This is a genomic window from Marinobacter sp. OP 3.4, from assembly GCF_036224885.1.
GTDB lineage: Bacteria > Pseudomonadota > Gammaproteobacteria > Pseudomonadales > Oleiphilaceae > Marinobacter.
Genome location: NZ_JAVVLT010000024.1, coordinates 1 through 56,244, shown reverse-complemented (window position 1 = coordinate 56,244; position 56,244 = coordinate 1). Strand labels below are relative to the sequence as shown.

The following is a 56,244-nucleotide window of genomic DNA, read 5'->3' as shown; positions in this document are numbered from 1 at the left end:
ACTCCCCGGCGGCTGCCAGATCGGCAAACATCTCGGTGCTGATGGCGTTCATCTTGTCGGGGCGGTTGAGGCGAACCTCGACCACGCCTTCATGGTCAGTGCGGATAACCTGTACGGTGTCGGACATAGTGACTTCCTCGATAGCAGCAGGCCCGCTCAGGTGGAGCGTTTGGCCTTGTCCTGATTGTTAATGGCGGTAATGGCTTCCCGGGCCCGGCGCCACTCGTCGTCGCCCCAGGCGGCCAGGGCGGAGAAGTTGGCGCCGTCCGCCTGGTACTGACCGCCATCAATGGCGATGGTCTGGCCGTTGACGTATTCGGCGCCCGGTCCCAGCAGGAACACGGCCAGGTTGGCCAGTTCCGGGTAACGGCCGGGGCGACCCATGGGGCTGTCCCCCAGATCCATCTCACCCAGCGGTCCCAGGCGTTTGCTCATGCCTTCGGTGGGGAACAGGCCCGGCGCGATGGCGTTGAGGCGGATGCCGCGGTTGCCCCACTCTACCGCAAGTGACTGTGTCATGGCATTAATGCCAGCCTTGGACATGGCCGAGGGCACCACGAACGGCGAGCCGTTCCAGACCCAGGTGGTGACAATGGACACCACCGACGCCGGTTTGCCTTCCGCCAGCCAGCGCTTGCCGCAACTCTGGGTGACCAGGAAGCTGCCCCGGAACACGATATTGGCGACGGCATCAAAGGCCCGGTGGGACAGGTCCTCGGTACGGCTGACGAAGTTACCGGCGGCGTTATTCACCAGGCCGGTGAGGGCACCGCCATCGTCCCAGATCTGCTGAACCATGGCGTCGATGGCCTCCGGGCTGCGGATATCGCAGGGGATGGGGGTGACTTTGCCACCGTGGCGCGCCATCAGGTCGTTGGCGGTTTCTTCCAGCACACTGCCCCGGCGGCCACAGATATAGACGTGGGCACCCAGGATCAGGCAGGCCTCCGCCATCTCCCTGCCCAGGCCGGTACCACCGCCGGTCACCAGGATGCGTTCGCCGTCCAGGAGGCCTTCCCGGTACATCAGTTCTTCTGCGTTCATGATGTTTCTCCTTCGGGGGCATATCGGGGTTCGCGTTTTTCCAGGAAAGCACTCACTCCTTCCTGGAAATCCTCATCCTGCACACACAGGATCTGGTTGCGGTCTTCCAGGGCCACCACCGCTTCCAGGCCCTGGGCGTCGATGGCCAGACCCAGGGCTTCCTTTGTCAGCCGCAGCCCCAGGGGCGTGGCCCGCAGCATGTCCGCCACCAGGCCGTCGGCATGTTCATGAAGCTGCTCCAGCGGTGCCACCAGGCTGGTGAGTCCCAGCTCCCGGGCCCGCTCGGCCTCGATAAAGCGACCGGTGAGCAGGTATTCCGCCGCCACGGAGGCGCCGACCATGCGGGGCAGGAAGTAACTGACCCCCACATCACAGCCACTGAGTCCCAGCTTGATAAAGGCGGCATTCATACGGGCATCGGGGGTTAGCAAACGAATGTCGCTGGCAAGGGCAATGGCAAAACCGCCACCACTGGCGGAACCCTGTACGATGCTGATGATGGGCTGGGGGCAGCGGCGCATGGCCACCATGATGTCCCGCACCGCGCGCTGTTCATCCAGCGCACCACCCACCCGGGGATTAATAGGGGTCTGTGCCTGTTCCTTCAAATCCAGACCGGCGCAGAAGGCCCGACCTTCAGCGGCCAGCACCACCACGCGGATATCCCGCCGATGGTAGAGTTCACTGAAATAGCTTCGCAGGGCCTGGATCAGGGGGCGGTCCAGGGCATTGAGGGCATCCGGTCGTGCCAGGGTGAGGCGGGCCACACCGCCGGACTCGTCAATGTTCAGGGAGGTGGGAAGATCTGACATGAGCGGTTTCCTCGCCAACGGTGGGGATCCGCTACATGATCATTTGATAAGCAAGCTCACACATCGTCGGAACGGACGAACCGGCAGGAGGTCGTGGTCACCGGGAACCCAGCAGGGGACATTCCTGCACCAGTCTTTCGATCAGCTCCCCGGCCGGCATGTCCCGGGCCAGCGGCGCTCCCTGGCCCGCCCAGTGGGCCGCGAATGCCTGACTCCCCTTTGCGGTTGCGGCGGCGGCCAGGGCCTTTCCCGCATCGTAGGCAATGGGATAGTCGGGGAGCGTCGGGGCGCCGGCCAGGTCAATGTCCGTATAAAAGCGGTTCACAATGCCCCGGGCGGGGCGGCCAGAGATGGCGCTGGTAATCTGCGTATGATGGCTGCGGTCACTGCTGAGGGCATCGCGATGGCCGGCACTGGCGCTGGATTCCAGGCACAGGATGAAAGCGGTGCCTAGCTGGGCGCCGGCGGCCCCCAGCTCCATCACGGCGCCGATGCCCTTGCCATCCATGATTCCCCCCGCCGCGATAACCGGCACGCGGCTATCGGCACAGACCAGGCGGGTCAGGGGCAGGATACCCAGTTGCTGGTCGCCCTGTTCCGGCTCAAATACGCCACGGTGCCCCCCGGCCTCCGCACCCTGGACAACAATGGCATCCACGCCCGCAGCTTCCACCCTGGCCGCCTCGTCGGGGGTGGTGGCGCAGCCAAAGGTCACGATACCCGCTTCCCGAAGGGACTGGATCCAGTCCTCCGGCGGTAACCCGAAATGAAAACTGACCACCGCCGGCCGTTCCTCAAGGAGCATGTCCAGGGTTGAACGGTCTTCGGTGAAACTCCGGTAGGGCAAGGTCAACCGGGACGGCGGGGTGGCGTCGAACGCATCGAAGAAGGGCCTGAGATGGTTGAGCCAGCTGGCTTCCCTCTCAGGGTCGGGCCTCGCAGCCCGGTGACAGAACACGTTGACGTTAAACGGTTTGTCCGTCAGCGCACGGGTGGCGGCGATCATCTCCCGCGCCTTGTCCGCCGAGCTGGCCCCGATGCCGATCGAGCCCAGGGCCCCGGCATTGGATACGGTGGCAGCCAGCTCGGGCGTGGAAACCCCCACCATCGGTGCCTGGACGATCGGGTACTGGATATTGACGAGACGGGTCAGCGGATTCGAGAAGCTCATGGTGTTCCCCCTTTGCGCAATGACGACCACATTATCATGCCATGATCGTCCGTGCCGCAGTGGGCGGCCCCGTCAGTTCTTCCCCCGGCTAAGACCTGTACCGGTCAGAGCAGGTTCTTCAACTCCCGGGCAATCAGCAGCCGCTGCACCTCGCTGGTGCCCTCGTAGATCTGGGTGATGCGGGCGTCCCGGTACAGGCGTTCAACCCCATAGTCTTCCAGGTAGCCGTAGCCACCGTGGATCTGGATGGCGTGGGAACAGACTTCCTCCGCCAGCTCGCTGGCAAACAGCTTCGCCTGGGAGGCCTCCGACAGGCAGGGCTGACCGGCGGTTTTCAGGCGGGCGGCGTGGACCACCAGCAACCGTGCCGCATTCAGGCGGGTGTGCATGTCCGCCAGCATGTTGGCGATGCTCTGGTGCTCGGTGAGGGGCACACCGAACTGCTGTCGCTCACGGGCGTATTTCAGGGCGGCCTCGAAGGCGGCACGGGCCACGCCCACCGCCTGGGCGGCGATGCCGATACGGCCACCTTCCAGGTTGGACAGGGCGATGTTCAGGCCCTTGCCCCGGTCACCCAGCAGGTTTTCTTCGGGAATGCGGCAATCCTCCAGGGTGATGGCACAGGTGTCGGAACCCCGAATACCCAGCTTGTGCTCCATCCGGTCTACCCGGAAGCCGGGGTTGTCGGTGGGCACCAGGAAGGCGGACAGGCCGCGCTTGCCCTGGTCCGGATCAGTGACAGCAAACACCACCGCCAGCCCGGCCCGCTTGCCGTTGGTGACGAACTGCTTGGCGCCGTTGAGCACCCATTCGCCGTCCTTCAGTTCCGCCCGGGTCTTCAGGTTATGGGCCTCGGAGCCGGCCTGGGGCTCGGTCAGGCAGAAACAGCCGATGGTCTCGCCACTGGCCAGGGACGGCAGCCAGCGTTTCTTCTGGTCCTCGGTGCCGTAGTTGAGCACCGGGGCGCAACCCACGGAGTTATGCACGCTCATCAGGGTGCTGGTGGCGCAGCAACCGGCGGCCACTTCCTCCACCGCCAGGGCGTAGGCAACGAAGTCCACGAAGCTGCCGCCCCACTCTTCCGGCACCACCATGCCCAGCAGGCCCAGCTCGCCCATCTGCCGGATCACGGCGTCGTCGATATAGCCGGACTTGTCCCATTCCGCCGCCCGGGGCGCCAGCTCGCTTTGGGCAAACTGGCGGGCCATGTCGCGGATCATCCGCTGGTCTTCGTTGAACTCAATATCCTGCATGGTGGCGTTCTCTTGTTGTTCTCTATGTCTGACAGGGTGACAAACCGTTGGTTACCGGGCCTCGTCGAAAAAGACGGAAATGTCCTCCGGCTTCAGGTCATCAATGCTCGCCACCCGCCATTTCGGAGACTTGTCCTTGTCCACGATAAGCGCACGGACGCCCTCGACAATATCGCCCTTGTCGAACCACTGATAATCCAGCGCCAGTTCCAGTTGCAGGGCTTCCGCCAGGGACAGCTCCCGGCCCCGGCGTACCAGTTCCAGGGACAGGCCCATGCCCAGGGGGGACAGTGTATCCATCGCCTTCAGGGTCTCCCGGGCCCAGTCCGTGTACTCCGGGCGCTGCTCCTGGCGCAGGGAATCACGCACCGCGTGCAGATCAGGCTTCGCAAAGTGCTCGTCGATAGCCGGCTGCATCTCGGCCAGGCGGGAGGCCCTGGGTTCGGCGGCGGCATGGGCCAGGCCTGACTTCAGGGACTCGACGGTGGTGGCGTCGGTGCCGTCCAGGGTGACGTCGATGGTGGCGAAGGTTTCCTCGGGGATATACAGGTCCGCCAGCCCGGCATGGATGGCATCGGCGGCGTCCAGGTGTTTGCCGGTCACCGCCAGGTACTCCCCAAGGCGACCTGGCAGGCGTCCCAGGAAATACGTCGCCCCCACATCCGGGAAGTAGCCGATGCCGGTCTCGGGCATGGCCAGCTTCGACCGGTCACTGACAATCCGCAGGCTGGTGCCCTGGGCAATGCCCATGCCGCCACCCATGACAATGCCGTTCATCAGGGCCAGCACCGGCTTGGGGTACTCGTGGATGGCCTGGTCGAGGGCGTACTCCTCCTCGAAAAACACCCGGTGCAGGTTGTCGCCGGACTGGTAACTGTCGTACAGGGCGCGGATATCGCCCCCGGCGCAGAACGCCCTGTCGCCAGCCCCCATGAACACCACTGCATCGATGCCGCTGTCGCCGGCCCAGTCGTCCAGTTGCCGGTGGATGTCCCGCACCATGCCCAGGGTCAGGGCATTCAGGCCCTTGGGGCGATTCAGGGTCAGATAACCGTAGCGGCCACGGACATCGACAATCAGTTCAGGCTGGTTGTCACTCATTCAGACTCCTTGCGATAACGTTTGATAATGGCGGAAAAATCCAGGTGGCCATGGCCCTCGAAACTCATGGACTGGTAGAGCTGCTGGGCAAGCGCCCCCATCACCACCGGCTGGCCGGCCACCTTGGCGGCCTCGGTGGCCAGGCCCAGGTCCTTGACCATCAGGTCGGTACCGAAACCGCCGGTGTAGCCCCGGTTGGAGGGGGCGGTCTCGATAACGCCCGGGTAGGGGTTGTAGGTATCGGTGCTCCAGCAGCGGCCGCTGGAGGTGTTGATCACCCCCGCCAGCACTTCCGGGTCCATACCCATGGAGACGCCCAGACTCATGGCTTCGGCGGCGCCGATCATGGAGATGCCCAGCAGCATGTTGTTGGCCATCTTGGCCACCTGGCCGTTGCCGGCGGCACCGCAATGTACGATATTCCGGCCCATGTTCTCCAGCACCGGGCGGGCAAAGGCGAACTCGCTGTCCTCACCGCCCACCATAAAGGTCAGGGTGCCCGCCTGGGCGCCACCGGTACCGCCGGATACGGGGGCGTCCAGCATGGGATTGCCCTGCTTCGCGGCCTGGGCGGCCACATCCCGGGAGGTCATGGGGTCGATGGTGGAGCTGTCGATCAGGTGCACGCCTTTGGCCACATTCGCCAGGACGCCGTCCTCCGCGAGGTACACGGCCTTCACATGCTTGGCGGCGGGCAGCATGGTAATGACCAGTTCGACATCGCTACCGGCCACGGCGGCAATACTGTCGGCGGCGGTTGCGCCCTCGGCGCGGGCTTTCTCCACCGCCTCCGGTACCAGGTCAAATACGGTCAGTTCGTGGCCGGCCTTGAGCAGGTTGCTGGCCATGGGCGCGCCCATGTTGCCCAGGCCGATAAATCCGATCTTCATGATTGTGCCTCCAATGTTTTTGTTGTCCGGGGCGTTACAGGCCTACTGGTGTTTGAAGTCCGGCTTGCGCTTCTCCACGAAGGCCCTCATGCCTTCCTTCTGGTCATGGGTGGCAAAGATGGCGTGGAAGATCCGCCGCTCGAACCGCACCCCTTCGCTCAGGCTGGTCTCGAACACCCGGTTCACCGCTTCCTTGGTCATCATGGTGCTGGGCAGGGACTTCTCCGCAATGCTGTCCGCCGCCTTGAGGGTTTCGGCCAGTAACTGGTCCGCCGGGAATACCCGGGCCACCAGGCCAGCGGTTTCCGCTTCCTTCGCGTCCATCTGGCGGCCGGTCAGGCACATCTCCATGGCCTTGGCCTTGCCCAGGGCCCGGGTCAGGCGCTGGGTGCCGCCAATGCCCGGCAGTACGCCCAGGCTGATCTCCGGCTGGCCGAAGCGGGCGTTGTCGGCGGCGTAGATAAAGTCGCACATCAGCGCCAGCTCGCAGCCACCACCCAGGGCGTAGCCGGCCACCGCCGCAATCATCGGCTTGCGACGCTGGCCGATGCGGTCCGCCTGGGCGAAGAAATCGTCCAGGTAGATCTGGGGGTATTCCAGCACCGACATCTCCTTGATGTCGGCGCCGGCGGCAAAGGCCTTTTCGGAGCCGGCCAACACAACGCAGCCAATGTCCGGATTGCGCTCGTACTCGTCCAGGGCCTGGTTCAGTTCATCGATCAACTGGCTGTTGAGGGCGTTCAGGGCCTTGGGGCGGTTCAGGGTGATCACACCAACCCGGCCCTTTACCTCCGTCAGGATCGTTTCGTAAGCCATGTCGTTGCTCCTTCCCGATGTCGCTTACCGCAGGTTGATGGTGGTATTCACGGAACCCACCTGCTCGTCCTCGTCGAACCAGCGGGCGGTGACGGTCTTGGTCTGGGTGTAGAACTGCACCACCTGCTTGCCGTAGGGGCCCAGGTCCCCCAGCTTGGAACCCCGGGAACCGGTGAAGGAGAAGTAGGGCACGGGCACCGGAATGGGCACGTTGATGCCCACCTGACCCACATCGATATGCTCCTGGAAACGGTGAGCGGCGGCCCCGGAACGGGTGAAGACGGCGGTGCCGTTGCCATTGGGGTTGGCGTTGACCAGGTCAATGGCCTCGTCCAGGGTTTCCGCCTCCAGCACGCACAGCACCGGCCCGAAGATTTCTTCCCTGTAGATGGCCATGTCCGGGGTGACGCCGGAGAACAGGGTGGGCCCGATAAAGTTGCCTTTCTCGTAACCCCGCACGTTGGGATCGCGGCCATCCAGCACCAGCTTGGCGCCCTCGCTGATGCCCTTCTGCACCAGGCCCTCCACGCGCTCCAGCGCCTGCGGGGTGATCAGCGGCCCTACGTCGGTCCCTTCCTCGGTACCGGCATTGACGTTGAGCTTCTCCGCCCGGCGGGCCAGTTCCGGCAGCCAGTTGCGGGCCTCACCCACCAGCACCAGGGCCGACACCGCCATGCAGCGCTGACCGGCGGCGCCAAAGCAGGAGCCCACCAGGGCGTTGAGGGTCTGTTCCTTGTTGGCATCGGGCAGCACCACGGCGTGGTTCTTGGCGCCCATCATGCACTGCACCCGCTTCCCCGCCTGGGACGCGCGGTTGTAGACATGGGTGCCCACCGGGGTGGAGCCCACGAAGGACACCGCCTTGATGTCCGGGTGATCGCAGATGCCGTTCACCATGTCCGGGCCGCCATGGACCACGTTCAGCACGCCCTTGGGCACGCCCGCCTCCAGCGCCAGCTCCACCAGACGCATGGTGACCATGGGGTCCCGCTCCGAGGGTTTGAGCACAAAGGTGTTGCCGGTGACGATGGCCATGGGGAACATCCACAGGGGAATCATCGCCGGAAAGTTGAACGGGGTGATGCCGGCGCACACGCCCAGGGGCTGACGCAGGGTGTAGGTGTCCACATCGCCGGCCACATTGTTGGCGTATTCCCCCATCTGCAGGGTGCCGATGCCGGCAGCGTGCTCCACCACTTCCAGGCCCCGGAACACATCCCCCTCGGCATCGGGCAGGGTCTTGCCCTGCTCGGCGGTGAGGATGCCCGCCAGCTCTTTCATGTTGTCGCGGATCAGTTGCTGGTATCTGAGGAAGATGCGGGAACGGACACCGATGGGGGTCTTGCGCCAGCTCTTGAAGGCTTCCCGGGCAGCACTGACGGCGGCGTCCAGTTCCTCCGTGGTGGCAAAGGGCACCTTCGCCAGCACCTCCTGGGTGGCCGGGTTGGTGATGTCCCGCCACTCGCTGGTCTTCGATTCGACAAATTCACCGTCAATCAACAGTTTGATAGTGGGTACCTGTGCGTTCATGGGGCTGTCTCCGGTGTTGTTCTTGTGTTGGTTCTGTATGAATACCGATCACCGGATAGTAGCAGTGCATTTTTAAACGCTACAATGGCGCTAAATGCAACCCCGATCTGCAAATATGCACAGGCCGATTAAATAATGAACTGGGACGACCTGAAGTTCTTCCTGGAACTGAGCCGCGCCGGCAAACTCACCGCCGCCGCCCGCCGCATGGGCGTGGACCACACCACGGTCTCCCGCCGTATCCACGCCCTGGAAAAAAGGCTGGGCATGACCCTGTTTATCCGCGAGCAGACCGGCTACAGCCTCACCGAGGCCGGCCGCCAGCTATTGCCCCAGGTGGAGCAGATGGAAAGCGCCAGCGTGCGCATCGAACAGAGCCTGCCGGAGGCGGACGAACAGCTCTCCGGCCAGGTGCGCATCGGTGCCACCGAAGGCTACGGCACCATCATGCTGGGGCGGGAACTGGGGCACCTGACCCGCCGCTATCCCCACCTGCATCTCGACCTGCTGGCCATGCCAAGGGCCCTGCGACTGTCCCGCCACGAAGCGGACATCGTCATCACCCTGGAGCGCCCGGAGCGCGGCCCCTTTATCGTCACCAAACTCACCGACTATGTGCTCCGGCTCTACGCCAGCCGCGACTACCTGGAGGAACACGGCCCCATCCGCCAGCGCAACCAGCTCGGCAAACACCGGTTTGTCAGCTATGTGGACGACATGGTATTCAGCCGCGAGCTGCTGTTCCTGGACGAAATCGCCGGCTCCGGCGAAGTGAATATCCGCAGCACCAGCGTACTGGCCCAGCAGGAAGCCATCGCCACCGGCGCCGGCATCGGCATACTGCCGGCCTTCTCCGCCGACATCGACGACCGCCTGGAAGTGGTCCTGCCGGACCAGATCCGCTTTATCCGCACCTTCTGGATGCTGATGCCGGAGGAACTGCGGCACATTGCCCGTATGCGGGTGACGTGGGATTTTCTCAGGGAAAGAGCGGAGGAGAATCGTTCGCGCCTGATGGCAGATCAGTCGTCCGGCCAGTAACAGGATAGGCAGCCAACGACTTGCACTACTTGTTATAGCCGCCGCAAAATCGCCTGCGCCCCCCTGGAACCGAAATTCACCCTTCGCACCAAAGGCGGGCGCGATGAACACTGTTCATTTTCTCACCTTTCCGTTCCCGCCCTTTCCCGAATAGCCCTGTAAAACATCGGGTTAAAACCTTTCCTTATCTTCCTGGCACGCCGGCTGCAACACCTACCACAGGCATCATGACCTGTTAGTACAAGTGGACCAACCGGGAAGGCTAGAACGATGAGAGACTCAAAAAAACTGGCAACACTCACGCTGTGCAGTTCGCTGACGCTCCTCGCGGCCAGCGCATCGGCAGACACCATCCGCGTCGGTATCGGCCACCAGAGCATGGTCACCAACACCATCCCTGGCGGCATCATTCTTGAAAAGCTGGAGCTGCTGGAGAAGCACCTCCCCACCACCGGCAAGTACGAAGACGTCGATTACGAGATCGTCTACCGGGACTACGACTCCGGACCGCCCATCACCAACCAGATGCTGGCCGGCAAGCTGGACTTCGGCGTGATGGGGGACTATCCCCTGATCGTCAACGGCGCCAAGTTCCAGGAAACCGGCAAGCAGGAAACCCGTTTTATCGCCGTCACCGGCTACAACCTGCGGGGCACTGGTAACGGCATCGTGGTCCCCATCGACTCCGACGCCCAGAGCCTGGCGGACCTGGAAGGCAAGCAGCTTTCCGTGCCGGTAGGTAGCGCCGCCTGGGGCATGACCCTGAAAGCCCTGAGCGAGGCGGGGCTCAGCGACAAGGTGCAGATCGTCAACCAGAGCCCGCCGGTGGGCGCGGCCAACATTGAGGCGGGGCGCATCGACGCGCACGCGGACTTCTGCCCCTGGTCGGAGATCATGGAATACCGGGAAACCGGCCGCAAGATCTACGACGGCAGCGAGGCGGAGATCCCCACGTTCCACGGCACCGTGGTGCGCAAGGACTTTGCCGACGAGTACCCGGAAGTGGTGGAGGGTTACCTGACCGCCACCCTGGAAGCCCAGCAGTGGATCCAGGACGACCCCATGAACGCGGCGGTGAAGGTATCCGAATGGACCGGCGTGGAAAAGGAAGTGCTCTACCTCTACTTCAGCCAGGGCGGCATCACCACCTTCGAGGCCAGCGTCAAGCAGGAATGGATCGACGCCCTGGAATACGACCACGCCCTGCTGCAGCGGGAAGTGGGCATTCCAGACCTGGCCTTCGACCGCTGGATCGACGACAGCTACCTGCGTAACGCCTACGCCACCATGGACATGGACTACGACGCCCTGGTGGGCACCGTGGTGGACACCCAGCCCAACAATCCCGACTTCGCGCCCGCCGAAATCTGGTTCGCGGACAAGGGCATCGTCACCTACGACACCGTGGCCGACATGCTGGCCGCCCAGGCGGACGCCGGGGAAGCCATCAACGCCACCTATGTCTACGACAACCTCACCGGCCTGAAGCTGTTCGGCAAGGCGGCCTACCTGGTGGAGGGCACCGATGGCGAGGTGGTGGCCTTCCTCAAGAAAGCCGATTCCGACAATTACATCGCTGAGAACGGCGGCACCCTGATCACCCGCGATAACGCCGTCGCCATGGCTGACTGACCCGAGCCCGGGCGGCTGCCCCTGTAGCCGCCCGGCAAGGTCCGAGGAGCAGACAATGGACAGCAAGAGCAACGCAGCACTGAAAACCACGGAGCCGGAGACCGCCGAACAGGCGGTGCCCGCTTCGCCGGTAACGGGTTCGGCAAGCCCCCCGCCCGCCGCCAATACGCCTGCGGCAACGGGACGTCCGTCCCCGGCCGGGCTCTGGTTCAAAGCCACCGGCAGCCGCTATCTGGTCAGGGTGGCCGCCCTCATCGCGGCGGTGGTTTTCTGGCAGGTGGCCTCCGACAACGGCTTCGACTTCTACATCAATTTCAACAACATTCCCGCCCCCACCGCCGTCGGCTCCGCCCTGATGACGGAACTGACCGGCCAGGAATTCTACTTGCACATCCTGCACAGCATGCAGCGGGTGGCCATCGCCTACGGTCTGGCAGTGGTACTCGGCGTGGTGCTGGGCGTGGCCATGGGCCGCTCCCGCTGGGCGGAGGACATTATCCTGCCCTACATCGAGTTGCTGCGGCCCATTCCCGCCGTGGCCTGGATTCCCCTGGCGATCCTGATGCTGCCCACCGAGCAGGCCAGCATCATCTTCATCACCTTCCTGGGGGCCCTGTTCCCGATCGTGCTGAACACCACCCACGGCGTGGAGCAGACCAACGCCACCCTGATCCGCGCGGCCCGCAGCTTGGGGGCCAGCAACCGAGCCATCCTGTGGCATGTGGTGCTGCCCGGGGCCATGCCGTCCATCGTGGCGGGCCTGGCCATCGGTATGGGCGTGGCCTGGTTCTCCCTGCTGGCCGGGGAAATCATCAGCGGCCAGTACGGCATCGGCTACTACACCTGGAACTCCTACACCCTGATCCAGTACCCGCAGATCATCATCGGCATGCTCGTCATCGGTGGCCTCGGCACCCTGTGCACCCTGCTCGTGCGCAAGGCCTGCAACCCGCTGCTGAAGTGGCAGGCCAAGGGAGGTCAGTCATGAGTGATGCAGCCGTGATGAACGACAACCGCCTGGCCGTGCTGGATCACAGCCGCCTGCGGGGCAAGGGCAACAAAGCCGGTGAGGACCGGGGACGCATCTCGATGCGGGATGTGGACATCGTGTTCGACACCGCCAGCGGTCCCCACATTGCCGTGCAGAGTGCTGACCTGACCGTACGCCCCGGCGAGTTCCTGTGTCTGCTGGGCCCCTCCGGCTGCGGCAAGTCCACCCTGATGAATACCGTGGCGGGATTCGTGAAACCCAGTCGTGGTGAGGTCACCGTGGATGGCAAACCGGTCACGCAACCGGGGCCGGACCGGGGCATGGTGTTCCAGCAGCATTCCCTGTTCCCCTGGAAGACGGTGATGGAAAACGTGGCTTTCGGCCCACTGATGGCCGGCACCAGCCGCCGGGAAGCGGACAGTATTGCCCGTACCTTCCTGTCACTGGTGGGCCTGGCGGCGTTCGAGAACGCCTACCCCAACACCCTGTCCGGTGGCATGCAGCAACGGGTGGGCATTGCCCGGGCGCTGGCCAACTACCCCAGCGTGTTGCTGATGGACGAGCCGTTCGGGGCGCTGGATGCCCAGACCCGCACCATGATGCAGGAAAACCTGCTGGAGATCTGGAGCGAGTTCCACAACACCGTGGTGTTCGTGACCCACGACATCGACGAGGCGGTGTTCCTGTCCGATCGCATCGTGGTGATGAGCGCCACCCCCGGCCGGATCATTGCCGATATCCCCGTGGAGCTGCCCCGTCCCCGGGAACAGTCCCTCATTACCACACCGGAATTCATGGAGCTCAAGCGACAGTGCCTGGACCTGATCCGCCAGGAAACCCTCAACGCGTTCGAACAGCAGAACAGGGTCGGGTGAACCATGAGCCATTCATCCCCGACTTCACCTGCACTCGCCATGACCTGTCATAACAAGACGGAGGGCACCCCATGAACAACGCCACCCAATTGATGGCGGGCCATTCGCCGCTGCCGTTGTACGTGCAGATCCGCGACAGCCTGCGGCGACAGATCCTCGAGGGGCAATACCAGGTCCACGAACGGCTGCCCTCCGAGAACGCCATGATGAAGACCTTTGGCGTGTCCCGGATCACCATCCGCCAGGCCCTGCGGGACCTGCACAACGAGGGTCTGGTGTTCTCCGCCCAGGGCAAGGGCACCTTCGTCAGCAAGCCCAAGGCGGTGCAGAACGTGCAGCGCCTGGAAGGCTTTGGCGAGGCCATGGCCGCCCAGGGCTACGAGGCGTCCGCCCGGGTGTTGAGCATCCAGCAGATGAAGGCCCCCAAGGCGGTGGTCGCGGCCCTGGACCTGCACCCCGGCGATGAGGTGGTGGAGGTCAAGCGTGTGCGCTACCTGAACCGGGAGCCGGTGTGCGTGGAGAACAGCTACTTCCCCATGGACGTGGGCCGGCAGATGTTCGGCCTGGACCTGTCCGGGGACATCTTCCCGATGCTGGAGAACCTGTTCGGCCTGCCCCTGGGCGGCGCCGATATCAGCCTGGACGCCATCCTGGCGGACGACGAGGCCCAGCAATACCTCAACCTCCGGGCCGGCGACGCCCTGCTGCGGGTGGAACGCCTCACCCACAACCGGGACGGCCGGCCCATCGACTTCGAATACCTCTGCTATCGCGGCGATTCCTTCAAATACCAATTCCGGATCGACCGGAAATAGGAGCACCTGATGAAGATCAACGACATTCCCGTAATCGACACCGACGTACTGGTTATCGGCGGTGGCACGGCCGGACCCATGGCTGCCGTCACCGCCAAGGAGCAGGACCCGAACCTGAGCGTGATGCTGCTGGAGAAGGCCAACGTCAAGCGTTCCGGCGCCATCTCCATGGGCATGGACGGCCTCAACAACGCCGTGGTGCCCGGCCACGCCACCCCGGAGCAGTACGTCAAGGAGATCACCATCGCCAACGATGGGGTCGTCCACCAACCGGCACTGATGGCCTATGCCACCCGGTCCTTCCCGATGATCGAGAAGCTGGACTCCTGGGGCGTGCACTTCCAGAAGGACGAAACCGGCGACTACGACATGAAGAAGGTGCACCACCTGGGCACCTACGTGCTGCCCATGCCGGAAGGCCATAACGTCAAGAAGATCCTGTACCGCCGCCTGCGTCGTAACCGGGTGCAGATCGAGAACCGCTACACCGCCACCCGGCTGCTGAAGGACCCGGATGGCAACATCGCCGGCATGATCGGGGTGAACACCCGCACCGCCGAACCCATCATCATCCGCGCCAAGGCGGTGATCATGGCCACTGGCGCCGCCGGACGAATTGGTCTGCCCACCTCCGGCTACCTGTTCGGCACCTACGAGAACCCGGCCAACAACGGCGACGGCCATGCCATGGCCTACCACGCCGGCGCCGACCTGGCGAACCTGGAATGCTACCAGGTGAACCCGCTGCTCAAGGACTACAACGGTCCCGCCTGCGCCTATGTGACCGGTCCGCTGGGTGGCTTCACCGCCAACGCCTTCGGTGAGCGCTTCATCGAGTGCGACTACTGGTCCGGCCAGATGATGCTGGAGTTCTTCAAGGAACTGGAATCCGGCACCGGCCCGGTGTTCCTCAAGCTGGACCACCTGGCGGAGGAGACCATCCAGGAAATCGAGACCGTGTTGCACACCAACGAGCGCCCCAGCCGTGGCCGCTTCCATGAGGGCCGCGAGGTGAACTATCGCCAGCGCATGGTGGAAATGCACATCTCCGAGATCGGCTTCTGCTCCGGCCACTCCGCTTCCGGCGTGTGGACCGACGAGACCGGTGCCACCACCGTGCCCGGCCTCTATGGCGCGGGGGACATGGCCAGCGTGCCCCACAACTACATGCTGGGCGCCTTCGTGTACGGCCAGATCTGCGGTGAAAGCGCCGCCGAGTACGTCAAATCCCGGGGCGAGGTAAAACTGGACGAAGCCTTTATTGCCGAGGAACTTGAGCGCATCCAGGCACCCATGAAACGCACCGACGGCATCCCGCCGGAGCAGATGGAATACAAGGTACGCCGGCTGGTGAACGACTACCTGCAGCCCCCCAAGGTCACCAAGAAGATGGAGATCGGCCTGGAACGCATCCTCAATGTCCGCAAGGACGTCGACAAGCTCTGCGCCCGGGATCCCCACGAGCTGCTCCGGGCCATGGAAGTGCAGTCCATCATCGACTGCGCCGAAATGGCCGCCCGGGCCTCCCTGTACCGCACCGAGTCCCGCTGGGGCCTCTACCACTACCGCGTCGACTGCCCGGAACAGAACAACGAGGACTGGTTCTGCCACACCCGCCTGTACAAGGACGAGAACGGCAACATGGCCAGCGGCAAACGGCCCATTGCCGACTACATCGTGCCCCTGGGTGAAGAGAAGGACGCCTACAACAAGCTGCGGGTAAAGAAAGCCGCCAACGCCTGATTCATAACGGCTTCCACATTCAAGAACCGAGAGAGGAAACGACCATGCCTATCGCCAATCACCATTCCACCGTCCCGGTTGTCGTGGACGAAGACAAGTGCATCGCCGACAAGGGCTGCACCGTGTGCATCGACGTGTGCCCCCTGGATGTCCTGTGGATCAACGAGGACACCGGCAAGGCCCACATGAAATACGACGAGTGCTGGTACTGCATGCCCTGCGAGGCGGACTGCCCCACGGACGCCGTCACCGTCAACATTCCCTACCTGCTGAGCTGAGGTGAGCCATGAAGACCTACGACGACCCCGAACTGCAGGCCATCGCCGTCAAACTGGCTTCCGATGACCCCGGCATCCGCCGCGTTGGCGTGCTCGACCTGGTGGATTCCGGCGAGCCGGAGGCGGTGGAACTGCTGCTGCTCGCCCTGCGGGACAGCGACACCGCCGTGCGCCAGGAAGCCGCCAAGGTGGTGGACGAGTTCGAAGCCGAGGACATGGCCGACGCCCTGATTTCGGCGTTGGGCGACAACGACGAGGTGGTGCGCAACGCCGCCGCCCATGCCCTGGCGGACCTGAAGGACCCGGCGGTGGCGGAGCCGCTGCTGGAGGCCCTGGAAAACAGCACCGACGGTTTTGTGGTGGCGGGCATCCTGCGGGCACTGAAACCGCTGCGTCATCCGCAGTCCCAGCGCCCGGCCCTGAAACGTCTGGGCGAGGACGATCCCCATGTGCGCCGGGAAGCCGTCGGGGTACTCGGCTGGCTGAAGCAGACGGAAAACCTGCCCGCCCTGGTGGAAACGGCACAACGGGACGAAGACCCGGAAGTGCGCCGGGCCGCCACCGGTGCCCTGGTCTACGCCAGCCCGCAGCAGGTGGGACAGGCCCTGATCGGCCTGCTCACCGATGAGCACTGGCAGGTGCGCTGCGAGGCCGCCAACAGCATCGGCAAACTGGATCACCAGGCGGCAGTACCGGCGCTGATGGCCGCCACCCGGGACGAACTCTGGCAGGTGCGGGAAAAGGCCGTGGATGCCCTGGGCAAGCTGGGCTCCGTCCAGGCCATCCCGGTACTGGGCGAGTGTTCGCAGGATGCCATGAGCAACCTGCGCAAGGCTGCCATTGGCGCCCTGGGCACCATCGGCCACAGCGACGGCCTGCCCTTCGTGCAGACCGCCATGGATGACCCGGACCCGGATGTTCGCAAGCTGGCCCGCTGGGCCATGTCGAAACTGGACAACGCAGCCTGAGCACCTGCCCTGACCGGGTCCTTTGGGTCTGGTCGGGGCGGCCACTGGCTGTCTCTGCAAAGGAGAGAACCCATGACCTTTGTTGTCACCGAAAACTGCATCCGCTGCAAGTACACCGACTGCGTGGATGTGTGCCCGGCCGACTGTTTTCACGAAGGCCCCAACTTCCTGGTGATCAACCCGGAAACCTGCATCGACTGCAGCCTGTGCGTCACCGAATGCCCGGCGGAAGCAATTTACGAAGAATCCGACCTGCCGGAAGACCAGCGCCACTTTATCGAGCTGAACGCCGAACTGGCTCAGGTATGGCCGGTGATCAGCGAAGTGGGGAGCCCGCTGCCGGAAGCCGAGCAGTGGATTGATCAGGGAAACAAGCTCCAGTACCTCGAGAGGTAAGCCGTGACTCAACTTGTCATAACGAGTTTGAAGACGCTGGCGGTAATGGTTGCGCTCATGACCGCCAGCCAGAGCAGCGCCCGGCCACTGGAGATGCCCACGCACACGGTACAGCTACCGGAAGCGCCGACTCTGGCCCTCAGTTCGACGAAACGAATACCCAAGTTAACGGAGTGACCCATGACCGCCGAAGCCCATGCCCAACCGTCTGCCCACACACCCACGGAACCACCGAGCCAGATCCGCCTGCGCCGCCAACAGAAAGTGGTGGAGATCACCTGGCCGGACGGCCTTGAAAGCCGACTGAGCTGCCTGACCCTGCGCAAGTCCTGCGCCTGTTCCGGCTGCACCAATGCCCGCCAGAAGGGGGCCATCAGCCTGATCGACGCGGACATCGGCATCGACAACCTGAACGTGCACGGGGTCAGTGCCATGCAGTTCCACTTCAGCGACGGCCACAACCGGGGGCTCTACCCCTGGTCCTACCTACGCCAGCTGTGTGAGCAGGTGTCATGAACACCAACCCGCGCGCCCTGGAGCACCCGTGGGCATTGCCACTGAAGCGGCGTTACCCGGGGGCGGCCCTGTGTGTGGTGGTCGCCCTGGCCGGGAGCTTCCTGGCGGAGCACTACGGCGCCCCCGCACTGGTACTGGTGCTCCTGCTGGGCTTCGGCTTTGCCAGCCAGGCGAGTGACGAGCGCCTGCGGCCGGGGGTGGATTTCTGTGCCCGGCCCATCCTGCGCCTGGGCGTTGCCCTGCTTGGCGCCCGTATCGGCGCAGAACAACTGATGGCCGTGGGCAGCCTGCCCCTGTTGGTGGTGCTGACCTGCGTGCCGCTGACCATCGGCAGCGCCCTGCTGCTGGGGCACTGGCTGAACCTGCCCCGCATGCAGAGCCTGGTGGCCGGGGTTGCCGTGGCCATTTGTGGTGTGTCGGCGGCGGTCGCCGTGGCCGCGGTGATCCCTCAGGGAAGACTTGAGGAGCGTCGACTGCTGGGCGTGGTCGTCGGTGTTACCGGGCTGGGCACCGTGTCCATGCTGCTGCTTCCGCCGCTGTTCTCAGGGCTGGGATTCAGCGAGCTTCACACCGGCCTGTTACTGGGCGCGAGCATTCACGACGTGGCCCAGGCCGCCGGTGCTGGTTACCTCGTATCCGACAGCGCCGGTGACATCGCTACCCTCACCAAACTGCTGCGGGTCGCCCTGCTGGCGCCACTGATCCTGCTGCTGGGCGCGCTGCTGAACGACCGCAGCTCGGGACCCGCTGATCATCCCTGGTTCCTGCTGGGGTTCGTGGCCCTGTTCGCCCTGAACAGCCTGGGCTGGCTGCCGGAGGAACTCCGCCAGTTGCTGGTGACCGCCTCCGGCGCCTGCCTGCTGGTGGTGATGGCGGCGCTGGGTATGCGTACCAGCCTCGGCGCCATCATCGCCCAGGGCTGGCGCCCCATGGCCCTACTGGCAAGCCTCAGCGGGCTGCTGGTGGTCGCCGCCATGACCACCCTGACCCTCTATTCAACCTGATCAACCCTGACCCAAAACCTGTTAATCAAGGAGACGACACCATGGCTGCATTGGGAAAAGAAAGCGTTATCAGCGTCCATCACTGGAACGACACCCTGTTCAGTTTCCGCACCACCCGGGACCAGAGCCTGCGGTTCGAAAACGGCCACTTCGTGATGATCGGCCTACCGGTGGACGGCAAGCCTCTGCTACGGGCCTACAGCATCGCCAGCGCCAACCATGACGAGTACCTGGAGTTCCTCAGCATCAAGGTGCCGGACGGGCCGCTGACCTCGCGCCTGCAGCACCTGAAGGAGGGCGACGACCTGTTCATCAGCCGCAAGCCCGTGGGCACCCTGGTGATGCACGACCTCAACCCCAGCAAGCACCTGTACCTGTTTGGCACCGGCACCGGGCTGGCGCCGTTCATGAGCATCATCCGCGACCCGGAAGCCTACGACCGCTTCGATAAGGTGATCCTGGTGCATTGCGTGCGGGAAGTGAGCGAACTGGCCTACCACGACTACCTGAACGAAGAGCTGCCCAACCACGAGTTCCTGGGCGAGTACATCCGCGACAAGCTGGTGTACTACCCCACCGTGACCCGCGAACCTTTCCGCACCCAGGGCCGCATCACCACGCTCATCGAGAACGGCAAGCTGGCCGACGACCTGGGTCTGCCCCAGCTCAACCCGGAGACCGACCGGGTCATGCTCTGCGGCAGCCCGGCGATGCTGGACTCCCTCACCACCATGCTCGATGACCTGGGCTTCCAGGGTTCGCCACAACAGGGCGAACCGGGGGACTACGTGATCGAACGGGCCTTCGTGGAAAAATAGGCCAGCCAACAGGAGCAACCCCATGACCAGTTCCGTGATCAACATGCCCCGGCGCGATGCCGGGGCCCCGACGCGCCCCTCGGTGCCCGGCGTGAAGCACCTGATTGCCATCGCCTCCGGCAAGGGCGGCGTCGGCAAGTCCACCACCGCCACCAACCTCGCCCTGGCCCTTAAGGCCGAAGGCGCCCGGGTCGGCATGCTGGACGCCGACCTGTACGGCCCCAGCCAGCCCCGCATGCTGGGCATCACCGGGAAGCCGGAAACCCGGGATGGCAAACTGGAGCCGCTGACGGGCCACGGCATCCAGACCATGTCCATCGGCTTCCTGATGGACGAGGACACCCCGGTGATCTGGCGCGGCCCCATGGTGACCCGGGCCCTCAGCCAACTGGTCTATGAGACCCGCTGGGATGACCTCGACTACCTGATCGTCGACCTGCCCCCGGGCACCGGCGACATCCACCTGACCATGGCCCAGAAGATCCCCGTCTCCGGTGCCGTCATCGTCACCACGCCCCAGGACATCGCTCTGCTGGACGCCCGCAAGGGACTGGCCATGTTCGAAAAAGTGGACGTGCCGGTGCTGGGCATCGTGGAGAATATGAGCACCCACATCTGCAGCCAGTGCGGCCACGAGGAACACATCTTCGGTCAGGGTGGCGCCGCGCGGATGGCGGAAGACGCCGGCACCCGGATGCTGGGCGGGTTGCCGCTGGATATCCGTATCCGGGAGGGGGCCGATTCAGGCCGCCCCGTTCTGGTTGAAGAGCCGGAAGGCAGCCTGGCCCGGGCCTATCTGGGTATCGCCAGAAGCCTCATCCAGGCACTGGCCGCCCGGGAGGCAACTTCCGATGGCAAAGAGACGCGATCCGCCGTACCAGAGATTCTTGTGGATTAACGCCTAACTGGACGAAACCGGCTCCCGGGCCAGGGCGTCGTATAAGTCGCAGTACTGGACCGTTAGGCCATGGCTGGGCGCCATGTAGATCAGCGGTTCCTGGCGCTGGTGGGATTCCTTCATCTTCACCGAGCTGGACAGCCGGATGGGCGATACCGGCAGGCCTTCGTCCATCAGCTCCTGGATCACCTGCTGGGGCAGCCTGGCCCGGGGCTGGAACTGGTTGGCGATGATGCCCTCCACCACCAGGGTCTCGTTGTGGTCTTCCCGCAGGTCACCGATTTCGTTAAGGGTGTTGTACAGGGCCTGCCGGGAGAAATCGTCGCAGTCGAAGGGGATCAGGCAACGGTCCGCCGCCACCAGGGCGGCGCGGGCGTAAAAGTTCATGGAGGGGGCGGTGTCGATGTAGATCTCGTCGAACTCGTCCTCCAGCTTCTTCAGCGCCTCCCGCAGCTTGTAGATCTTGTGCTTGGCTTCCAGCTTGCGCTCCAGGAACTCCAGCTCTGGGCTGGCCGGCATCACCGACAACCCCGGGAAACGGGTCTCGTGGACGAATTCCTCCGGTGGCCGGTTGAACACGGTAAAGGTCACCGTCTGCTCCAGCAGATCCGCCACGGTATCCTTCAGGCCCTCGGGGGACCTGCCCAGCAGGTACAGTGTGGAATTGCCCTGGGGGTCCAGATCCACCACCAGCGCCCGCTTGCCCTTCGACGCAGCAATCGCTGCCAGATTACACGCAATACTGGATTTACCAACGCCACCTTTCTGGTTAAAGACCACTCGCCTCATGGTGCCTCCGTTGCACGGTCAGTGTGACTGCAGTCCGTTTAGCTTAGCAGGGTGACAGGGGAATGGGAGAGCGGGCGTTCCCTCAATCCTGCTCATCGCGAAGGAAGAGATAGGTTGTATTGTCAGGCCAGCGACACACGGAGAATACCGCGTGCTCAAAACTCGGATGCTCAACATCAGGGAACCCTATTTGGGCCTCTGGCTCGAACAGGTCGCAACGCATGTCGGCCAGAACCTCCGTAATCATCTCTGCACCTTTGAAACCGCCTGTCACATGGTGCCAAAGCATATACTGCTTTCCCTGGTACTGAACCGTCATGATCTGGAACAGTCGTATCTCCGAGAGAGGGAGGCCAGGGTGCCGACTGTATATTTCCCACTCAGGGAAAGAAAACTGTCCGTTCACATCCGTTTTGGTCTTACGCACTTCCGTATCCTCAAGGTGCGCCTCCTGAACAACCGTAAGCCCTTCCATCGGTACGCCGCTGATTGTGAGAGTTCCGTTCACTTCCGGAAATAGCTCGTAGTGACTCTTGCGAATGTAGTCCCAGAGTCCTGCAGCACCAACGGAAGTTGAAAACAGCGATACCAGCAGTAAAGCCAAACTGCTCATCCAAGCCAGCATTGCTTCGTATCTGAAACCAATCATGTGCGTTCGACCGCTTGTCTCACTACACTGTGCAAAGCACTCGTGGTCTGATCAAAAACCCAACGGATAAAACTGAAAGTCATCTCAACGACGGTAGTCACAGTTACTTTGGCAAAAGCCAACATATGACCAAGCAATCCACGTGTCTGATCGGCAAACGAGTTTGAAGCTTTGGCGATCTCTTCCAATGTGCGAGCGAGCAAGTCGTAGAATGTCAGGGCAGTGCTTATCGCAGCCTGAGCTAGCACCGCTGCATAGTACCCAGCGTCCTTCAACAAAGTCACCAATGCAGCGCCAAGCTTTTCCGCCCAATAGTTGGAAAAGGACGCTTCGTGTCGACGTTCATAGTCCAGTCGCACCGGAGTGTTCAGAAAGTCGGTGGACTTCTGGTGGAGCATTTTCCAGTCACTGGAGTTTGCGGTATTCCGGTATCCAGGTTCGCCATCCTGCCCCATTATGTGGGCCTCTTTGGAGAGTCCTTCACTTCCATCCAACCGGTACTCAATCCCATCCACTGGTGCGTGCATGAAGGGCCATAACGGAACCTTGGGTACTGGATCTGCCCCGTGAGTACAACGGTAGATTTTGCTCTCTCCGAATGATGATTGGGTCGCAAACCCCTTCATACCAACACGCGGTGCACCAAATGTGTATAGCTGAACCCTTTTCCGGTACCGATGCCTGATCCACTCCGCCGTCAACGCAGCCAAGGCGCCACCCAAGCTATGCCCTACGCAATGAATTCCTTGTATGTTTCGGCCTGTAAAAAGCGGGCTCAAAAGCTTTTCCAATGGAGCTTTCATACTCTCAAACGTTTCGTTAAAGCCCGTATGAACGTATGAACCGCCAACGGAGGATGAAAAACCGATATTTCCATTCGTCATCCAGTCATTGATAAATCGGGTTCCCCTCAGAGCTATGACATGATGGCCTTGGAACTTGCCTTTCCCGTGGGCGACAAAAGCGAACCCTGTAGCCTCCCTGAACAAACCGAAAAGCCCACCGGTTTTTCCCATAATCGGGCCCCCAGATAAGTTCACATCGAAGAAATCTGGAAATTCCATGCCATAAGTATTAAGCCTGACAATACCTTCGCTTCCAGGCTCAATAACATCGTAAACCGTTTCCGCAAACTCAGAAGCCATCCTTGGAGATATTGGAGTCATAGTTCCCTCTCGTCTTTATTGCTCATTATCCCATCGACAAACGCTAAACGTGCTGTGTGCAAATTGCGGCTTTTCGATATTCTCGAACCCCTGTTCTATTTCCGGGTTGGTCAACTCGCACCGCATGGAGGACAGCCTGTTGGCGATGCCCGTCCGCCAATGAATCGTGCCCGGTGTGGCGTACCACAACAGGTACTTCTCTCCCTGGAAATTGACGGTGACAATCTGCCGGACTCTTGTCTCGTCCATTAGCTTGTTTGGCCTGGTGGATTGGATATTTTTCTCAGGAAAGTGAAAAGTCCCGTCCTCGCCCGTGACAGTCTCTTCCCTGTACTCCTGGTCATAGTCCAGCGTTCGGACCACCTGCGCGCCCGCAACCGGGTTTCCATTCAGCATTACTATGCCGTTTACCTCCGGCGAAAGATGAACCTCGGTTTTTTTCGCGAACCCAAACATCCCCGCAGATACCTCACTGATCACAAGTACAAGAAGAACACCGATGACGACTGGAACACGGCTGATGGACAGCATATTCACCCCAGGTTGACCACACATGACAAAGGGACCCGGCAGGCGGGAGACAGGCTGGCAAGTTTTTTTGGATGGGCACCGGTGGTGCCCCATTGGCAGGCGTTGCTGGTGTCATCCCTGAACTCCTGTTGGCCAGCCTCGGCAGGAGGCTGATCCGTCCCTTTGTGTCCCTTTAAGGAGAAGCAGGCCCATATTCCCGTGTTGTTCCGGGTCGGTCAATGGTACCAGGTCTCAAAATCCCGCCCTGCGCTCAATCGGGGGACCTGCAAGCCCGGGAGTCTATCGGCGGATGACCGGTGACGGTCAGACCAGCAACGCCAGGAACACCAGCAGCAGTGGCAGCGATGCCGCCACGAACAGACCGTTCCAGCCGAAGGCCACCTTCAGTTGCGACACCCGGCCAAATCGCGCCAGCAGGGTCACCGCCGGCCCCATGGGCGCCAGCATCATGGCCAGGGAGAACCCGATCACCAGCGCCACGGCGATGGGCAGGATGTCCATGCCGACGGCATCCAGCTGGGGCAACAGGCCGCCGAGGATGCTCAGGGACGTAATGGGGATCAGCCCGACCGCGGACAGCAACGGCAGGATCAGCAAACCGGCCACCGCCACCAGGTAGGTCCCGGCCTCCTGCGCGGCCATACTGGACACCAGGTCTTCCGGTACCAGCGTGATCAACGCAACCCCCAGGCACGCCGACGAAGCGAAGATCGACATCTCGTTACTCATGGAGGCGACGTTCTCCGTGGCCTCACGGAACACCGCCAACGGTCGCCGCTCACACCACAGCATATAAAGGATGGTCACCGCCGGTACCGCGATCATCGCCGCCCGGGAGACATTGAAGCCGGCGGTGTACACCAGCGTTGCCATGCTGCCCAGGATCAGCGCGACCACCAGGATCAGGGTTTTCGAACCCTGGGGCCAGCCCTCAAGTTTCACCCGCTCCTCGCTCACCTTACGGAAACGCCTCTGCTCCAGTACCCAGCCGACGCCGATCAGCAGCATCGAGGCTACCAGCCCATAGGGCAGCAACTGGGACCAGGAGATCGCCGGCACTTCCCGGGTTATGATCGCCACCGCCACGCTGGTGGGCGCCACCAGTGGCACCAGCGAGAACCCCCGCAGGGCGCTGATCAGCACGCTGCGGATCCAGTTCAGGCGGGATTCGCCGTGGATATTGCGCTCGTCCAGGGTCTGGGTGAGTGTTCCGCAGAGCAGACTCATCACGCCAAAATTGAGCACCGAGGCGATGCTCAGGGTGGTCACCGCGTATTTCGGATAGAGCAGCATCGGCGCGCCGCCCAGCAAAACGTCGTGGATCCTGCGCAACACCTCGAAGCGGCGCACCAGGCACTGCATCATGCCCAGACTACCAAGGAAGGCCCCGTAGAAGCCCGCCGATGCCGCCGCGTCCAGCAACCCTGCCCGGTCCAGGTAGCCGCCCGCCGCCAGCCCGGCCACCAACGCCAGGGTCCCCAGCAGCAACCCGCGGGCATAGGGACTGATACGGGGAAGGAACAGGGCGAAATAGCCCAGAAACAGGCAGCCGGCGACTATACTGAATAAACGGACCGAGGTAACCAGAGCCAGCAGCTCGATCACCACGGCCAGGGAAAGCAGGTAACGGGTCATGGACGGTGACGGATTCCTGATGCTCGGGGTGGCAGGATAACGGGCTCCGGACGGCTTGCAATTGCGCATTGGCCGGATTAATCTTTAGCCACCCTGACGTTTGGATAAAATTAAGTTTCGCTTAATGAAACTACCTGATCATTTTTGTCGAAACAAGCGGCGCGCATTTTCCGTTATCATTGGCAGGCCGTAAAACGATTTATCCAAGACCGGGAGGGCGAACCCTCCCGAGGATCACAAGCACAGGAGAGAACATGAGCGCCTATATCTACGACGGCTTGAGGACACCTTTCGGACGCCACGCCGGCGCCCTGGCCAAGGTACGACCGGACGACCTGCTGGCCAGCGTCATCAAGGCCGTGATCGAGCGCAACGGTTTCGAGCGCAGCGCTTACGAAGACGTGATTGCCGGCTGTACCAACCAGGCCGGTGAAGACGCCCGCAACATTGCCCGCCATGCCGGCCTGATGGCAGGCCTGCCGGTGGAAACCGCCGGCCTGACGGTCAACCGCCTGTGTGGTTCCGGCCTGGCGGCCATCATCGACGCCTCCCGCGCAGTTCGTTGTGGCGAAGGCGACCTGTTCATCGCTGGTGGCTCCGAAAGCATGAGCCGCGCCCCGTTTGTCATGGCCAAGAGCGAAGCCCCCTATTCCCGGGACTTCCGCATGTTCGACAGCACCATCGGCGCCCGCTTCCCCAACCCGCGGGTCGAGGCGGAGTTCGGCAACGACACCATGCCCCAGACCGCCGACAACATCGCGGCCGACCTGGGCCTGAGCCGTGACAAGGTGGACGAATTTGCCGCCCAGAGCCAGGCCCGTTACGAGGCCGCCCGCAAGCTCGGCTTCTACGACGAGGAAATCCTCGGCATCGAAGTGCCCCAGGGCCGCAAGAAACCACCGGTCACCGTGGACCAGGACGAGCACCCGCGCCCGCAGTCCGATGTGGCCGCCCTGTCCAACCTGCGCCCACTGTTTGAAGGTGGCGTGGTCACCGCCGGCAACGCCTCCGGCGTCAACGACGGTGCCGCCGCCCTGATCATCGGCTCCCTGGAAGCCGGTGAGAAAGCGGGCATCAAGCCCCGGGCCCGCATCGTGTCCGCCGCCATCGCTGGCGTCGAACCCCGGGTCATGGGCTATGGTCCGGTACCCGCCAGCGAGAAGGCCCTGGCCCGCGCCGGCCTGTCCATCAACGATATGGACGTGATCGAGATCAACGAGGCGTTCGCCGCCCAGGTTCTTGGCTGCACGACCAGACTGGGTATCGACCAGACCGACTCGCGCCTGAACCCCAACGGCGGCGCCATTGCCGTGGGTCACCCGCTGGGTGCCTCTGGTGCCCGGATCGCCCTGACGGCGACCCGTCAGCTTGAGCGCATGGAGGGCCGTTACGCCCTGGTCAGCATGTGCATTGGCGTAGGCCAGGGGATTGCCGCCGTCATCGAGCGTTTCAGGGACTGATCATAACCGGCCGGACGTCCGTACCCTGGACTATCCGGCCAACCCCCAACCAGGGCGGTGCCGATAGTCGACACCGCCAGTACGATTTTCAGGAGACACACTATGGCTTCCGCTCCCTGGGATGATCTGCTTCAGTTCGACAAGCAGCTCGACGAAACCGAACGCCAGGTTCGCGACAGCATCCGCAGCTTCTGCGACCAGCGACTGATGCCGGGCATCATCGAGGCCAACCGCCACGAGAAGTTCGACCGCAGCATCTTCAATGAAATGGGCGAGCTGGGTATGCTGGGCGCCACCCTGCCGGAAGAGTACGGCGGCCCGGGCCTGAACCATGTGTGCTATGGCCTGATCGCCCGCGAGGTTGAACGTGTGGACTCCGCCTACCGTTCCGCCCTGAGCGTACAGTCCTCCCTGGTGATGTACCCGATCTTCTCCTACGCCAAGGAAGAGACCAAGAAGCGCATCCTGCCCAAGCTGGCCTCCGGCGAGTGGGTGGGCTGCTTCGGCCTGACCGAACCCAACCACGGCTCCGATCCCGGCGGCATGGAAACCCGTGCCAAGCGCGTTGATGGCGGCTACCTGGTCAGCGGTTCCAAGACCTGGATCACCAACTCCCCCATCGCCGATGTCTGCGTGGTCTGGGGCAAGCTGGACGACAAGATCACCGGCTTCATCATCGAACGGGAAGGCGCCAAGGGCCTGGATACCCCGAAGATCGAAGGCAAATTCTCCCTGCGCGCCTCCGAGACCGGCTCCATCTTCATGGACGAGGTGTTTGTACCGGAAGAGAACAAGCTGGACGTGGAAGGCCTGAAAGGTCCGCTGAGCTGCCTGACCAAGGCCCGCTACGGCATCAGTTGGGGCTCCCTGGGTGCCGCCGAGTTCTGCTGGCACGCCGCCCTCAACTACACCCTGGAACGCAAGCAGTTCGGCAAGCCCCTGGCGGCCAACCAGCTGATCCAGAAGAAACTGGTGGACATGCAGACCGAGATCACCCTGGGCCTGCAGGCCGTGCTGCAGTTGGGCCGGATGATGGATGCCGGCGAGGCCACGCCGGATTCCGTGTCGCTGCTCAAGCGCAACAACTGCGGCAAGGCCCTGGATATCGCCCGGGTCGCCCGGGACATGCACGGCGGCAACGGTATTTCCGACGAATACCACGTGATCCGTCACGTCATGAACCTGGAAGCCGTCAACACCTACGAAGGCACCCACGATGTCCACGCCCTGATCCTGGGTCGTGGCCAGACCGGTCTGCAGGCGTTCAAGTAACGCCCACCGTCGACCGGAACCCGAAAACAGGGCCTGCGGGCCCTGTTTTTTCATGCCCCTCCTGATGCGCCCCGCGCCGCCGGCGGGCATTATCCCTGTCCTTCCGCTAGACTTATTGACCTGATCAATTTGTGCCCGACGGGCACCTGCATTAAAGTAACACCGCTTTCGACCCCCGTGTTCCGCTGTGCGGTCCACCTTTTCCGCCAGCCAGGTGCCATCACACCCCCCGGCGGACCCGAACCGGCCTGTGGCAGGGGTTGGAACAGACGTACCTGAGAGGCACGGCCCGCCCCGGATGGAAATCCCGGGGAATTGACACGTCAATGGCCTTCCTCCATCATAGTTATATTCTGCTATGCGGTATATGTTTTCGCTAGGACGAACCGAGAGGTTGATTCATGAACATGAACTACACGGCTGAAGAGCTCGCCTTCCGCGACGAAGTGCGGGCTTTTCTGGATGAGAAACTGCCGGCCGACATCGCTGCCAAGGTCAAGGGCTTCCGCAAGTTGACCAAGGAAGACCACCAGCGCTGGCAGAAGATCCTCAGTGCCCAGGGCTGGTACGCCACCCACTGGCCCGAGGAATACGGCGGTGTGAAATGGACTCCGGTTCAGAAGCACATCTGGGATGAGGAATCCTGTGCCTACGGCGTACCCCGCACCATCCCGTTCGGCGTCAACATGGTCGCCCCGGTCATGATCAAGTTCGGCTCCGAGGAACAGAAGCAGCACTACCTGCCCAAGATCCTCAGCGGTGAGCACTGGTGGTGCCAGGGCTACTCCGAACCCGGCGCCGGTTCCGACCTGGCCTCCCTGAAGACCCGCGCGGTCCGTGAAGGCGACCACTACATCGTTAACGGCCAGAAGACCTGGACCACCCTGGGCCAGCACGCCAACATGATCTTCTGCCTGGTGCGCACCAACACCGAGGTGAAGGCCCAGGAAGGTATCTCCTTCCTGCTGATCGACATGGACACCCCGGGCATCAGCGTCCGCCCGATCATCACCCTGGACGGTGAGCACGAAGTCAACGAAGTCTTCTTCCAGGACGTGAAGGTTCCCGTCGAGAACCTGATCGGCGAGGAAGACAAGGGCTGGACCTACGCCAAGTACCTGCTCACCTATGAGCGTACCGGCCTGGCCGGCATCGGCCTGTCCAAGGCGGCCCTGACCCATCTCAAGCAGCTGGCCTCCCGCCGCCTGAAGAACGGCAAGCCGCTGCTGGAAGATCCCACCTTCAGCCAGCGTATCGCCGAGGTGGAAATTGACCTGATGGCCGCCACCATCAGCAACCTGCGAATCATCGCAGCCGTTGAAGGCGGCGGTGTGCCCGGCGCCGAAAGCTCCATGCTGAAAGTGAAGGGTACCGAGATCCGTCAGGCCATCAACGATCTGGCCCGCCGTGCCATTGGTCCCTACGCCATCCCGTTTGTTGAAGAGGAAATGAGCCTCGATTACGAAGGCGAGTTCCTGTCCGACGAGAACGCCTCGCCGCTCTCCGCTCAGTACTTCAACAACCGCAAGCTGTCGATTTTCGGCGGATCCAACGAGATCCAGAAGAACATCGTATCCAAAATGATTCTGGGACTTTAAGGAGGCGACCATGGACTTCACTCTTAGCGAAGAGCAACAGATGTTGCAGGACACCGTGGCGCGCCTGGTCCGCGGTGAGTACAGCTTTGAAAAGCGTCTTGAATTCAGCGAAACCGAGCTGGGCTTCAGCGAGGATTTCTGGAAGCAACTGGGTGAGCTGGGCCTGACCGCCGTCCCCTTCTCCGAAGAGCTGGGTGGCTTCGGTGGTGGCGGCGTCGAGATCCAGTCCGTCATGACCGAGCTGGGCCGGGGCCTGTGCCTGGAGCCGTACCTGCAATCCGTGGTACTGGGCGGTGGCATCCTCAGCCAGGCTGGTAATGCCGAGCAGCAGGAACAGTACCTTTCGGGTGTTGCCACCGGCGAAACCAAGGTTGCCGTTGGTCTGCAGGAGCCGCAGGCGTTCTACAACCAGAACGAAGTGAGCACCAAAGCCGAGAAATCCGGCGACGGCTACACCCTGAACGGTCGCAAGGCCGTGGTGATCGGCGGCCACTGTGCCGACCTGATCATCGTGTCTGCCCGCACCTCCGGTGACGTGCGCGATGCCGATGGCATCAGCCTGTTCGCGGTCGATCCCAACGCCGAGGGCGTTGAGCGTCGTAGCTACCCGACCATTGACGGCGCCAAGGGCTGCGATGTGTTCCTGAACAACGTCAAGGTGGGCGCCGATGCCCTGCTGGGCGAGGAAGGCAAGGCCGCTGACGTCATCGAATACCAGACCGGCCGCGCCATCGCCGCCCTGTGTGCCGAGGCCGTGGGCTGCATGGAAGAAGCCAACGAACTGACCCTGGAGTACCTGAAGCAGCGCAAGCAGTTCGGTGTACCCATCGGCAAGTTCCAGGTATTGCAGCACCGCATGGTGGACATGATGTCCGAGCTGGAACAGGCCCGCTCCATGGCCATCCTGGCCGCCAGCGTTGCCGACGACGAGCAGAGCGATGAGCGTCGCCGTACCCTGGCCGCCGCCAAGAACGTGATCAACCGTGCCGGTCAGTTCATCTCCGAGAAGGGCATCCAGTCCCACGGCGGTATCGGCATGACCTGGGAATACAGCTTCGCGCACTACGCCAAGCGCCTGGTCATGATCGGTCACCAACTGGGCGACGATGACTTCCATCTGGAGCGCTACGCCTCCCTGCTGCAGGCCGGCTAGGACTCTGCGGTAAAAGAACCTGTCGGGTCTCTCCTCCAGTCGGAGAGCGTTCGGGGCGGCCCTACAAAGGCCGCCCCTTTTTTATGGAGAACCGCCTGGTCACTTAGGCACCTATCCGAATCCCCCGGAAAAGGACTAGACTGTCCTTTACCCCCACCTGATGAGATCAACAACAAGAGGATAACGCCCTATGAATGCCTCCAACATCACTGGCTCCAATGACATGGAGTCAACCGACCTGAAGAAGGCCGAGTGGAAGGTCCGCACCGAACTGGCCGCCGCCTATCGGCTGGTCGCCCTGTTTGGCTGGGACGACCTGGTCTTCACCCACCTGTCGGCACGGGTGCCCGGGCCGGAGCACCGCTTCCTGATCAACCCCTATGGCCTGCTGTTCCATGAAATCACCGCGTCATCCCTGGTCAAGGTGGACCAGGAGGGCCAGGTGGTTCAGGCCGGCGGTCTTGAGCGGGTCAACCCGGCAGGGTTCACTATTCACAGTGCCGTGCACATGGGCCGGGACAACGCCCACGCGGTAATGCACGTACACGCCGCCGACAGTGTTGCCGTGTCCGCCCACAAGGACGGCCTGTTGCCCCTGAGCCAGACCGCGATGCTGTGCCTGGATCACCTGGCCTACCATGACTATGAGGGGGTGGCCCTGAACCTCGACGAGCGGGAACGCCTGATCCGGGATATCGGTGACAAGAACATGCTGATGCTGCGCAACCACGGCATCCTCACTGCGGGCAGCTCGGTGCCGGAGTGCTTCACTTATCTCTACTTCCTGATGAAGGCCTGCGAGATCCAGGTAAGAACGCCCACACCCTATTGCCTGCCATCACAGGAAGCCATCGAGACCACCCGTGAGCAGTCCCAGTCCCTGGGCAAGGCCGCCGCCCTGACCTGGCCGGCCCTGACCCGGCTGCTGGACAGCAAGAACCCGGGCTATGCGGTCTAGTGTGATGTGCGGTTAGTTCGCTGACCTGCTGCGCGGCCCACTCGGAAAAGTCTGGTAACGGCGGAGGAATGGAATTCCCCCGCCGGCCAGGAGCCTGCGCGACAGACAATCGCAGGGCTGATGCTATTTCTTCTGCATACGGGCCAGGGCCGCATGGCACTCCTCTGAACGCAGTCGCTCACCGAACACCTCACGCTCACGCTCCAGGGCCTCCTTGGTCATCGCCTGCCAGGGCGCCTTCATCAGCCGCTTGCTGGCACGCAGCGCCTCACGGGGCTTACCCGCCAGCTTTTCGGCGGCGGCAACGGTCTCGGCAAGGGCCTCGCCGTCTTCCACCGCCCGGCTGATCAGGCCGATGTCCGCTGCCTCATCCGCGGTCAGAACATCCCCCATCAGCAGCAGTTCGGCGGACTTCCTGGCCCCCAGGTGCAGGGGCATGGTGACGGTGGACGCCGCCTCCGGTACCAGTCCGAGGTCCACGAAGGCGGTCTTGAAACGGGTGGAGCGACCGGCGTACACCGCATCCACGTGCAGCAGCATGGTGGTGCCGATACCGATGGCCAGACCTTCCGCCGCCACCAGTACCGGTGTGTCGCAGTGCATCAGGGTCTCGATAAAGGCCAGGCCGGCTGACGGTTTGGGGGACGTGTCGGTGGCACGGGCCCGGAAATCATCCAGGTCGTTGCCGGCGGTAAACACACCGCCATCACCGCTGATCACAATGGCATTAACGTCGGGGTCGGCCGCGGCCTTCTCCACACCCTCCGACAGGGCAGCGTACATGTCGCGGGTGAGAGCGTTCTTCTTCTCGGGGCGGGAAATCAGTAGGTGGACGTAGCCGTTCTTCTTATCCGTTTTGATCATGAGTGCTCCTACAGGTTTATTTCGAAATACTGTTTCACAAATCAGCGGGATATTCTATCGTAGCGAAACCGAACATTCCCTCGCCGTTCCAGAACAATGACAACGGAGCCCCCATGGATTTCCACAAGATACCTGCGTTTGAACTGGCCCGGGGCATCAAGGCCCGGCAATACACCAGCGAACAGGTGCTGGACCATTTCCTCGAACGGACCCGACGCCTGAACCCGGACCTTAATGCCATCGTGGTCCTGCGGGAGGAACAGGCCCGCGAGCAGGCCAGAGCCGCCGACCAGGCCGCCGCCACTGGTAAGGACCTGGGGCCCCTGCATGGGGTCCCCATGACGATCAAGGAAACCTACGAGATCGAGGGCTGGCCCACCACGGCGGGTCACAAGGGGTACCAGGACCATGTCTCCCCCCGCACCGCCGTGGCCGTCCAGCGGCTGCTGGATGCCGGGGCGATTGTCTTTGGCAAGACCAACGTGCCGGAGTTCGCCGGTGACCTGCAGTCCTTCAACGATATCTACGGCACCAGCAACAACCCCTGGAATACCAGCCTGACCCCGGGCGGCTCCTCCGGTGGTGCTGCGGCTGCCTTGGCGGCCGGGCTGACGCCCCTGGAACTGGGCAGTGATATCGGCGGCTCCATTCGCACACCAGCGGCCTTCTGCGGCATCTACGGTCTCAAGACCACCTCAGGGTTGATCCCCATGCGCGGCCACGTGCCGGGGGCGCCAGGCAGTGTCGCCAAGCGGGACATGGGCGTTGGCGGCCCGCTGGCGCGGCACCTGGACGACCTGGAAGCCGAGCTGGACCTGCTGGCCGGTCCCGACGATGATATGGCCCCCTGGCAGATCAACCTGCCGGAGCCGGATGACAGACCGCTGGCGGACTACCACTTTGCCACCTGGCTCAACGACGACTGGGCCCCGGTGGACAAAGAGGTGCTGGGCGGCCTGGCAGGGCTCTGCGACGAACTGAAATCCCTGGGCGCTTCCTTAGAGGATGCCCAACCGGAAGAACTCACTCTGGAAAAAAGCCACCGGCTCTATTACCACCTGCTGGGCGGCGTCATGAGCCAGGGGCTGCCAGCGAAGGTCCGCGACCGTCTGGCCGCCAAGGCCGCCGAAGAAGGCGATGACTACCCCCACCGCTTTGCCCGTGGGGCGCTGCAAACCCACGGCGAATGGCTGCAAAAGGATGAGGAGCGGGCAAAGCTGCAACGAACCTGGGCCCGGTTCTTCGAGAACTACGACCTGCTTGTCTGCCCGGTCACCAACACCCTGCCTTTCCCCCATGACCAGAACACCTCCGCAATGGCACGCACCCTGACCATCAATGGTCGGGAAGAACCCTACCTGGACGTGACCGTATGGGCGGGTGTGGCCATGGTGGTCGGGTTGCCGGCCATCAGTTTTCCAGTGGGCTTCGGCGCGGATGGCCTACCCCGGGCAGCGCAGATTATCGGCCCGGCCTGGAGTGAAAAGACCCTGATACAGGTGGCACGAAGGATACAGGAACACCTGTTTCCACAAGGCCTGCCATGGCCCGATCAACTGGAAAGAAAGTGACCCATCACCGGACAAAACCGCTTGCATAAGCTATGTTTCCAGTGATTCACCTATCGTAATGCGGGTATCCTTCAGCCTGAAGCCTTTAAGGGGCTTCACCGGGTGCCCTATCGATTAAAGAATCCCGAGCAGTATTGCAAACGCTCGCTCGATTGCGATAAATTTGGGAAACACAAATCCATTGTGCAGTCGTAAGTTTCGCTAGGTGGAATCAAGACAGGATGTCTCCATAGGAAAACAACAAAGAGGTTAAGAAGTAATGCTTAACAACATTCGCAAATCACTCACGGTATTTGCCTCGGCACTTACCCTGGGCGTCACCGCCACCCTGATGGCCGGTACCGCCTCCGCGCAGGAAGAAACCTTTACCTGGAAGGTCCAGTCACACTGGCCGGGCTCATCCAGCTCCTACAAGGACAGCCTGGGTCGACTCAAGGAGCAGCTTGAGGAACGTTCCAACGGTCGCATCCAGCTTGAGCTGTTCGAGGCCGGTGCGCTGTTCAAGGCTCAGGAGACCTTCAACGCGGTCAGTCGTGGCATCCTTGAGATGGGCACCATCTCTCCGGCCTACGCGCAGGACAAGATGACCCTGGCGGGTATCGCCTCCGGTCTGCCGTTCGCCTTCCGTAATGTCTGGGAAGCAGCCTACTTCCATCAGGGCCTGGGATTCGAGGACATGCTGCGGGAAGAAGCCGCACAGCACGGCGTCTACTGGTCCACCGACAAGGTCTACCCCACCGAGATGGTGGTCAAGGATCCCATCGAGAGCGTGGAGGAATTTGAAAGCCTGAAGATCCGCTCTTCCGGCGCCCTGCAGAAATTCCTCACCGAGGCCGGCGCTGCCGCCTCCTACATCCCGGGTGGCGAACTGTACACCGCCCTGGACTCCGGCATTGTGGACGGCGCCCACTGGGGTGCGGCCCAGGGTGCCTACTCCATGGGTCTGTACGAGATCGCCAAGTACCACGTACAGCCGGCCCTGAACATCGCCGGCACCGACGTGATCATCGTCAGCCAGAAGGCCCTGGACGAGCTGCCGGAAGACCTGCAGCAGCTGGTGAAGGACGTGCTCAACGAGCAGTTCTGGTACCGCACCAACGAGTACCAGTACAAGGAGCGCATCACCCTGGCCAAGGCCATGGCCGAGGAAGGTGTTCAGGTGAACACCCTGCCCCAGGAGGTTCAGGATCACCTGGTCCAGACCGCCCAGGCTATGTGGGATGAGGAAGGCGAGCGCAGCGAAAAGGCTGCGGAAGCTCTGGCCATGCTCAAGGATTTCCTGAGCGACCTCGGCTACCTGTAAAGCCGAACAGAACCGGCCGGGGGCTCCTGAGATGGGCCCCCGGTTTTTTATTGTAAGCTACAATGTTCCTCCCGGAGGCCCCCATGCGTGCGATCACCGCATTCATGAACGGCGTCACCAGACTCAACAAGGCCATTGGCGTTGGGGTGTCGTTCCTGGTGTTTGCCATGTTCGTGTTCATATTGCTGGAAGTCTTCCTGCGGTATGCCTTCAACTCCCCGACCGTATGGACCAACGAACTGACTCAACTGCTGTTTGGTGTCTACGCCGTGCTCTCCGGCGGCTATCTGATGGCCTATCGTGGGCATGTCAACGTTGACCTGATCTATTCAATGTTCGGTCCACGCACCCAGGCGGCCATCGATATATTCACATCGATCCTGTTCTTTATCTTTACCCTGGCCCTGCTCTACTTCGGCTACGACATGGCCACCGAATCGGTCAGTAGCTGGGAAACCTCCTACTCGGCCTGGAACCCGCCCATCTGGCCAGTGAAAGTCTGCCTCCCGGTAGGTGCCGGCCTGTTGCTGCTGCAGGGTGTGGTCAAACTGCTGGAAGACATCGCCATTGCCTGCAACCTCAGCTACTACAAACCCGAGGACCACCCTGAGCACGATTCCAAGGGAGAGCAACTGTGAGCATTGAAGTCCTGACCCTGCTTTTCTTCGGATCACTGCTGCTGTTCGTGTTCCTGGGCCTGCCGCTGGCCTTCGTGCTGGGCGGCGTATCCGTCGTATTCCTCTATTTCACCTGGGGGTTCGACTCCTTCTACATGGTGTCCTCCCAGATCTGGAGCACCATGGGCAGCTTCACCCTGGTGGCCATCCCCCTGTTTGTCTACATGGCCATGATTCTTGAGCGCACCGGCGTTGCCCGGGACCTCTACCGCGCCATGCATCTCTGGTTTGGTGGCCTGAGGGGCGGCCTGGCCATCGGTACGCTGATGATCTGCGCCATCTTCGCCGCCATGGTGGGTATCAGCGGTGCTGCCGTTGTCGCCATGGGCACCATCGCCCTCCCGGCCATGCTGGAGCGGGGCTATGACCGAAGCATGTGCCTCGGTGTCATCAACACCGGTGGCGGCTGGGGCATCCTGATCCCGCCCAGCATCATGATGATCCTGTACGCGCTGATCAGCGGCGTGTCGGTGGGCAAGATGTTCGCCGCCGGCATCCTGCCGGGCATCCTGCTGATGGTGCTTACGGCCATCTACATCCTGGTCCGCAGCAGCCTGCAGCCACACCTGGCGCCAGCCATGCCGCCGGAAGAACGCGGCACCCTGCGTGACAAGTTGCTGGCCCTGCGCTCCGTGGCACTGCCCATCATGATTGTGTTCATGGTGCTGGGGTCCATCATGGGCGGCATCACCACGCCTACGGAAGCCGCCGCCATGGGCGTGTTCGGCTCCCTCATTGCCGCCGCGGTCTATCGCAAGCTGGACTTTGCGCTGCTCAAGGAAGCGTCAATCCGCACCTTCAAGCTGACCGGCATGATCATGTGGATTCTGTTCGCGGCCCACGCCTTCAGCGCCGCCTACCAGAGCATGGGGGCCCAGGCACTGATCGAGGGCTTCATGGCCCAGATCCCGGGCGGCCCCTGGGGCGTGATCATCGCCATGATGCTGATCACCTTCCTGCTGGGCATGGTGCTGGACCCCGTGGGCATCATGCTGATCACCCTGCCGGTGTTCCTGCCTATCGTGGAGTCCCTGGGCTTCGATCCGATCTGGTTCGGCATCCTGTTCGTGATCAACATGGAGATCGGGTACATGACGCCGCCCTTCGGTTTCAACCTGTTCTACCTCAAGGGCATCGTGCCGCCGGACATCACCATGAAGGACATCTACAAGTCGGTGATTCCGTTCGTGATCGTGGAAATTATCGGCCTGGTGCTGCTGATGATCTTCCCGGAGATCGTCACCTACCTGCCGGACCTGTTCTTCTGACGACAGGTTCCGCCACAACGGGCCGGCTCCGTCAGGAGCCGGCTTTTTTATGCACAAGCAGCCCCGCAACGGCAGATGTGCCCCCCTTTGCACTCTGTTACCAAAAGCCGCTTGCCTGACCGCCCCCTTCCCGTTTTACTGCTTTGCGGTGTACGTCATCCATGATATTCACCCCGGCCTGCCCGCATCCCACTAAATAATAAGCGTATGCAGCCGATAACCGGTCTATCACACCAATTCCAATAACGATTTTTGCCGGAGCCTGAAATGCACCCTCTGCAAAAGCTTTCCAATATCACTCTGTCCCTTGGCATGAAGCTGGGCCTGGGATTCGCCGTACTGATCCTGCTGACCATCGTGGTGGGTGCCACCGGCTATTTCTCCCTGACCAATTTTGGCGGTCGTGCCAGCATTGTGGCCGATGCCTCCTCGATTGAAGCCAGCCTGCTCGAGGCCCGCCAGAACGAGAAAAACTTCCTGCTACGGGGAGAGCCGGACTATGTGGATGCGGCGATAGCCAGCACCCAGCAGGCCAGTGACCTCGCCGGTGCCCTCGAACCCAGGCTGGTGGAGCCGGAAGACGACGCCCGCGTCGCCCGTATTCAGGAAGGGGTGACCGAGTATGGCCAGCAATTGCAGGACCTGGTCGAGGTCCGGGCCTTGCGGAGCGAGAAACTGGAAGCGCTGGAAATGGCCGTGCGGGGTGTCACCAGTGGTTTTGCCTCCGAGGACAGCCTCTATGCCACCAACGCGGCCATCCAGCAGATGCGCCGCAATGAAGGCAACTTCCTGGTGGAAAACAATCAGGAGGCGGTGGAACAGTTCCGCTCGGCCGCTGACCGTGCTGTCCGTACCCTTGAGTCCTCCTTCCTCGACAAGGAGGTCAAGAACGCGCTGAAGGACCTGCTGGATCGCTACGTGGGGGTGTTTGGTGACGTAGTGGAAGCGGAGAACCAGACCCAGCAGCTACAGCAACGGATGGTCGACACCGCACGCGGTATTCTGGACACAGCGGTGGAGTTGCAGGAAACCCAGCGGCAGAAGATGGTCAATGAGCAGAAGACCGCCGCGACGATCATCGGCGTTGTGGTCCTGGTGATTGTGATCCTGGGCGTGGTCCTGGCGTGGCTGCTGACCCGTAGTATCACCCGTCCCATCCATCAGGCCGTGACCCTGGCCAGACGGGTGGCGGACGGTGACCTGCAGGAGACCGTTACCAGCAACCGGGGGGATGAGCTCGGGCAGTTGCTGTCGGCCCTGGGCGCCATGGTGACCAGCCTGCGGGAGCTGGTCCGTCACATCAACACCAGCGCCACCAATATCGCCTCCTCCGCCGAAGAGCTGTCGACGGTGACCGCCGAGACCAGCCAGGGAGTCACCCAGCAGCGGGACCAGACCGACCAGGTGGCTACCGCCATGAATGAAATGGTGGCGACGGTGAACGACGTCGCCAAGAGCGCCGAGGAAGCCTTTGGTGCCGCCAACACCGCCAATGAGAAGGCGGCGGCCGGGGAATCCGCCGTGGAGGAAACCCTGTCCTATGTGAGCGAACTCAATGGTCAGGTGGAACAGGTGATGGAGCGCCTGCGTGGTCTGCAGAAAGACAGCGAGAACATCGGCACGGTACTGGACGTGATCAAGTCGGTGGCCGAGCAGACCAACCTGCTGGCGCTGAATGCCGCCATTGAGGCAGCCCGGGCCGGCGAGCAGGGGCGTGGCTTTGCGGTGGTGGCCGATGAGGTTCGTTCCCTGGCCCAGCGCACCCAGAGCTCCGCCTCGGAGATCGAGACGCTGATTTCCAACCTGGTCTCCAGCACCGAGAACTCGGTTTCCACCATGGAGCGGGGCACTACGCTGGCCGGGCAGACCCTGGACAGCGCCCGTACCACCGGCGAGACCATCCGTGAGATTGCCCAGGCGGTGGGCAACATCAGCCAGTACAACAGTCAGATCGCCACCGCTGCCGAGCAGCAGACGTCCGTGGCCGAAGACATCAACCAGAACGTCACCCAGATTCGCGATGTCAGTGATCAGTCCGCCACGGCGGCGGAGCAGATCTCCAGCTCCAGCAATGAGCTGGCGCGGCTGGGTGAAGACCTTAGCAGTCAGGTCGCCCGTTTCCGGCTGTAACACCCGGCAACAATGAAAAAGCCGTGGGCCTGAAAGGGCTCACGGCTTTTTTATGGAAGGAACCCCAGAACCACCAGGCCCACGCAAAAGGGACGTCGCCGAACCCGTTGGCCCAGGAAGCTCCGAGAACCACCCAGGCATGTTTGGGCGGTGCAAAACGCCGAAGGCCGGGTGCCCCTTCCGACACGAGAACCCTGTTCTCTGACTGTGTCGGAAGGGGCACCCGGCCTCCGGCTTTCTGGTTTTGTGCTGGTCGCTTTTTTACATCAGGTTGTAGATGAACACCGCCAGTACAGCAATGGGCGTCACAAACCGCAGCAGGTTACGCCATACGGCAAACAGCCCGTCGGACATGGCCATATCCGCCTGCAGGGATTCCTTCGCCACGCACCAGCCCACGAACAGGGCCGTCAGCAGACCGGACAGCGGCAGCATGATGTTGGCGGTGAAGAAGTCCAGCAGGTCCAGGATCGCGGTCTGCTCGAAACGCTCGAACATGCCCAGCAGGTAGACATCGGACCAGACGTTCAACGACAGGATCGAGGCAACACCGAGCAGCCAGCAGGCAACACCCGCCAGGATCGCCGCCGAGGTGCGGGTGATCGCCATTTTCTCCTCCACCCACTCGGTGACCGGCTCCAGCAGCGAAATACCGGACGTCCAGGCGGCAAACAGCAGCAGCACGAAGAAGACGGTGGCGAACACCACACCCAGGGGCATCTGGCCGAAGGCCAGCGGCAGGGTGACGAAGATCAGGCCCGGGCCCTGGCCCGCTTCCAGGCCGTTGGCGAACACGAACGGGAAGATCGCCAGGCCAGCCAGCAGCGCCACCAGGGTATCCATGATGCCCACGCCCACGGCCGCCCGGCCGATGGAGACATCCTTACCCAGATAGGAACCGTAGGCCATCATGATGGCCATGCCCAGACTCATGGTGAAGAAGGCCTGCCCCAGTGCCTGAAGCGCGGCATCCCAAGTCAGTTTGCTGAAGTCCGGAGTGAACAGGAAGTCCAGTGCCTGGCCGAAATGCCCGGTGGTGGTGGCGTAGCCCACGACCAGTAGCAACAGCACGAACAGGGCCGGCATCAGGATCTTCGCCGCGCGTTCGAGACCGCCTTTCAGGCCCCGGGAGACCACGAAGACCACCAGCGCCATGAACACTGTGTGCCAGAACAGCAGGATGCCGGGGCTCGCGAGCAGAGCACTGAAGATGCTGCCGACGGCGTCTGCGTCCTGGCCAACGAAATCACCCATGCCGGAATGCAGGACATAGGAGGCGGACCAGCCACCGATGACCGAGTAGAACGACAGGATCATGAACGCCGCCAGCACACCAATGATGGCGGATACCCGCCAGGCGGGGTTGCTGAGGTTGCGCTCGGCCACGATCCGCATGCTCGCCACCGGGTTGCGGCCACCGTTACGGCCCACGAACACTTCCGCCATCATGATGGGAACGCCAATCACGGCGATACAGGCGAGATAGACGATCACGAAGGCACCGCCGCCGTTTTCGCCGGTCATGTAGGGGAACTTCCAGATATTGCCCAGGCCCACGGCGGAGCCCGCGGCGGCCAGGATAAAGGCCATACGGGACGACCAGTTGCCCCGACCGGCCATAGCTTTTTCAGACATAGTTAAACCCTGTACTGGTACAGTTGTCATTGGGAGTGGAATAAGAGAATAGCTGGTCGTGGTGTTCCCTGCCGGAAACCAGCAATTGGCGGCGGATTGTGCCAGTGTCAGGCGGCTGATGCCACCTTGGCCGCACAGAAAGTGTGCAACGGCGGGTCAGGTACTGTACCGGCACAGCAGCCGGAATTGGTCCGCTGTGCCGGCAATTTCAGGAAATAATCGTCACATCAGGGGATTACTGGCGACTGACAAATCGCGCCACCAGATCGTTAAGGCCCCGGGCCTGCTGGCTGATTTCCTCGCTGGCCTGGCGGGCGCCGTCGGCCTTTTCGGTACTGGTATCCGCCAGGCCGGAGATGCGCACAACCTGCTGGTTGATTTCCTCCGACACCTGGCTCTGCTCCTCGAAAGCCGCCGACATGCTGACAAAGCTGTCGGACATCTCCTGGATGGTGTGCACGATGTCCTTCAGCGCGGCCTCCGTTTCCTGCACCTTGGTCAGGCCGTGCTGGCCGATCTCCTCGCCGTCCCGCGTGGCCTGGACAGCCTGGTCCACCTGGGAACGGAAGCTGTCGATCACCTCATGGATCGACACCGTGGACTGGCGTGTACGCTGCGCCAGGGAGCGGACCTCATCCGCCACCACGGCAAAGCCACGCCCCTGCTCACCGGCCCTTGCCGCTTCGATGGCGGCGTTCAGGGCCAGCAGGTTGGTCTGGTCGGCAATTTCGGAAATCAGTCGCGCCGCTTCGCCGATCTTTTCGGTGGACTCCCCGAGACGGGTGACGGTCTCGCCGACCGTCGTGCCCTGGGCCACCAGGTGCTCGATGGACTGCAAGGCCTCGGCACTGAGGCGGCCCCCGTTCCGCGCCAGCTCGCTGGCCTGGGACGCCCCTTCGGCATTGCGGCTAACGCTGTCGGTCACCTCCTGGATGGAGGCGCTCATTTCGTTCATGGCGGAGGCGGTCTGCTCCGTCTCCTGCCGCTGGTCCTCAATGGCCCGGGCACCCTCGGCGATCATCTCCAGCCCTTCCCGGGCCGTCCGGGACAGCACTTCGGAGCTGTCCTCGATCCGCGTCAGGGCCGTCCGGATACGGGCTTCCTCGCTCAACAGTACCATGCCCAGTTCGGCAAACAGCCCGGTTTCACTGGTATAGGTCTTCGCCACCAGCGGGTCATGGAACGCATCCGGACGCAGATCAACCAATGCCCGTAACCTGCGGGTGATGGAGGTGGCCTGCAGCCCGCATCCCACCAGGAAGCCCGCAACCACCAGCGCTACCGCTGGCCAGAACGTATCCAGGGACACCGCCACCAGGCTGGCAACCAGCGGGATCAGCATCGGCCAGCCGGACCGGATCACCGACTTCAGACGGGTACTGGTACCGAAGGCGCCCCGCCCCGCGGACAGTCGGCGATAGAGCTGTCCCGCCCGTTCGACCTGTTCACGGGTCGGCTCCACCCGGACCGATTCATAACCGGTGACCTTGCCGTTCTCCAGAATCGGGGTGACATAGGCACTGACCCAGTAGTGGTCACCATTCCTGCAACGGTTCTTGACCACGCCCATCCACGGCTTGCCGGCGCCGATGGTGTCCCACATCAGCTTGAACACACTCTGGGGCATGTCCGGGTGCCGGATGATGTTGTGTGCCTGGCCGATCAGTTCGTCGCGGCTGAAGCCGCTGATCTCGGCAAAGTCGTCGTTGCAGTAGGTGATCACGCCCTTGAGCGTGGTTGTAGTGATCAGCCGGCTGCCCGGCTTCATTCTGGCTTCTCGTTGGGTAACGGGGCCGTTATTGCGCATAGTCAGTATGATTCCATGGCGATGGACAAGGGTAGTGAGTGTCCCGCAGGACACCAGGCTTCCATCGGGCACCACCACAGCCCGCTGGTTTCACGGGTATCGGCGCCGAATACACTCACTTTAGTCAATAAATGCGTTAGCTAACAAAAAGAAACGGTAAGCAACAAAAGGAATCGAACAGTCCGGCCCCCGGGGTGCCCGGTCAGGCGGTGGCCTGCAGGTGCGCCCGGGGGTGGAAACGGGCATTAAGCCACAGTGACAGGGCGATCACCCCGCCGCCGATGACCAGCCGCAGCAGGTCGGCCTCCCGGTTCCAGATCAGCAGGTTGACCACCAGGCCAGCGGGCACCAGGACGTTGTTCATCACCGCCAGGGTGCCGGCGTCCACCAGGCATGCCCCCCGGTTCCACAGGTACAGGCCCAGGCCGGAAGCCGCCAGCCCCAGCCAGGCCAGCACGCCCCACTGCAGGCCGGTGGACGGCAGCCTGGCAGGGTCGCCAAAGATCAGGAACGACGGCAGGGCAATGGTCAGCGCCCCCAGGAAGAAGTAGCCGAAGGTCCGCCAGGCGGGCACCGGCAGCGGGTAGGCACGCATCAGGTGCTTGTACCCCACCTGACCGGCGGCAAAGGTCAGGTTGGCCATTTGCAGCAGCAGGAAGCCGGTCAGATAATCCTGGCTGAGCCCGTCGTAGCGGATGATACCGGCGCCCAGGGTGGCCACCGCCGCCGCCAGCAGCGCCACCGGGGAGAACCGGCGATACAGCGCGTCGTCCACCAGGGTCACATACAGCGGCGTGAAGACCGTGAACAGCAACACCTCGGGCACGGTCAGATAGGCAAAGGAGCGGTAAAGACAGAGATAGGTAATACCGAACTGCAACGCACCGGTAACCATGATGCCCAGCTTCAGGCGCCCGGGAACTCCGGCCCAACGGGTCACCGGCAGGAACAGCAGCGCCGCCAGGAGTACCCGGCTGAGTACCGCAAAATCACTGTCCACGTGCCCGGCCAGGAACTCGCCAATCAGACTGAAGGAAAATGCCCAGAGAACCGTTACCAGAATCAGCAGTGCCATCGATATCCATCCACCCTTTTTGCGACCGGGCACTGTATCATAGCTGGCTAATGAAATGACCTGACTGTCAGGACCCCGGAGCCCATGAACCCACAAAAGGTTGTCCAGGCCACCCGACGCTGGGTGCAGGACGTGGTAATCGACCTCAACCTGTGTCCCTTTGCCCGTCGCGAACTGGTGAATGACCGTATTCGCTTTTCGGTAAGCGAAGCGGACACCGAGGATTCACTGCTGGCCGACCTTCAGCGGGAACTGCTGCTACTGACCGATGACGACAGCATTGAGACCACCCTGCTGGTGCACCCCGCCGTGCTCCAGGATTTCCATGACTACAACGACTTCCTGGCGGTGACGGACGGCCTGATCCAGGCACTCGACCTGGAAGGTATCTTCCAGATCGCCAGCTTCCACCCCCAGTACCAGTTCGCCGATACGAACGCCGATGCGGCCGAGAACTACACCAACCGCTCACCCTACCCCATGCTGCACCTGCTGCGGGAAGCCAGCCTGGAGCGGGCCATCGACGCCTACCCGGACACCGACGCCATTCCCGAGCGCAATATCCAGCGTGTGACCGCCCTGGGCCGCCCCGCCATGGCGGCACTATTAGCCGGCTGCCAGCAAGGCGATCAATGAGCGGACAGGGATAGTTGGCGTCAGGTTTTACACCGGTTTGAAATGGGCTAATCTGGCGATTCAATGGAGACCTCCTTTGCCATGCGAATCTTTCTGACCGCCAGCCTGCTGGCACTACTGCTGACGACCCCCGCCCACGCCCTGACCGTTGCCGCCGCCTCCAGCCTGCGGCTGGCCATGCCGGAGTTGACCCATGCCTTTGAGCAACAGTACCCGGACGCCTCCGTCAGGGTGGTGTTCGGCGCCTCCGGAAAACTGGCCACCCAGGTACTCAACGGCGCCCCCTACGATATCTTTCTGTCCGCCGACACCGGTTACCCGGAACGCCTCGCTGGCATGGACGCCTCCGCCACCGATCCGCAGGTCTATGCCGTGGGGCGGCTGGTGCTGTGGCACCATGACCCGCAGCGTGGAGCCCTGACACCCCCGGACCTGGCCGGTGACGATATCCGGCGGATTGCCATCGCCCAGCCCCGCCATGCGCCCTACGGGAAACGGGCGAAGGAAGCCCTGCAGGCCCTCGACCTGTGGCAACCGCTACAACCCAAACTGGTGTATGGCGAGAACATCGGCCAGACCGCCGCCATGGTGGAATCCGGTGCCGCCGATGCGGGACTCATCGCCTGGTCACTCACCTTCGCCCCCGACCTGGCCGGTCGGAAGTTCACCCTGATCGATGACAGCCTGCACCAGCCCCTTGCCATGGCCATGGTCGTCACCGAGCAGGGCGGTTCCAGCGAGGAGGCATGGCGGTTCCGGTCCTTCATGGTATCGGAGGCTGCCGCCGCCATCCTCGGCCGTTTCGGTTTCGAAGCTCCCAGGGGGCGGTGATTCCATGCCGGAGTTGAGCACCCAGGACTGGCAGGCCATCCACCTCACCCTAAAGCTGTGCGGCCTGACCACGGTGATCCTGCTGGTGTTGGCCACGCCCCTGGCCTGGTGGCTGGCCCACCGACGCTCCGCCTCCCGCACCATCGTGCAGGCCCTGGTGGCGCTGCCGCTGGTACTGCCACCCACGGTGCTCGGCTTCTACCTGCTGATCGTCCTGGGGCCCCGGGGGCCCGTCGGCCAGACCCTGGAAGCCATGGGGCTGACCCACCTGGCCTTCACCTTCGAGGGCATCCTGGTGGCGTCGGTGATCTACTCTCTGCCGTTTGCCGTACAACCGTTGATGGAAGCCTTCCGCGCCCTGGGTACCAGGCCGGTGGAGGTGGCCGCTTCCCTCGGCGCCGGCCCCCTGGACCGTTTCCTGACGGTGATCCTGCCCCTGTGCAAAGGCGGTTTTATCGTCGCCGCCACCCTGACCTTCGCCCACACCCTGGGGGAATTCGGCGTGATCCTGATGCTGGGCGGCAGCATCCCCGGCGAGACCCAGGTACTGTCCGTACTCATCTATGACTACGCCGAAGCCATGGACTATGACGCCGCCCATCGGTTGTCCCTGGGACTGCTGATGTTCGCCTTCCTGGTGCTGGTCACGGTATACAGCCTGAACCGGCATCCCGGCGGGGTGAAACCATGACCCTGTCGATCAGCGTGCGCCTGCACAAGGGCGACTTCGCCCTGGTGGTGGACGGCTCACTGCCCACGGAGGGCATTACCGCCCTCTATGGTCGTTCCGGCTGCGGCAAGACCACCCTGTTACGGGTAATTGCTGGCCTGGAACGCCTGCGTCGTGGGCAGGTCCGCTTCCAGGATCAGCAGTGGCAGTCCGGTCGCAAGGGAGTGCCACTGAGCAATCGTCGCCTCGGCCTGGTGTTCCAGGAATCCAGCCTGTTGCCCCACCTCTCGGTGGGGGCCAACCTGCTCTATGGCTACCGACGAACGCCGAAAGACCAGCGACGCCTGCACCCGGAAACCATCCGCGCCCTGCTGGACCTGGACGGCCTGCTGGAGCAACCGGTGCACACCCTGTCCGGGGGCCAGCGCCAACGAGTAGCCCTGGGCCGGGCGCTGCTCACTAGCCCCCAACTGATGCTGCTGGATGAACCCCTGTCCGCACTGGATGCCGATGCCAAGCGGGAGATCCTGCCGTTCCTGGCGGACCTGCCGGCCACCACCGGCGTCCCCATCCTGCTGGTCACCCATTCCGCTCAGGAGGTGGAACAACTGGCCGATCACGTCGCCTTCATGGTCAACGGTCGCCTGGAACGCATCGAGACCCTGCGGGAAACCCTGGCCCGACCGGATTCCCCCCTGTTCAGCGATGAAGGTCCCGCCTCGGTGCTTCGGGGCCGGCTGACCAGTCTGCCCGATGGCGAATGGCAGTTCGTGACCGAGGGTGGTGAGGGCCGCCCGTCCATCGCCTTCCAGGTCAGTGGTTATTCCAGCCACCAGACCAGCCTCCACCGCCTGCGCATTCTGGCCAGTGACGTCAGCCTGGCCACGGAAGAGCCGGCGGGGATCAGCATCCGCAACCAGATGCCGGTGCGCATCGAGCGCATGGATAAGACCGATGAACACCGCTGCACCATCACCTGTCGGCTGGCGGACGGGCAGGTACTGCTATCGAGGATCACGCAGACATCGGCGAACGAGCTGGCACTGGAGACTGGGCAAACGGTCTATGCCCTGGTGAAGTCCGCCGTGTTGATGGAGTGAGGGGCGGGCGTCGGACTCATTCCGGCGTATCGCTGGCGCCAAACCGTCTCAGGGTGGCTTCGGTCAGCCGTCCGGCCAGCGGGGCGATAAACACCACCAGGGGGTAGGCAACAGCCCATGCCACCAGCCAGGCGGCCAGCCAGCGCTGGAGGAACGGGCCCTCCACACCGGTATTGATCATCGTGATCACCCCGGACATCAGGAACGACATCAGGCAGGACATATAGAAAGCAAAGATAAGCTGACGAGGGCGTGGCATCCTGGACCTGGCCAAGGCAGTGACTCCTGGTAGTGGGTGGAAAACCGGGAACATCCGGTGAACGCATCGGGTCGTAACAGAACAAAAAGACCCGTTGATGGCGGCACGGCTGACCGAACCATCGATGCAGGCAATGCCGCACAGGGCAACGACATTCTAAAAGGACTTGCACCCATGAACCATCGCCTGCCCGGACAAGTGACAAGGATCCTACTATTTTCCCTACTCGCGCTCCAGCTTGGCGCCTGCAGTTCAACCCGCCTGTCCTACCAGTTTGCCGATCGCGGCGTGGTCTGGTGGGTGGAGGATTACGTAGCCCTGGCCTGCCCGGTAGGGAATTCCGCTACCGACGTTCCCGCATTCCGGGCACGAGGTGTATAGTAGGCCGCCCTCACGCGGTTTCAGGTAGCTTCCGAACCATGCTGGACGAAGAACACCAACCAGTTCCCGATACCCGGGCACCCCTGGTGCCAAGGGTGCTTGCCGAGTGGCGCACCCTGGCCCTGCTGGGCGGCCCCATCCTGGTAGCCCAGATCGCCCAGATGGCCAACGGCGTGATCGACACCGTCATGGCCGGCCATGCCAGCGCCGAGGACCTGGCCGCCGTGGGTATCGGCAGCGCCATCTGGATGCCGGTGTTCCTGTTCTCCATGGGCGTACTGAGCGCCCTGCAGCCCATCATTTCCGGCTACAACGGCTCCAGAACCCTGGACCGGATCATGCCGGCCACCTGGCAGGGTCTCTACATCGCGGCCGCCAGCGCCCTGCTGATGATCCTGCTGGTGGTCAACGTGCACCCCGTGTTCAGCCTGATGGGACTGGACTCGCAAACCGCCGAAGTGGCCGATGGCTACCTGGACGCCTTTGCCTGGGGCATCCCCTTCATGCTGCTGATGGTGGCGCTGCGGGGCCTGACCGACGGCCTGGGCCATACCCGGGTGATCATGGCCTTCTCGGTGCTCGGCACCCTGATCAACCTGCCCCTGAACTGGATGCTGATCTACGGCAAGTTCGGGCTGCCGGAGCTGGGCGGCGTGGGTTGTGGCTGGGCCACGGCCATCTCCAACCTGATCGCCGCCTTCGCCATGGTGTTCTACCTGAACCGCAGCCCGGTCTACCGGTCGTTCCATCTGATCGCGGACCGGGCCAGACCGGATCTGGCCAACCTGAAGTATATCCTGCGTATCGGCCTGCCCATCGGATTTACCATCTTTGTGGAAGCCAGTATGTTCTGCGTGATCGCCCTGTTTCTGGCCTCGCTGGGCCCGGTGGTGGTGGCCGGACACCAGATTGCCCTGAACGTCACCTCGCTGACCTTCATGGTACCGTTGAGCATCGGCATGGCGCTGACCCTGCGGGTGGCCTTCCTGGTGGGCGCCGGCACGTCCGGCACGGCTCACCTGCTGTCCCGCAGTTCGTTGATCCTGGCGGCGGGCACCGCCCTCGTCTTTGCCTCGCTACTGTACGGCTTCGCCGGCGCCATTGCCCGGCTGTATACCAGCGACCCGCAGGTGCAGTCGGTCACCGTCCTGCTGGTAAAATTCGCCGCCGCGTTCCAGATCGCCGACGTCATCCAGGTCACCTGCATCAGCGCTCTGCGGGGCTACAAGGACACCCGCATCCCCATGTTCATCATGCTGTTCTCGTTCTGGGGCGTGGGCCTGCCGCTGGGGTATGTGCTCACCTTCACCGACCTGATCGTGGGGGCCATGGGAGCACCGGGCTTCTGGGCAGGCATTACCGCCGGGCTGGCGTCGGCGGCGTTGTTGCTGGGGTGGCGGTTGTTTCTGTATACGCGCCGTCCAGTTACGTCCGCCACCAATCCGTCCTGACGTTGGCCCCTCTCAGGAAACGGATGACTTCTCCATCTGGCAAAAACCACCAGACTCCAAGCCTGTTATGCAGAATTTACATTTCGATAGCGTAAAGCCGTGCATTCCGATCTACGCTGTCAGGTACCTGTAAACGGCCAGGAAACCACCATGTGGGCCCGACTTCTGCTCATCACATTGCTGCTTGGCAATGCCGCTACCGCCTTCGCCGATCCGGCCGAGGACGACATGCCGTCGGAACTTCGCTTTGCGGTGATCGCGGACGTACCCAGCACAACACTGGCACTTGAGCTGTTACGTACCGCCTATGACCAGCTTGGTATCAACGTTGTTACCCGACTGGTACCCTCCCGGCGGGCGCTACTGATGGCGGATATCGGAGAGGTAGACGGTGACCTGTTCCGGATTGCGGATGTCGGCGACCAGTATCCCAACCTGGTACGGGTTCCCTATCCGCTACTGGAGGGGCGGCTCCATGCCGTCACCAATAACCCCGGCCTGGTCGGCTTGCAGAGCCTGGGCCAGTTAACGACCACCGACCTGCGGGTCGCGGTGCGGCGGGGTGTGATTGTTGCCGAGCAGACTGCGGAAGCCCTCGGCATGACGCCGGTACGCACCGACAGCTATGCCCAGATACTTGCCATGCTGGAATGGGGGCGGGTGGACCTGGCCCTGGTCTCCGGCATCGAGGGTTTCTCACCGCTGAACGATAACGCCTGGGATAGCGTCTACGTGTTCCCGGAAGCGGTCACGGACTTCACCCTTTACCACTACCTCCACCGCCGCCATGCCGGACTGGCCGCCCCCCTTGCCAGGGTACTGGAACAGCTCGAGCAGAACGGTGAAAAAGCACGGATCCTGGAGCGACTCAGCGTCGGGACGGGTGCTGGCGAGCGGGTGCCGGATAACCCTGAATAGGCCCCAGGCCCGATAACAACGCCCCCGTCATCACGCCCGCCGTTGAGACAGGCGCCGGTGACGATCACAGGGAGCGGGAGCTGGCCAGGGCCCCGGCCTCCGATACTGGCGGACGACTCCGCCACAAGGGGTAGGGAATCCCCGACAGGCGGTTCATCACAAAGGCATGGGCCAGCAGGATCAGTACCCCCGCCATCAATACCGGCAACTGGGCCGGGTCCGGCATCAGCCCCAGGGACACGATCAGGGCGGTGGCCCCGGCAGGCGGGTGGGGCACCCGGAACAGCACCATCAGGCAGCCGGTGAGCCCCAGTGACAGGGCTGCCGCCCCCACACGGGCACCATGCACGCCTTCCAGGAAGGCCGAGGGATGATTCTGTAGCCCGAACACATAGAGGCTCAGCAGTCCCATAACCGCTCCCAGGAAATGGCCGCACAGGGTGTTACGGGGCGAGGCCGGTTCCGCCATGGGCACATGGAACAGGATAAACGCCGTGGCCCCCAGGGACGGGAAGATGAAGGCCTCCTGGGTCACCAGGGCCACAAAGGCCACCAGGGCAATGCTGAAACCGCCGTTGATCAGGCTGAAGCCCGCCATGACCGTCCGGCGACTATAGCGGTCAGCCAGCCGTTCAAGATGCAGCGCCCGCAATACCCCGGACGTCAGTTGCCACCGTAATCGTTCGTTCCTGGCTCCCACAGCCCCCTCCGCGCACCAAAATAGGGCGCAATGGTAAGGAGCCATCCCTGACCTGACAAACATCAAAAATCGATAACGGTTATCGAGCGCTGTACAGCATGCGATCAACGGCCCCCTATCCGCATCCAACGGGTGACAAAAGCGCCGGTCCGGGTACACTTGGGGGCAATGACAACAACAGGAGCCTCCATGACCGACAAACCGATGGAATTCCGCTTCCGAGTCCGCTATGCCGAGTGCGACGCCCAGCAGGTGGTCTTCAATGCCCGTTATGCGGATTACGTGGACATCACCATTAACGAGTACATCCGGGCGCTGTTCGGTGACTACCGGGACATGCTCAAGCAGGGCATGGACATGCAGGTGGTCAGTATGACCCTGAACTGGTCGGCCCCCGCCCATTTCGACGACGTACTGTGCGGCCGGGTGACGGTCAAGCACCTGGGGAACACCTCCTTTACCCTGGAAGTGCAGTTTGTCCGCTATCCCGACGACACCCCCATTGCCCGGGCGGAGGTGACCTATGTGCTGGTGGATCCGGAAACCCTTGGCAAGAAGCCCCTCCCCGACGACCTGCGGGACAGGATGCAGACCGCCGGTCGTGGCACCGTGATCAGCCATGCCGGAGAATAAGCCCACGGCTCCCACCCAGAATCTGGTCCGGGTTTCCCCCGGCGTCCTGGTGGTGGGCAAACCCCTGCCATGGCCGGTGTTCGACGCCCACGGGGAAGTGCTGCTGGCCCAGGGTTACGTCATCCAGAGCGAGAGCCAGCTGGAACAGCTCTACAACCGGGGCATGTTCTACCCCCATCAGGCGGAGAACCCCGACGAGGAAGTGGCGGAAGAGGTCGCCGAGGGGCAGCGCAACCCGTTTGCCGACTACCGGGCCCTGCTCAAGACCCTGGACCGGACCTACGATGCCATCTCCACCCGGGACCCGGACGCCCGCCTGAAACTGCTGGGGCTGGCCCGGCTCATCGACCGCATCTGCCGGGAGGCGCCGGACGCCACCCTGTCCCTGGTCCACCTGTACTCCGTGGAACCCACGGCAACGGAACAGTCGCTGTTCTATGCCATCGTCTGCCACTTTGCCGGTCGGGAAATGCACCTGGACGACGGCCGTATCGTGGTGCTGATGGCGGCGGCCCTGTCCGCCAACCTGGCACTGATGCCCATCCTCGACAAGCTCAATGCCTCCAGTCACGGCCTCAACGACCAGCAGCGGTCCATTATCCACCGGCATCCGCAACTGGCCGCCAGGGCCCTGCATGAGGCCGGCATTGAAAACCGGCTGCTGCTGAAAATTGTCCTGCAGCACCATGAGCGCGCCGACGGCAGCGGCTATCCCGAGGGCCTGACCGGCGACGCCATACTGCCGGAAGCCCATATCATGGCCCTGGCGGAACACTACGTTGCGCTGATCAGTCGCCGGGGCTATCGTTCCCGGTACAGTATCACCCAGGCCCGCAAGGCCCTGGTCGACGCAGCCCAGGACAGCCCCAGGCCCGCCCTGTTCCGGGCACTGCTGAACGCCCTGACCCCCTATCCGCCGGGTGCACTGGTACGGCTGGCCAGTAATGAAATTGCCGTGGTCACCCATCGCCCGGTCCATATGGGCGGGCACCGGGTCAAGGCCATCAGCGACCCCATGGGCAGCGCCTATGCCAGCGGCTTCGAACGCGATACCGGGCTGCTGGATTTCAACATCCGGGCAGTGGAAGTGGTCGACATGATGCCCCCCATGGATTTCCAGGCATTGTGGGATTATGAACACCCATAACCGCACGGCACACCAAGAATCAGGAGTCCCCATGAAAGCGATTACGGTAAACGACCAGGTCCTGACATGGACCGATCACCCGGACCTGCCCGAGCCCGGCCCGGACGAGGTGGCCATTGACGTCGCCTGGGCCGGCATGAACCGGGCCGACCTGATGCAGAGCAAGGGCGCCTACCCACCACCCCCCGGCGCCTCGGAGATCCTGGGCCTGGAAGTCAGCGGCCGGGTGGCCGCCGTGGGCGAGAACGTCTCCCACCTGGAGCCGGGCAACGAGGTCTGCGCCCTGCTCACCGGCGGCGGCTACGCCACCCGTGTCAACGTGCCGTCTGCCCAGGTGCTGCCGCTGCCCCCGGGCCTGACCCTGAAGCAGGCCGCCGCCCTGCCGGAAGTCCTGGCCACCGCCTGGATGAACCTGTACATGGTCGCCGGGGTAAAACCCGGGGAGCGGGTGCTTGTGCATGCCGCCGCCAGCGGCCTGGGTACCGCCACCATCCAGCTCGCCGTGGCCATGGGCAACGAGATCTTCGCCACCGCTGGCAGTGATGACAAGCTGGCCTACTGCCGCGAGCTGGGGGCCAGTGGCACCTGGAACCGTCACCAGGGCTCCTTCGCCGATGCGGTGAAGGACTGGGGCGGCGCCGATATGGTGCTGGATCCGGTGGGTGGCGACTACATCGCCGAGAACCAGAAATGCCTGAACATGGAAGGCCGCATCGTGCTGATCGGGCTGATGGGCGGCACCGACGCCAAACTGAACACCGGCGCCATGCTGATGAAGCGCCAGCGGGTCATCGGCTCCACGTTACGGGCCCAACCGGTCAGCGTGAAAGGCGAGGTGATGGACGCCCTCTACGAGCAGGTATGGCCCCGGCTGGCCAGTGGCGAGATCAAACCCGTGATCGACCGCACCTGGCCCATCGCGGAGGCCAACGACGCCCTGGCCTACCTCGCCAGTAACGAGAGCACCGGCAAGGTGCTGCTCGAAGTCAGCCCCTGACCGGCCAGAGCCCGAGTCACCCATAGGCCCTGCGGCTCAACACAGCCCCAGGGCCTGCACAATATGCGCCTGCCTGGTCGTCGATAAAGAGTGCCATAGTCCCGGCGGATAAAATATCAGTCTGCCTCGGCAAAACGACCGACATCGATGCCCGCGCCGACACGGGCCAGTTCCGCCAGGATCGACGTGCGGGTCACGATACCGAGCAGGCGGCCATGCTCCTGCACCGGATAGACCTTGGGCTTGCCACGCCCCAGGGCCTGGGCCAGGTCCACCACCGACATTTCCGGGCTGATCATCACCGGCTCACGCATCATCACATCATCCACCGAGGGCTCCCCCTCACTGTGGTAGCTGCTGACCAGCAGGGCATGGATACAATCCTGTTCGGACACGAAACCCACCACCTTGCGATGGTCATCCACCATCGGCAGACCGGTAACGTGGTTCTGCAGCAGGTGTTTCACCACCACTGGCAGGGGCGTACCCAGCCGGACCGGTTCGATGTGGTTCCACATGATGTCCGACGCTTTCAGTGAGCGCATCATGAACGTCCTCCTGTTCTCTTTCGTCCTGTTGTCCTGACGCCGGCACCATCGTTCACCGGTACCATACGGCGCCCTTTCTGTCGGGCGTTCTGAACGGGCCAGGACCGTTCGGTGGCCGCCGTTCAAACACTCCCCTATCCCCTTACCTTAGGCAAGAACCGACCAAAACGAAATGTCATTTTCTCACCCATTTATCCCAACCGGCCAACTTGCTGATTTGAAATAATTTACATCCGTTAATCAGAGTCTAAACTTCAGGGGGATTTCAAACTGTCATATAACCCCGCGAAAGAACCGCGATACGCGGGGATCGGTTACGGAGCACACCATGGAAGCAATCAGCAACGCTGTGTCCTTTATTAACGGCCTTGTGTGGGGGCCACCCATGCTGGTCCTTATACTGGGGGTCGGGCTGTTCCTTAGCCTGGGCCTGAAACTCATGCCCATCCTCCGCCTCGGCGAAGGTTTCCGGTTGATGTGGCAGGGCCGTAGCGGCGGTGATGCGGTCAAGGAAGGGGAGATTCCCCCGTTCCAGGCGCTGATGACCGCCCTGTCCGCCACCATCGGCACCGGCAATATCGCCGGCGTCGCCACTGCCGTGTTCCTGGGGGGCCCGGGGGCGCTGTTCTGGATGTGGCTCACCGCCCTGGTGGGCATGGCCACCAAATATTCCGAGGCCGTATTGGCGGTGAACTTCCGGGAAGTGGATGAACGCGGCTCCCATGTGGGCGGCCCCATGTACTACATTCGCAACGGCCTGGGCAAGAAGTGGGCCTGGCTGGGTGTACTGTTCGCCATCTTCGCCGCCATTGCCGGCTTCGGCATCGGCAACACCGTGCAGGCCAACTCCGTGGCGGATGTCCTGCAGACCAACTTCGCGCTGCCCCACTGGGCCACCGGCCTGATCCTGATGGTACTGGTGGGCATGGTGCTGATCGGCGGCATCCGCCGCATCGGCCAGGTAGCCAGTGCCTTGGTGCCGCTGATGGCCATCTCCTACGTGGTGATCGGTCTGGCGGCGCTCGCCGTCAATGCCACTGAACTGCCGGCCGCCTTCGCCATGGTGTTCACCGATGCCTTTACCGGCACCGCCGCCGAGGGTGGTTTCGCCGGGGCAGCGGTGTGGGCGGCCATCCGTTTCGGTGTCGCCCGGGGCGTGTTCTCCAACGAGGCCGGCCTGGGCTCGGCCCCCATCGCCCACGCGGCAGCCCAGACCCGCCAGCCGATCAACCAGGGCATGGTGGCCATGCTGGGCACCTTCATCGACACCATTATCGTGTGCACCATCACCGGCATGGTGATCATCACTTCCGGCGCCTGGAACAGCGGCGAATCCGGTGCCGCCCTGACCTCCAACGCCTTTGCCCTGGGCATTCCCGGCGGCAACTATGTGGTGGCAATTGCTCTCGCCATCTTCGCGTTCACCACCATCCTCGGCTGGTCCTTCTACGGCGAACGCAGTGTCGAGTTCCTGTTCGGCGTGAAAGCCATCGTGCCCTATCGGGTACTCTGGATCCTCGCCATCCCCATCGGCGCCACCCTGAACCTGGGCTTTGTCTGGCTGCTGGCGGACACCCTCAACGCCATGATGGCGCTGCCCAACCTGATCGCCCTGGTGCTGCTCAGCCCGGTGGTGTTCCGGCTGACCCGGGAACATTTCGAGAACCAGCGCCGGGTAGGTGGATGATCCGCTATCCGGGCGCATTAACTATGATCATTACTAAATGATATAAAACCGGCACGTCCATACCCTTGTTGAATGGACGTGCCGGTCCCATAACTCCCAGTGTCCCGTCCGGGTAATTCGTTAGCCTACTGCGTGACGCTGAGGCTTCTGGCC

At 62.8% G+C, this 56,244-nt stretch carries 54 protein-coding genes (1 of these 54 only partly in view); 33 read left to right on the top strand and 21 right to left on the bottom strand.

Annotation, left to right across the window (positions count from 1 at the left end):
* The 9 genes from RO069_RS04145 to RO069_RS04105 form a co-directional block, all read right to left on the bottom strand.
* On the bottom strand, positions 1–127 hold the 5' portion of the coding sequence (locus RO069_RS04145; protein WP_328185465.1) for a crotonase/enoyl-CoA hydratase family protein. Its footprint begins 695 nt before the window's first position; the window shows 127 of its 822 coding nt (coding positions 1–127); it begins with the start codon at positions 125–127; the stop codon falls past the left edge of the window.
* Positions 128–156: 29 nt separating this feature from the next.
* The gene (locus RO069_RS04140) at positions 157–1,044 is read right to left on the bottom strand and encodes an SDR family oxidoreductase (RefSeq protein WP_328185464.1); all 888 of its coding nucleotides are present in this window, start codon (positions 1,042–1,044) and stop codon (positions 157–159) included.
* Positions 1,041–1,856 carry an enoyl-CoA hydratase/isomerase family protein gene (locus tag RO069_RS04135; RefSeq protein ID WP_328185463.1) on the bottom strand — a complete coding sequence of 272 codons (816 nt, stop codon included), beginning with the start codon at positions 1,854–1,856 and terminating at the stop codon, positions 1,041–1,043. The genes RO069_RS04140 and RO069_RS04135 overlap by 4 nt, the downstream gene beginning before the upstream one ends.
* Before the next feature lie 97 nt (positions 1,857–1,953).
* The gene (locus RO069_RS04130) at positions 1,954–3,027 is read right to left on the bottom strand and encodes an NAD(P)H-dependent flavin oxidoreductase (protein ID WP_328185462.1); all 1,074 of its coding nucleotides are present in this window, start codon (positions 3,025–3,027) and stop codon (positions 1,954–1,956) included.
* Between the two features lie 104 nt (positions 3,028–3,131).
* A complete protein-coding gene (locus RO069_RS04125; RefSeq protein WP_328185461.1) occupies positions 3,132–4,280 on the bottom strand; it encodes an acyl-CoA dehydrogenase in 1,149 nt (382 codons plus the stop codon).
* Between the two features lie 51 nt (positions 4,281–4,331).
* Positions 4,332–5,381 carry an enoyl-CoA hydratase/isomerase family protein gene (locus tag RO069_RS04120; protein ID WP_328185460.1) on the bottom strand — a complete coding sequence of 350 codons (1,050 nt, stop codon included), beginning with the start codon at positions 5,379–5,381 and terminating at the stop codon, positions 4,332–4,334.
* Positions 5,378–6,271, bottom strand: coding sequence for a 3-hydroxyisobutyrate dehydrogenase (gene mmsB, locus RO069_RS04115; RefSeq protein WP_328185459.1), 894 nt, complete (start codon positions 6,269–6,271; stop codon positions 5,378–5,380). The genes RO069_RS04120 and mmsB overlap by 4 nt, the downstream gene beginning before the upstream one ends.
* A gap of 42 nt (positions 6,272–6,313) precedes the next feature.
* Positions 6,314–7,087, bottom strand: a complete 774-nt coding sequence (locus RO069_RS04110; protein WP_328185458.1) for an enoyl-CoA hydratase — start codon at positions 7,085–7,087, stop codon at positions 6,314–6,316.
* Between the two features lie 24 nt (positions 7,088–7,111).
* Complete coding sequence (locus RO069_RS04105) at positions 7,112–8,617, bottom strand: CoA-acylating methylmalonate-semialdehyde dehydrogenase (protein WP_328185457.1); 1,506 nt, start codon at positions 8,615–8,617, stop codon at positions 7,112–7,114.
* Between the two features lie 135 nt (positions 8,618–8,752).
* Here RO069_RS04105 and RO069_RS04100 point away from each other — a divergent pair, with 135 nt between their 5' ends.
* From RO069_RS04100 to apbC, 13 genes are all read left to right on the top strand, one after another.
* Entirely contained in the window at positions 8,753–9,658 is a 906-nt protein-coding gene (locus tag RO069_RS04100) for a LysR family transcriptional regulator (protein ID WP_328185456.1), read from the top strand.
* Between the two features lie 270 nt (positions 9,659–9,928).
* Positions 9,929–11,290, top strand: coding sequence for an ABC transporter substrate-binding protein (locus tag RO069_RS04095; protein WP_328185455.1), 1,362 nt, complete (start codon positions 9,929–9,931; stop codon positions 11,288–11,290).
* Positions 11,291–11,345: 55 nt separating this feature from the next.
* Positions 11,346–12,278, top strand: a complete 933-nt coding sequence (locus RO069_RS04090) for an ABC transporter permease (protein ID WP_328185454.1) — start codon at positions 11,346–11,348, stop codon at positions 12,276–12,278.
* 101 nt (positions 12,279–12,379) lie between these two features.
* Positions 12,380–13,156: an ABC transporter ATP-binding protein gene (locus RO069_RS04085; protein ID WP_442915332.1), complete on the top strand. Its 777-nt coding sequence runs from the start codon at positions 12,380–12,382 to the stop codon at positions 13,154–13,156.
* A 71-nt stretch (positions 13,157–13,227) separates the two neighbouring features.
* Positions 13,228–13,971, top strand: a complete 744-nt coding sequence (locus RO069_RS04080) for a GntR family transcriptional regulator (RefSeq protein WP_328185452.1) — start codon at positions 13,228–13,230, stop codon at positions 13,969–13,971.
* A 9-nt stretch (positions 13,972–13,980) separates the two neighbouring features.
* The gene (locus RO069_RS04075; protein ID WP_328185451.1) at positions 13,981–15,714 is read left to right on the top strand and encodes a fumarate reductase/succinate dehydrogenase flavoprotein subunit; all 1,734 of its coding nucleotides are present in this window, start codon (positions 13,981–13,983) and stop codon (positions 15,712–15,714) included.
* A gap of 44 nt (positions 15,715–15,758) precedes the next feature.
* A complete protein-coding gene (locus RO069_RS04070) occupies positions 15,759–15,992 on the top strand; it encodes a 4Fe-4S dicluster domain-containing protein (protein ID WP_328185450.1) in 234 nt (77 codons plus the stop codon).
* An 8-nt stretch (positions 15,993–16,000) separates the two neighbouring features.
* Complete coding sequence (locus tag RO069_RS04065) at positions 16,001–16,960, top strand: HEAT repeat domain-containing protein (protein ID WP_328185449.1); 960 nt, start codon at positions 16,001–16,003, stop codon at positions 16,958–16,960.
* A gap of 72 nt (positions 16,961–17,032) precedes the next feature.
* Entirely contained in the window at positions 17,033–17,356 is a 324-nt protein-coding gene (fdxA, locus tag RO069_RS04060; protein WP_328185448.1) for a ferredoxin FdxA, read from the top strand.
* A gap of 180 nt (positions 17,357–17,536) precedes the next feature.
* On the top strand, positions 17,537–17,872 hold the full coding sequence (locus RO069_RS04055) for a DUF971 domain-containing protein (protein ID WP_328185447.1): 336 nt from the start codon (positions 17,537–17,539) through the stop codon (positions 17,870–17,872).
* The gene (locus tag RO069_RS04050) at positions 17,869–18,876 is read left to right on the top strand and encodes a YeiH family protein (protein WP_328185446.1); all 1,008 of its coding nucleotides are present in this window, start codon (positions 17,869–17,871) and stop codon (positions 18,874–18,876) included. The genes RO069_RS04055 and RO069_RS04050 overlap by 4 nt, the downstream gene beginning before the upstream one ends.
* 41 nt (positions 18,877–18,917) lie before the next feature.
* Positions 18,918–19,694 (top strand): ferredoxin--NADP reductase, encoded by a 777-nt coding sequence (locus RO069_RS04045; RefSeq protein ID WP_328185445.1) that lies wholly within the window; start codon positions 18,918–18,920, stop codon positions 19,692–19,694.
* A gap of 43 nt (positions 19,695–19,737) precedes the next feature.
* Positions 19,738–20,592: an iron-sulfur cluster carrier protein ApbC gene (gene apbC / locus RO069_RS04040; RefSeq protein ID WP_442915331.1), complete on the top strand. Its 855-nt coding sequence runs from the start codon at positions 19,738–19,740 to the stop codon at positions 20,590–20,592.
* 3 nt (positions 20,593–20,595) lie between these two features.
* Here apbC and RO069_RS04035 read toward each other — a convergent pair whose 3' ends face one another.
* The 5 genes from RO069_RS04035 to RO069_RS04015 form a co-directional block, all read right to left on the bottom strand.
* Positions 20,596–21,381 carry a ParA family protein gene (locus tag RO069_RS04035; protein ID WP_328185444.1) on the bottom strand — a complete coding sequence of 262 codons (786 nt, stop codon included), beginning with the start codon at positions 21,379–21,381 and terminating at the stop codon, positions 20,596–20,598.
* Between the two features lie 82 nt (positions 21,382–21,463).
* Positions 21,464–22,030 carry a DUF6795 domain-containing protein gene (locus RO069_RS04030; protein ID WP_328185443.1) on the bottom strand — a complete coding sequence of 189 codons (567 nt, stop codon included), beginning with the start codon at positions 22,028–22,030 and terminating at the stop codon, positions 21,464–21,466.
* Positions 22,027–23,196, bottom strand: coding sequence for a lipase family protein (locus RO069_RS04025; RefSeq protein WP_328185442.1), 1,170 nt, complete (start codon positions 23,194–23,196; stop codon positions 22,027–22,029). The genes RO069_RS04030 and RO069_RS04025 overlap by 4 nt, the downstream gene beginning before the upstream one ends.
* Before the next feature lie 15 nt (positions 23,197–23,211).
* Positions 23,212–23,727 (bottom strand): DUF6795 domain-containing protein, encoded by a 516-nt coding sequence (locus tag RO069_RS04020; RefSeq protein WP_328185441.1) that lies wholly within the window; start codon positions 23,725–23,727, stop codon positions 23,212–23,214.
* Positions 23,728–24,030: 303 nt separating this feature from the next.
* Positions 24,031–25,362 carry a hypothetical protein gene (locus RO069_RS04015; RefSeq protein WP_328185440.1) on the bottom strand — a complete coding sequence of 444 codons (1,332 nt, stop codon included), beginning with the start codon at positions 25,360–25,362 and terminating at the stop codon, positions 24,031–24,033.
* Between the two features lie 254 nt (positions 25,363–25,616).
* On the opposite strand from RO069_RS04015, the gene RO069_RS04010 reads away from it, so the two are divergent.
* From RO069_RS04010 to RO069_RS03990, 5 genes are all read left to right on the top strand, one after another.
* Positions 25,617–26,822: a 3-oxoadipyl-CoA thiolase gene (locus tag RO069_RS04010; RefSeq protein WP_328185439.1), complete on the top strand. Its 1,206-nt coding sequence runs from the start codon at positions 25,617–25,619 to the stop codon at positions 26,820–26,822.
* A 102-nt stretch (positions 26,823–26,924) separates the two neighbouring features.
* Entirely contained in the window at positions 26,925–28,094 is a 1,170-nt protein-coding gene (locus RO069_RS04005; RefSeq protein WP_328185438.1) for an acyl-CoA dehydrogenase, read from the top strand.
* A 401-nt stretch (positions 28,095–28,495) separates the two neighbouring features.
* Entirely contained in the window at positions 28,496–29,692 is a 1,197-nt protein-coding gene (locus RO069_RS04000) for an acyl-CoA dehydrogenase family protein (RefSeq protein WP_328185437.1), read from the top strand.
* 10 nt (positions 29,693–29,702) lie between these two features.
* Entirely contained in the window at positions 29,703–30,845 is a 1,143-nt protein-coding gene (locus RO069_RS03995; RefSeq protein ID WP_328185436.1) for an acyl-CoA dehydrogenase family protein, read from the top strand.
* A gap of 190 nt (positions 30,846–31,035) precedes the next feature.
* On the top strand, positions 31,036–31,803 hold the full coding sequence (locus RO069_RS03990; protein WP_328185435.1) for a class II aldolase/adducin family protein: 768 nt from the start codon (positions 31,036–31,038) through the stop codon (positions 31,801–31,803).
* Positions 31,804–31,926: 123 nt separating this feature from the next.
* Here RO069_RS03990 and RO069_RS03985 read toward each other — a convergent pair whose 3' ends face one another.
* Complete coding sequence (locus RO069_RS03985) at positions 31,927–32,667, bottom strand: enoyl-CoA hydratase/isomerase family protein (protein ID WP_328185434.1); 741 nt, start codon at positions 32,665–32,667, stop codon at positions 31,927–31,929.
* 113 nt (positions 32,668–32,780) lie between these two features.
* Between RO069_RS03985 and RO069_RS03980 the strand changes: the two genes are divergently transcribed.
* The 5 genes from RO069_RS03980 (at position 32,781) to RO069_RS03960 (ending at position 39,616) form a co-directional block, all read left to right on the top strand.
* A complete protein-coding gene (locus RO069_RS03980; protein WP_328185433.1) occupies positions 32,781–34,238 on the top strand; it encodes an amidase family protein in 1,458 nt (485 codons plus the stop codon).
* 259 nt (positions 34,239–34,497) lie between these two features.
* Entirely contained in the window at positions 34,498–35,541 is a 1,044-nt protein-coding gene (gene dctP / locus RO069_RS03975; RefSeq protein WP_328185432.1) for a TRAP transporter substrate-binding protein DctP, read from the top strand.
* Positions 35,542–35,624: 83 nt separating this feature from the next.
* Positions 35,625–36,179, top strand: coding sequence for a TRAP transporter small permease subunit (locus tag RO069_RS03970; RefSeq protein WP_328185431.1), 555 nt, complete (start codon positions 35,625–35,627; stop codon positions 36,177–36,179).
* The gene (locus tag RO069_RS03965) at positions 36,176–37,486 is read left to right on the top strand and encodes a TRAP transporter large permease (protein ID WP_328185430.1); all 1,311 of its coding nucleotides are present in this window, start codon (positions 36,176–36,178) and stop codon (positions 37,484–37,486) included. Before RO069_RS03970 ends, RO069_RS03965 begins: the two co-directional genes overlap by 4 nt.
* A gap of 267 nt (positions 37,487–37,753) precedes the next feature.
* Positions 37,754–39,616: a HAMP domain-containing methyl-accepting chemotaxis protein gene (locus tag RO069_RS03960; RefSeq protein ID WP_328185429.1), complete on the top strand. Its 1,863-nt coding sequence runs from the start codon at positions 37,754–37,756 to the stop codon at positions 39,614–39,616.
* A 261-nt stretch (positions 39,617–39,877) separates the two neighbouring features.
* Here RO069_RS03960 and RO069_RS03955 read toward each other — a convergent pair whose 3' ends face one another.
* The 3 genes from RO069_RS03955 to RO069_RS03945 form a co-directional block, all read right to left on the bottom strand.
* Positions 39,878–41,251 (bottom strand): sodium-dependent transporter, encoded by a 1,374-nt coding sequence (locus tag RO069_RS03955; protein WP_328185428.1) that lies wholly within the window; start codon positions 41,249–41,251, stop codon positions 39,878–39,880.
* Between the two features lie 235 nt (positions 41,252–41,486).
* Complete coding sequence (locus tag RO069_RS03950) at positions 41,487–43,019, bottom strand: methyl-accepting chemotaxis protein (RefSeq protein WP_328185427.1); 1,533 nt, start codon at positions 43,017–43,019, stop codon at positions 41,487–41,489.
* A 241-nt stretch (positions 43,020–43,260) separates the two neighbouring features.
* Positions 43,261–44,133, bottom strand: a complete 873-nt coding sequence (locus RO069_RS03945; RefSeq protein WP_328185426.1) for an EamA family transporter — start codon at positions 44,131–44,133, stop codon at positions 43,261–43,263.
* 84 nt (positions 44,134–44,217) lie between these two features.
* Between RO069_RS03945 and RO069_RS03940 the strand changes: the two genes are divergently transcribed.
* The 4 genes from RO069_RS03940 (at position 44,218) to modC (ending at position 47,370) form a co-directional block, all read left to right on the top strand.
* Positions 44,218–44,769: a DUF1415 domain-containing protein gene (locus tag RO069_RS03940; RefSeq protein ID WP_328185425.1), complete on the top strand. Its 552-nt coding sequence runs from the start codon at positions 44,218–44,220 to the stop codon at positions 44,767–44,769.
* 81 nt (positions 44,770–44,850) lie between these two features.
* A complete protein-coding gene (gene modA, locus RO069_RS03935) occupies positions 44,851–45,600 on the top strand; it encodes a molybdate ABC transporter substrate-binding protein (RefSeq protein ID WP_328185424.1) in 750 nt (249 codons plus the stop codon).
* A 4-nt stretch (positions 45,601–45,604) separates the two neighbouring features.
* Positions 45,605–46,291, top strand: a complete 687-nt coding sequence (gene modB, locus RO069_RS03930; RefSeq protein WP_328185423.1) for a molybdate ABC transporter permease subunit — start codon at positions 45,605–45,607, stop codon at positions 46,289–46,291.
* Entirely contained in the window at positions 46,288–47,370 is a 1,083-nt protein-coding gene (modC, locus tag RO069_RS03925; RefSeq protein ID WP_328185422.1) for a molybdenum ABC transporter ATP-binding protein, read from the top strand. Before modB ends, modC begins: the two co-directional genes overlap by 4 nt.
* Positions 47,371–47,386: 16 nt before the next feature.
* On the opposite strand, the gene RO069_RS03920 is transcribed toward modC, so the two are convergent.
* Complete coding sequence (locus RO069_RS03920; protein WP_328185421.1) at positions 47,387–47,644, bottom strand: DUF2798 domain-containing protein; 258 nt, start codon at positions 47,642–47,644, stop codon at positions 47,387–47,389.
* Positions 47,645–48,051: 407 nt separating this feature from the next.
* Between RO069_RS03920 and RO069_RS03915 the strand changes: the two genes are divergently transcribed.
* Together RO069_RS03915 and RO069_RS03910 are read left to right on the top strand one after the other, a co-directional pair.
* The gene (locus RO069_RS03915; RefSeq protein ID WP_328185481.1) at positions 48,052–49,461 is read left to right on the top strand and encodes an MATE family efflux transporter; all 1,410 of its coding nucleotides are present in this window, start codon (positions 48,052–48,054) and stop codon (positions 49,459–49,461) included.
* 150 nt (positions 49,462–49,611) lie between these two features.
* A complete protein-coding gene (locus RO069_RS03910) occupies positions 49,612–50,379 on the top strand; it encodes a transporter substrate-binding domain-containing protein (protein ID WP_328185420.1) in 768 nt (255 codons plus the stop codon).
* Positions 50,380–50,443: 64 nt separating this feature from the next.
* Here the strand turns inward: RO069_RS03910 and RO069_RS03905 are convergent, their stop codons facing one another.
* Complete coding sequence (locus tag RO069_RS03905) at positions 50,444–51,079, bottom strand: HPP family protein (protein WP_328185419.1); 636 nt, start codon at positions 51,077–51,079, stop codon at positions 50,444–50,446.
* A gap of 189 nt (positions 51,080–51,268) precedes the next feature.
* Between RO069_RS03905 and RO069_RS03900 the strand changes: the two genes are divergently transcribed.
* From RO069_RS03900 to RO069_RS03890, 3 genes are read left to right on the top strand one after another with little or no spacing between them, the layout of a single operon-like run.
* Positions 51,269–51,712 (top strand): acyl-CoA thioesterase, encoded by a 444-nt coding sequence (locus tag RO069_RS03900; RefSeq protein ID WP_328185418.1) that lies wholly within the window; start codon positions 51,269–51,271, stop codon positions 51,710–51,712.
* Positions 51,699–52,859 (top strand): HD-GYP domain-containing protein, encoded by a 1,161-nt coding sequence (locus RO069_RS03895; RefSeq protein ID WP_328185417.1) that lies wholly within the window; start codon positions 51,699–51,701, stop codon positions 52,857–52,859. Before RO069_RS03900 ends, RO069_RS03895 begins: the two co-directional genes overlap by 14 nt.
* 31 nt (positions 52,860–52,890) lie before the next feature.
* A complete protein-coding gene (locus RO069_RS03890; RefSeq protein ID WP_328185416.1) occupies positions 52,891–53,856 on the top strand; it encodes an NAD(P)H-quinone oxidoreductase in 966 nt (321 codons plus the stop codon).
* 116 nt (positions 53,857–53,972) lie between these two features.
* Here the strand turns inward: RO069_RS03890 and RO069_RS03885 are convergent, their stop codons facing one another.
* Positions 53,973–54,401: a CBS domain-containing protein gene (locus RO069_RS03885; protein WP_328185480.1), complete on the bottom strand. Its 429-nt coding sequence runs from the start codon at positions 54,399–54,401 to the stop codon at positions 53,973–53,975.
* A 331-nt stretch (positions 54,402–54,732) separates the two neighbouring features.
* On the opposite strand from RO069_RS03885, the gene RO069_RS03880 reads away from it, so the two are divergent.
* Complete coding sequence (locus RO069_RS03880) at positions 54,733–56,091, top strand: alanine/glycine:cation symporter family protein (RefSeq protein ID WP_328185415.1); 1,359 nt, start codon at positions 54,733–54,735, stop codon at positions 56,089–56,091.
* The last annotated feature ends 153 nt before the right edge of the window (positions 56,092–56,244 follow it).

What these genes read in the sequence shown, in the direction of transcription:
- RO069_RS04070 (WP_328185450.1), top strand. Translation starts at nt 15,759, where the DNA reads ATGCCTATCGCCAATCACCATTCCACCGTCCCGGTTGTCGTGGACGAA.
- RO069_RS04085 (WP_442915332.1), top strand. Translation starts at nt 12,380, where the DNA reads ATGCGGGATGTGGACATCGTGTTCGACACCGCCAGCGGTCCCCACATT.
- RO069_RS03895 (WP_328185417.1), top strand. Translation starts at nt 51,699, where the DNA reads ATGCCGGAGAATAAGCCCACGGCTCCCACCCAGAATCTGGTCCGGGTT.
- RO069_RS03955 (WP_328185428.1), bottom strand. Translation starts at nt 41,251, where the DNA reads ATGTCTGAAAAAGCTATGGCCGGTCGGGGCAACTGGTCGTCCCGTATG.
- RO069_RS03900 (WP_328185418.1), top strand. Translation starts at nt 51,269, where the DNA reads ATGACCGACAAACCGATGGAATTCCGCTTCCGAGTCCGCTATGCCGAG.
- RO069_RS03980 (WP_328185433.1), top strand. Translation starts at nt 32,781, where the DNA reads ATGGATTTCCACAAGATACCTGCGTTTGAACTGGCCCGGGGCATCAAG.
- RO069_RS03880 (WP_328185415.1), top strand. Translation starts at nt 54,733, where the DNA reads ATGGAAGCAATCAGCAACGCTGTGTCCTTTATTAACGGCCTTGTGTGG.
- modC (WP_328185422.1), top strand. Translation starts at nt 46,288, where the DNA reads ATGACCCTGTCGATCAGCGTGCGCCTGCACAAGGGCGACTTCGCCCTG.
- RO069_RS03985 (WP_328185434.1), bottom strand. Translation starts at nt 32,667, where the DNA reads ATGATCAAAACGGATAAGAAGAACGGCTACGTCCACCTACTGATTTCC.
- RO069_RS03940 (WP_328185425.1), top strand. Translation starts at nt 44,218, where the DNA reads ATGAACCCACAAAAGGTTGTCCAGGCCACCCGACGCTGGGTGCAGGAC.
- apbC (WP_442915331.1), top strand. Translation starts at nt 19,738, where the DNA reads ATGCCCCGGCGCGATGCCGGGGCCCCGACGCGCCCCTCGGTGCCCGGC.
- RO069_RS04125 (WP_328185461.1), bottom strand. Translation starts at nt 4,280, where the DNA reads ATGCAGGATATTGAGTTCAACGAAGACCAGCGGATGATCCGCGACATG.
- RO069_RS04005 (WP_328185438.1), top strand. Translation starts at nt 26,925, where the DNA reads ATGGCTTCCGCTCCCTGGGATGATCTGCTTCAGTTCGACAAGCAGCTC.
- RO069_RS04075 (WP_328185451.1), top strand. Translation starts at nt 13,981, where the DNA reads ATGAAGATCAACGACATTCCCGTAATCGACACCGACGTACTGGTTATC.
- RO069_RS04045 (WP_328185445.1), top strand. Translation starts at nt 18,918, where the DNA reads ATGGCTGCATTGGGAAAAGAAAGCGTTATCAGCGTCCATCACTGGAAC.
- RO069_RS04055 (WP_328185447.1), top strand. Translation starts at nt 17,537, where the DNA reads ATGACCGCCGAAGCCCATGCCCAACCGTCTGCCCACACACCCACGGAA.
- RO069_RS04020 (WP_328185441.1), bottom strand. Translation starts at nt 23,727, where the DNA reads ATGCTGTCCATCAGCCGTGTTCCAGTCGTCATCGGTGTTCTTCTTGTA.
- RO069_RS03890 (WP_328185416.1), top strand. Translation starts at nt 52,891, where the DNA reads ATGAAAGCGATTACGGTAAACGACCAGGTCCTGACATGGACCGATCAC.
- dctP (WP_328185432.1), top strand. Translation starts at nt 34,498, where the DNA reads ATGCTTAACAACATTCGCAAATCACTCACGGTATTTGCCTCGGCACTT.
- RO069_RS03950 (WP_328185427.1), bottom strand. Translation starts at nt 43,019, where the DNA reads ATGAAGCCGGGCAGCCGGCTGATCACTACAACCACGCTCAAGGGCGTG.
- RO069_RS04030 (WP_328185443.1), bottom strand. Translation starts at nt 22,030, where the DNA reads ATGATTGGTTTCAGATACGAAGCAATGCTGGCTTGGATGAGCAGTTTG.
- modA (WP_328185424.1), top strand. Translation starts at nt 44,851, where the DNA reads ATGCGAATCTTTCTGACCGCCAGCCTGCTGGCACTACTGCTGACGACC.
- RO069_RS03960 (WP_328185429.1), top strand. Translation starts at nt 37,754, where the DNA reads ATGCACCCTCTGCAAAAGCTTTCCAATATCACTCTGTCCCTTGGCATG.
- RO069_RS04010 (WP_328185439.1), top strand. Translation starts at nt 25,617, where the DNA reads ATGAGCGCCTATATCTACGACGGCTTGAGGACACCTTTCGGACGCCAC.
- RO069_RS04120 (WP_328185460.1), bottom strand. Translation starts at nt 5,381, where the DNA reads ATGAGTGACAACCAGCCTGAACTGATTGTCGATGTCCGTGGCCGCTAC.
- RO069_RS04065 (WP_328185449.1), top strand. Translation starts at nt 16,001, where the DNA reads ATGAAGACCTACGACGACCCCGAACTGCAGGCCATCGCCGTCAAACTG.
- RO069_RS03910 (WP_328185420.1), top strand. Translation starts at nt 49,612, where the DNA reads ATGTGGGCCCGACTTCTGCTCATCACATTGCTGCTTGGCAATGCCGCT.
- RO069_RS04000 (WP_328185437.1), top strand. Translation starts at nt 28,496, where the DNA reads ATGAACATGAACTACACGGCTGAAGAGCTCGCCTTCCGCGACGAAGTG.
- RO069_RS04035 (WP_328185444.1), bottom strand. Translation starts at nt 21,381, where the DNA reads ATGAGGCGAGTGGTCTTTAACCAGAAAGGTGGCGTTGGTAAATCCAGT.
- RO069_RS04080 (WP_328185452.1), top strand. Translation starts at nt 13,228, where the DNA reads ATGAACAACGCCACCCAATTGATGGCGGGCCATTCGCCGCTGCCGTTG.
- RO069_RS04105 (WP_328185457.1), bottom strand. Translation starts at nt 8,617, where the DNA reads ATGAACGCACAGGTACCCACTATCAAACTGTTGATTGACGGTGAATTT.
- RO069_RS04050 (WP_328185446.1), top strand. Translation starts at nt 17,869, where the DNA reads ATGAACACCAACCCGCGCGCCCTGGAGCACCCGTGGGCATTGCCACTG.
- RO069_RS04140 (WP_328185464.1), bottom strand. Translation starts at nt 1,044, where the DNA reads ATGAACGCAGAAGAACTGATGTACCGGGAAGGCCTCCTGGACGGCGAA.
- RO069_RS03945 (WP_328185426.1), bottom strand. Translation starts at nt 44,133, where the DNA reads ATGGCACTGCTGATTCTGGTAACGGTTCTCTGGGCATTTTCCTTCAGT.
- RO069_RS03970 (WP_328185431.1), top strand. Translation starts at nt 35,625, where the DNA reads ATGCGTGCGATCACCGCATTCATGAACGGCGTCACCAGACTCAACAAG.
- RO069_RS03990 (WP_328185435.1), top strand. Translation starts at nt 31,036, where the DNA reads ATGAATGCCTCCAACATCACTGGCTCCAATGACATGGAGTCAACCGAC.
- RO069_RS04015 (WP_328185440.1), bottom strand. Translation starts at nt 25,362, where the DNA reads ATGACCCGTTACCTGCTTTCCCTGGCCGTGGTGATCGAGCTGCTGGCT.
- RO069_RS04100 (WP_328185456.1), top strand. Translation starts at nt 8,753, where the DNA reads ATGAACTGGGACGACCTGAAGTTCTTCCTGGAACTGAGCCGCGCCGGC.
- mmsB (WP_328185459.1), bottom strand. Translation starts at nt 6,271, where the DNA reads ATGAAGATCGGATTTATCGGCCTGGGCAACATGGGCGCGCCCATGGCC.
- RO069_RS03995 (WP_328185436.1), top strand. Translation starts at nt 29,703, where the DNA reads ATGGACTTCACTCTTAGCGAAGAGCAACAGATGTTGCAGGACACCGTG.
- modB (WP_328185423.1), top strand. Translation starts at nt 45,605, where the DNA reads ATGCCGGAGTTGAGCACCCAGGACTGGCAGGCCATCCACCTCACCCTA.
- RO069_RS04095 (WP_328185455.1), top strand. Translation starts at nt 9,929, where the DNA reads ATGAGAGACTCAAAAAAACTGGCAACACTCACGCTGTGCAGTTCGCTG.
- RO069_RS04090 (WP_328185454.1), top strand. Translation starts at nt 11,346, where the DNA reads ATGGACAGCAAGAGCAACGCAGCACTGAAAACCACGGAGCCGGAGACC.
- RO069_RS04110 (WP_328185458.1), bottom strand. Translation starts at nt 7,087, where the DNA reads ATGGCTTACGAAACGATCCTGACGGAGGTAAAGGGCCGGGTTGGTGTG.
- fdxA (WP_328185448.1), top strand. Translation starts at nt 17,033, where the DNA reads ATGACCTTTGTTGTCACCGAAAACTGCATCCGCTGCAAGTACACCGAC.
- RO069_RS03885 (WP_328185480.1), bottom strand. Translation starts at nt 54,401, where the DNA reads ATGCGCTCACTGAAAGCGTCGGACATCATGTGGAACCACATCGAACCG.
- RO069_RS04130 (WP_328185462.1), bottom strand. Translation starts at nt 3,027, where the DNA reads ATGAGCTTCTCGAATCCGCTGACCCGTCTCGTCAATATCCAGTACCCG.
- RO069_RS04135 (WP_328185463.1), bottom strand. Translation starts at nt 1,856, where the DNA reads ATGTCAGATCTTCCCACCTCCCTGAACATTGACGAGTCCGGCGGTGTG.
- RO069_RS04025 (WP_328185442.1), bottom strand. Translation starts at nt 23,196, where the DNA reads ATGACTCCAATATCTCCAAGGATGGCTTCTGAGTTTGCGGAAACGGTT.